The sequence below is a fragment of the Clostridium estertheticum genome, from assembly GCF_011065935.2.
Taxonomy (GTDB): Bacteria; Bacillota; Clostridia; order Clostridiales; family Clostridiaceae; genus Clostridium_AD; species Clostridium_AD estertheticum_A.
In genome coordinates, this window is record NZ_JAAMNH020000001.1 from 4,585,697 (window position 1) to 4,643,367 (window position 57,671).

At 31.1% G+C, this 57,671-nt stretch carries 53 protein-coding genes, 3 pseudogenes and 1 riboswitch; of the genes and pseudogenes, 12 read left to right on the plus strand and 44 right to left on the minus strand.

Annotated features, from left to right (window positions below):
- Positions 1 to 153: 153 nt before the first annotated feature.
- From hemL to G9F72_RS21865, 19 genes and pseudogenes are all read right to left on the minus strand, one after another.
- Positions 154 to 1,434: a glutamate-1-semialdehyde 2,1-aminomutase gene (hemL, locus tag G9F72_RS21775; protein ID WP_164958222.1), complete on the minus strand. Its 1,281-nt coding sequence runs from the start codon at positions 1,432 to 1,434 to the stop codon at positions 154 to 156.
- A 215-nt stretch (positions 1,435 to 1,649) separates the two neighbouring features.
- The gene (gene hemA / locus G9F72_RS21780) at positions 1,650 to 2,828 is read right to left on the minus strand and encodes a glutamyl-tRNA reductase (RefSeq protein ID WP_164958221.1); all 1,179 of its coding nucleotides are present in this window, start codon (positions 2,826 to 2,828) and stop codon (positions 1,650 to 1,652) included.
- A gap of 4 nt (positions 2,829 to 2,832) precedes the next feature.
- Positions 2,833 to 3,798 carry an adenosylcobinamide-phosphate synthase CbiB gene (gene cbiB / locus G9F72_RS21785; RefSeq protein WP_164958220.1) on the minus strand — a complete coding sequence of 322 codons (966 nt, stop codon included), beginning with the start codon at positions 3,796 to 3,798 and terminating at the stop codon, positions 2,833 to 2,835.
- A 101-nt stretch (positions 3,799 to 3,899) separates the two neighbouring features.
- Positions 3,900 to 5,405 (minus strand): cobyric acid synthase, encoded by a 1,506-nt coding sequence (locus G9F72_RS21790; protein WP_164958219.1) that lies wholly within the window; start codon positions 5,403 to 5,405, stop codon positions 3,900 to 3,902.
- 122 nt (positions 5,406 to 5,527) lie between these two features.
- Positions 5,528 to 5,751, minus strand: a riboswitch (cobalamin riboswitch).
- A 138-nt stretch (positions 5,752 to 5,889) separates the two neighbouring features.
- Positions 5,890 to 6,735 carry a TIGR03943 family putative permease subunit gene (locus tag G9F72_RS21795; protein ID WP_164958218.1) on the minus strand — a complete coding sequence of 282 codons (846 nt, stop codon included), beginning with the start codon at positions 6,733 to 6,735 and terminating at the stop codon, positions 5,890 to 5,892.
- 50 nt (positions 6,736 to 6,785) lie between these two features.
- The gene (locus G9F72_RS21800; protein ID WP_224676213.1) at positions 6,786 to 7,964 is read right to left on the minus strand and encodes a permease; all 1,179 of its coding nucleotides are present in this window, start codon (positions 7,962 to 7,964) and stop codon (positions 6,786 to 6,788) included.
- Positions 7,965 to 8,154: 190 nt separating this feature from the next.
- Positions 8,155 to 8,712, minus strand: coding sequence for a 2'-5' RNA ligase family protein (locus G9F72_RS21805; protein ID WP_164958217.1), 558 nt, complete (start codon positions 8,710 to 8,712; stop codon positions 8,155 to 8,157).
- 152 nt (positions 8,713 to 8,864) lie between these two features.
- Positions 8,865 to 9,224: an SdpI family protein gene (locus G9F72_RS21810; protein ID WP_164958216.1), complete on the minus strand. Its 360-nt coding sequence runs from the start codon at positions 9,222 to 9,224 to the stop codon at positions 8,865 to 8,867.
- 60 nt (positions 9,225 to 9,284) lie between these two features.
- Positions 9,285 to 9,950: an SdpI family protein gene (locus G9F72_RS21815; protein ID WP_164958215.1), complete on the minus strand. Its 666-nt coding sequence runs from the start codon at positions 9,948 to 9,950 to the stop codon at positions 9,285 to 9,287.
- A complete protein-coding gene (locus tag G9F72_RS21820; RefSeq protein ID WP_164958214.1) occupies positions 9,934 to 10,233 on the minus strand; it encodes an autorepressor SdpR family transcription factor in 300 nt (99 codons plus the stop codon). The genes G9F72_RS21815 and G9F72_RS21820 overlap by 17 nt, the downstream gene beginning before the upstream one ends.
- Positions 10,234 to 10,468: 235 nt before the next feature.
- Complete coding sequence (gene trmB / locus G9F72_RS21825; RefSeq protein WP_164958213.1) at positions 10,469 to 11,122, minus strand: tRNA (guanosine(46)-N7)-methyltransferase TrmB; 654 nt, start codon at positions 11,120 to 11,122, stop codon at positions 10,469 to 10,471.
- A gap of 318 nt (positions 11,123 to 11,440) precedes the next feature.
- A complete protein-coding gene (locus G9F72_RS21830; protein ID WP_164958212.1) occupies positions 11,441 to 11,629 on the minus strand; it encodes a hypothetical protein in 189 nt (62 codons plus the stop codon).
- Positions 11,630 to 11,718: 89 nt separating this feature from the next.
- Positions 11,719 to 12,654: an ABC transporter ATP-binding protein gene (locus G9F72_RS21835; protein WP_164958211.1), complete on the minus strand. Its 936-nt coding sequence runs from the start codon at positions 12,652 to 12,654 to the stop codon at positions 11,719 to 11,721.
- 155 nt (positions 12,655 to 12,809) lie between these two features.
- Positions 12,810 to 13,001: pseudogene (locus tag G9F72_RS21840) on the minus strand (response regulator transcription factor); the annotation flags it as partial.
- Entirely contained in the window at positions 12,974 to 13,375 is a 402-nt protein-coding gene (locus G9F72_RS27485; protein WP_164958210.1) for a histidine kinase dimerization/phosphoacceptor domain-containing protein, read from the minus strand. The gene G9F72_RS27485 and the pseudogene G9F72_RS21840, both read right to left, overlap by 28 nt.
- Positions 13,376 to 13,993: a site-2 protease family protein gene (locus G9F72_RS21850; RefSeq protein WP_187356078.1), complete on the minus strand. Its 618-nt coding sequence runs from the start codon at positions 13,991 to 13,993 to the stop codon at positions 13,376 to 13,378.
- A 368-nt stretch (positions 13,994 to 14,361) separates the two neighbouring features.
- A complete protein-coding gene (locus G9F72_RS21855; protein WP_164958209.1) occupies positions 14,362 to 15,390 on the minus strand; it encodes a hypothetical protein in 1,029 nt (342 codons plus the stop codon).
- A gap of 30 nt (positions 15,391 to 15,420) precedes the next feature.
- Positions 15,421 to 16,440: a phosphodiester glycosidase family protein gene (locus G9F72_RS21860; RefSeq protein WP_164958208.1), complete on the minus strand. Its 1,020-nt coding sequence runs from the start codon at positions 16,438 to 16,440 to the stop codon at positions 15,421 to 15,423.
- A 164-nt stretch (positions 16,441 to 16,604) separates the two neighbouring features.
- On the minus strand, positions 16,605 to 17,981 hold the full coding sequence (locus G9F72_RS21865; protein WP_164958207.1) for a PhoH family protein: 1,377 nt from the start codon (positions 17,979 to 17,981) through the stop codon (positions 16,605 to 16,607).
- Between the two features lie 176 nt (positions 17,982 to 18,157).
- Between G9F72_RS21865 and G9F72_RS21870 the strand changes: the two genes are divergently transcribed.
- Entirely contained in the window at positions 18,158 to 18,568 is a 411-nt protein-coding gene (locus G9F72_RS21870) for a Fur family transcriptional regulator (RefSeq protein WP_164958206.1), read from the plus strand.
- Positions 18,569 to 18,622: 54 nt separating this feature from the next.
- Here the strand turns inward: G9F72_RS21870 and G9F72_RS21875 are convergent, their stop codons facing one another.
- Positions 18,623 to 19,867: an ABC transporter substrate-binding protein gene (locus tag G9F72_RS21875; RefSeq protein WP_164958205.1), complete on the minus strand. Its 1,245-nt coding sequence runs from the start codon at positions 19,865 to 19,867 to the stop codon at positions 18,623 to 18,625.
- A 104-nt stretch (positions 19,868 to 19,971) separates the two neighbouring features.
- On the opposite strand from G9F72_RS21875, the gene G9F72_RS21880 reads away from it, so the two are divergent.
- Entirely contained in the window at positions 19,972 to 20,913 is a 942-nt protein-coding gene (locus tag G9F72_RS21880; protein WP_164958204.1) for a VCBS repeat-containing protein, read from the plus strand.
- 269 nt (positions 20,914 to 21,182) lie between these two features.
- Positions 21,183 to 21,560, plus strand: coding sequence for a polymer-forming cytoskeletal protein (locus tag G9F72_RS21885; RefSeq protein ID WP_164958203.1), 378 nt, complete (start codon positions 21,183 to 21,185; stop codon positions 21,558 to 21,560).
- 87 nt (positions 21,561 to 21,647) lie between these two features.
- Here the strand turns inward: G9F72_RS21885 and G9F72_RS21890 are convergent, their stop codons facing one another.
- The 11 genes from G9F72_RS21890 to G9F72_RS21940 form a co-directional block, all read right to left on the minus strand.
- Positions 21,648 to 22,505, minus strand: coding sequence for a hypothetical protein (locus G9F72_RS21890; RefSeq protein ID WP_164958202.1), 858 nt, complete (start codon positions 22,503 to 22,505; stop codon positions 21,648 to 21,650).
- Positions 22,506 to 22,559: 54 nt separating this feature from the next.
- Complete coding sequence (locus G9F72_RS21895; RefSeq protein ID WP_164958201.1) at positions 22,560 to 22,787, minus strand: hypothetical protein; 228 nt, start codon at positions 22,785 to 22,787, stop codon at positions 22,560 to 22,562.
- 106 nt (positions 22,788 to 22,893) lie between these two features.
- Entirely contained in the window at positions 22,894 to 23,259 is a 366-nt protein-coding gene (locus G9F72_RS21900) for a hypothetical protein (protein WP_164958200.1), read from the minus strand.
- A 225-nt stretch (positions 23,260 to 23,484) separates the two neighbouring features.
- Positions 23,485 to 24,096 carry a ribosome biogenesis GTP-binding protein YihA/YsxC gene (gene yihA / locus G9F72_RS21905; protein WP_164958199.1) on the minus strand — a complete coding sequence of 204 codons (612 nt, stop codon included), beginning with the start codon at positions 24,094 to 24,096 and terminating at the stop codon, positions 23,485 to 23,487.
- Positions 24,077 to 26,419, minus strand: coding sequence for an endopeptidase La (gene lon / locus G9F72_RS21910; RefSeq protein WP_164958198.1), 2,343 nt, complete (start codon positions 26,417 to 26,419; stop codon positions 24,077 to 24,079). Before lon ends, yihA begins: the two co-directional genes overlap by 20 nt.
- Before the next feature lie 289 nt (positions 26,420 to 26,708).
- Positions 26,709 to 28,391 carry an ATP-dependent protease LonB gene (gene lonB / locus G9F72_RS21915; RefSeq protein ID WP_164958197.1) on the minus strand — a complete coding sequence of 561 codons (1,683 nt, stop codon included), beginning with the start codon at positions 28,389 to 28,391 and terminating at the stop codon, positions 26,709 to 26,711.
- A 287-nt stretch (positions 28,392 to 28,678) separates the two neighbouring features.
- Entirely contained in the window at positions 28,679 to 29,971 is a 1,293-nt protein-coding gene (gene clpX, locus G9F72_RS21920) for an ATP-dependent Clp protease ATP-binding subunit ClpX (protein WP_164958196.1), read from the minus strand.
- 34 nt (positions 29,972 to 30,005) lie between these two features.
- The gene (gene clpP, locus G9F72_RS21925; protein ID WP_164958195.1) at positions 30,006 to 30,590 is read right to left on the minus strand and encodes an ATP-dependent Clp endopeptidase proteolytic subunit ClpP; all 585 of its coding nucleotides are present in this window, start codon (positions 30,588 to 30,590) and stop codon (positions 30,006 to 30,008) included.
- A gap of 152 nt (positions 30,591 to 30,742) precedes the next feature.
- Complete coding sequence (gene tig / locus G9F72_RS21930) at positions 30,743 to 32,035, minus strand: trigger factor (RefSeq protein ID WP_164958194.1); 1,293 nt, start codon at positions 32,033 to 32,035, stop codon at positions 30,743 to 30,745.
- A 251-nt stretch (positions 32,036 to 32,286) separates the two neighbouring features.
- Entirely contained in the window at positions 32,287 to 33,081 is a 795-nt protein-coding gene (locus G9F72_RS21935) for a sugar phosphate isomerase/epimerase family protein (protein WP_164958193.1), read from the minus strand.
- Between the two features lie 17 nt (positions 33,082 to 33,098).
- The gene (locus G9F72_RS21940; RefSeq protein ID WP_164958192.1) at positions 33,099 to 33,941 is read right to left on the minus strand and encodes a hypothetical protein; all 843 of its coding nucleotides are present in this window, start codon (positions 33,939 to 33,941) and stop codon (positions 33,099 to 33,101) included.
- A 585-nt stretch (positions 33,942 to 34,526) separates the two neighbouring features.
- Between G9F72_RS21940 and pflB the strand changes: the two genes are divergently transcribed.
- Positions 34,527 to 36,755 (plus strand): formate C-acetyltransferase, encoded by a 2,229-nt coding sequence (pflB, locus tag G9F72_RS21945; RefSeq protein WP_164958191.1) that lies wholly within the window; start codon positions 34,527 to 34,529, stop codon positions 36,753 to 36,755.
- Positions 36,756 to 36,973: 218 nt separating this feature from the next.
- Positions 36,974 to 37,723, plus strand: coding sequence for a pyruvate formate-lyase-activating protein (gene pflA / locus G9F72_RS21950; RefSeq protein ID WP_164958190.1), 750 nt, complete (start codon positions 36,974 to 36,976; stop codon positions 37,721 to 37,723).
- Between the two features lie 311 nt (positions 37,724 to 38,034).
- Here the strand turns inward: pflA and pyrE are convergent, their stop codons facing one another.
- The 7 genes from pyrE to pyrB all read right to left on the minus strand — a co-directional run bounded on the left by pyrE (position 38,035) and on the right by pyrB (position 43,929).
- Positions 38,035 to 38,601: an orotate phosphoribosyltransferase gene (gene pyrE / locus G9F72_RS21955; RefSeq protein WP_164958189.1), complete on the minus strand. Its 567-nt coding sequence runs from the start codon at positions 38,599 to 38,601 to the stop codon at positions 38,035 to 38,037.
- A gap of 54 nt (positions 38,602 to 38,655) precedes the next feature.
- On the minus strand, positions 38,656 to 39,552 hold the full coding sequence (locus tag G9F72_RS21960; protein ID WP_164958188.1) for a dihydroorotate dehydrogenase: 897 nt from the start codon (positions 39,550 to 39,552) through the stop codon (positions 38,656 to 38,658).
- Complete coding sequence (locus G9F72_RS21965) at positions 39,545 to 40,222, minus strand: dihydroorotate dehydrogenase electron transfer subunit (protein ID WP_263487195.1); 678 nt, start codon at positions 40,220 to 40,222, stop codon at positions 39,545 to 39,547. The genes G9F72_RS21960 and G9F72_RS21965 overlap by 8 nt, the downstream gene beginning before the upstream one ends.
- 97 nt (positions 40,223 to 40,319) lie before the next feature.
- The gene (pyrF, locus tag G9F72_RS21970) at positions 40,320 to 41,186 is read right to left on the minus strand and encodes an orotidine-5'-phosphate decarboxylase (protein WP_164958186.1); all 867 of its coding nucleotides are present in this window, start codon (positions 41,184 to 41,186) and stop codon (positions 40,320 to 40,322) included.
- 79 nt (positions 41,187 to 41,265) lie between these two features.
- The gene (locus tag G9F72_RS21975; RefSeq protein ID WP_164958185.1) at positions 41,266 to 42,480 is read right to left on the minus strand and encodes a dihydroorotase; all 1,215 of its coding nucleotides are present in this window, start codon (positions 42,478 to 42,480) and stop codon (positions 41,266 to 41,268) included.
- Between the two features lie 88 nt (positions 42,481 to 42,568).
- Complete coding sequence (locus G9F72_RS21980) at positions 42,569 to 43,003, minus strand: aspartate carbamoyltransferase regulatory subunit (RefSeq protein ID WP_164958184.1); 435 nt, start codon at positions 43,001 to 43,003, stop codon at positions 42,569 to 42,571.
- Positions 43,003 to 43,929: an aspartate carbamoyltransferase gene (gene pyrB / locus G9F72_RS21985; RefSeq protein WP_164958183.1), complete on the minus strand. Its 927-nt coding sequence runs from the start codon at positions 43,927 to 43,929 to the stop codon at positions 43,003 to 43,005. Before pyrB ends, G9F72_RS21980 begins: the two co-directional genes overlap by 1 nt.
- Positions 43,930 to 44,295: 366 nt before the next feature.
- Between pyrB and G9F72_RS21990 the strand changes: the two genes are divergently transcribed.
- Complete coding sequence (locus tag G9F72_RS21990; RefSeq protein ID WP_164958182.1) at positions 44,296 to 44,724, plus strand: hypothetical protein; 429 nt, start codon at positions 44,296 to 44,298, stop codon at positions 44,722 to 44,724.
- Positions 44,725 to 45,080: 356 nt separating this feature from the next.
- On the plus strand, positions 45,081 to 48,593 hold the full coding sequence (locus G9F72_RS21995) for a 5'-nucleotidase C-terminal domain-containing protein (protein WP_164958311.1): 3,513 nt from the start codon (positions 45,081 to 45,083) through the stop codon (positions 48,591 to 48,593).
- 169 nt (positions 48,594 to 48,762) lie between these two features.
- On the opposite strand, the gene G9F72_RS22000 is transcribed toward G9F72_RS21995, so the two are convergent.
- On the minus strand, positions 48,763 to 50,046 hold the full coding sequence (locus tag G9F72_RS22000; RefSeq protein WP_164958181.1) for an HD-GYP domain-containing protein: 1,284 nt from the start codon (positions 50,044 to 50,046) through the stop codon (positions 48,763 to 48,765).
- A gap of 359 nt (positions 50,047 to 50,405) precedes the next feature.
- Between G9F72_RS22000 and G9F72_RS22005 the strand changes: the two genes are divergently transcribed.
- Positions 50,406 to 51,713 (plus strand): UDP-glucose dehydrogenase family protein, encoded by a 1,308-nt coding sequence (locus G9F72_RS22005; protein ID WP_164958180.1) that lies wholly within the window; start codon positions 50,406 to 50,408, stop codon positions 51,711 to 51,713.
- A 166-nt stretch (positions 51,714 to 51,879) separates the two neighbouring features.
- On the opposite strand, the gene G9F72_RS22010 is transcribed toward G9F72_RS22005, so the two are convergent.
- The 5 genes from G9F72_RS22010 to G9F72_RS22035 all read right to left on the minus strand — a co-directional run bounded on the left by G9F72_RS22010 (position 51,880) and on the right by G9F72_RS22035 (position 54,768).
- Positions 51,880 to 52,032, minus strand: a complete 153-nt coding sequence (locus tag G9F72_RS22010) for a lmo0937 family membrane protein (RefSeq protein ID WP_164958179.1) — start codon at positions 52,030 to 52,032, stop codon at positions 51,880 to 51,882.
- Between the two features lie 84 nt (positions 52,033 to 52,116).
- Positions 52,117 to 52,587, minus strand: coding sequence for a spore coat protein (locus G9F72_RS22015; protein ID WP_164958178.1), 471 nt, complete (start codon positions 52,585 to 52,587; stop codon positions 52,117 to 52,119).
- Between the two features lie 281 nt (positions 52,588 to 52,868).
- Positions 52,869 to 53,036: a DUF5670 family protein gene (locus G9F72_RS22025; RefSeq protein ID WP_164958177.1), complete on the minus strand. Its 168-nt coding sequence runs from the start codon at positions 53,034 to 53,036 to the stop codon at positions 52,869 to 52,871.
- Positions 53,037 to 53,950: 914 nt separating this feature from the next.
- The gene (gene rd, locus G9F72_RS22030) at positions 53,951 to 54,112 is read right to left on the minus strand and encodes a rubredoxin (RefSeq protein WP_164958176.1); all 162 of its coding nucleotides are present in this window, start codon (positions 54,110 to 54,112) and stop codon (positions 53,951 to 53,953) included.
- 116 nt (positions 54,113 to 54,228) lie between these two features.
- Positions 54,229 to 54,768: a ferritin-like domain-containing protein gene (locus G9F72_RS22035; RefSeq protein WP_164958175.1), complete on the minus strand. Its 540-nt coding sequence runs from the start codon at positions 54,766 to 54,768 to the stop codon at positions 54,229 to 54,231.
- Between the two features lie 110 nt (positions 54,769 to 54,878).
- Here G9F72_RS22035 and G9F72_RS22040 point away from each other — a divergent pair.
- The 4 genes and pseudogenes from G9F72_RS22040 to G9F72_RS22055 all read left to right on the plus strand — a co-directional run.
- Positions 54,879 to 55,001 (plus strand): annotated as a pseudogene (locus tag G9F72_RS22040) (2-oxoacid ferredoxin oxidoreductase); the annotation flags it as partial.
- A gap of 305 nt (positions 55,002 to 55,306) precedes the next feature.
- The gene (locus G9F72_RS22045; protein ID WP_202054869.1) at positions 55,307 to 56,461 is read left to right on the plus strand and encodes a hypothetical protein; all 1,155 of its coding nucleotides are present in this window, start codon (positions 55,307 to 55,309) and stop codon (positions 56,459 to 56,461) included.
- Positions 56,462 to 56,585: 124 nt separating this feature from the next.
- Positions 56,586 to 56,746 (plus strand): annotated as a pseudogene (locus G9F72_RS22050) (divalent metal cation transporter); the annotation flags it as partial.
- Positions 56,738 to 56,974, plus strand: a complete 237-nt coding sequence (locus tag G9F72_RS22055) for a 5-formyltetrahydrofolate cyclo-ligase (RefSeq protein ID WP_164958309.1) — start codon at positions 56,738 to 56,740, stop codon at positions 56,972 to 56,974. The pseudogene G9F72_RS22050 and the gene G9F72_RS22055, both read left to right, overlap by 9 nt.
- Positions 56,975 to 57,671: the final 697 nt, after the last annotated feature.

The following is a 57,671-nucleotide window of genomic DNA, read 5'->3' on the forward strand; positions in this document are numbered from 1 at the left end:
AGACTATGCATAACAAAACCTTCTTATTTCAAGATAATTTTTAACTTGAAATAAGAAGGTTTTTATTTTTTAAGTGGGGACAGTTAACAATTAATTGAATTAAATCAGGGACAGTTAACAATTAATTGATATCAAGTGGGGGACGGTTAACAATTAATTATATTTGAAGCTTTTAAATGCTTCTAAGAATCTCTCAATATCCTCCTGCGTATGCTTAACGCATAAGAATGTTGCCTCAAATTGAGAAGGTGCAATATTTATTCCATTTTTCAACATATGTTCAAAGTACCTTGCAAATAGCAGTGTATCACAGGTTTTAGCATCGTCAAAAGTTTTAACTTCTTTCATTTCTGTAAAGAAAGGTGTAAGCATTGAACCACATCTATTAACTACCATAGGTATACCTTTTTCTTTTGCAATTTCTAGTAGTCCATTTTTAAGCTTTTTAGAAAGCTTCTCCATATGTTCATAAAGACTTGGGTTATCATAAAGCTTAGTTAATGTTGCGTATCCAGCTGCCATTACCACGGGATTTCCTGACATAGTACCAGCTTGATAAACTGGTCCCATAGGTGATAATTGCTCCATTATCTCTCTTTTTCCACCATAAGCACCACAAGGAAGTCCACCCCCCATGATTTTTGCATAAGTTATTAAATCAGGAGTTATTCCATAAATGCTTTGTGCTCCTTTATACGCTACCCTAAATCCACTCATTACTTCATCAAAAATAAGTAGGCTCTTGTATTTATCACATAAATTCCTAAGCTCTAATAAAAATTCTTTTTCAGCTGGGATAACTCCCATATTTCCTGCCACTGGCTCAATTATTATGCAGGCAATATCATCACTATATTTCTCAAATATTTTTTTTACGCTGTCTATATCATTGTAATTAGCTATTAATGTGTTGATAATGCTTTCTTTTGGAACACCTGCAGATCCTGGTATACCCGTGGTCATCATTACTCCTGAGCCCGCTTGAACTAGAAATCCTTCAGCATGTCCATGGTAACAACCTGCAAATTTTATTATTTTATCTTTTCCGGTGTACCCTCTTGCAAGTTTAACTGCACTCATTGTGGCCTCTGTACCTGAGTTAACCATTCTTACCATATCTACACTATCTACAGTGGTGCAAATATGCTTGGCGAGTTTTAGTTCTAATTCTGTAGGTGCACCAAAGGCTATAGCATCTGCACAGGTATTTTGTATAGCTTTTACTACATCCTCATCGCAATGTCCAAGTATCATGGGACCCCAGGCACATACGAAATCTATGTATTTATTTCCATCTTCATCATAAATGTATGCACCCATACCTTTTTTAATGATTGGAGGTGTTACAGCTAAATCTTTAAAAGCTCTAACTGGACTATTAACTCCACCAGGCATGTATTGTTTTGATTCATTAAATATGTTTAAATTTTTCATATTAGTTACCTCTTTTCTTAATTTTAAATCTTGATGTTTTTATATTGCAGTAGAAAAATGAACTACAAGTGTGTCTACTATAGTTATACACACCAAGTTAATTGAATTACGATGTTATCCACAAGTTATTATTAAATAATCCACTTAGTGTTATTAAAAACCAACTAAAATATTAATCTTATTCGCCAGTAGGGTAATCATTGTATGATTTAAAGCTAAAAAATCCTGCTTATTATCTCCACACATTCTTTAGACCTCCCCTTCAAATGTTCCTCCTTTAAGACCTCTATAGCTCTGTTTATGTAGGCATTTGAAGTACTCTTCAAAAGCATCTCTGCTAATTTTTCATTATCTTTAGTCTCTTTCTTGTGCTTAAAAGTATCTAACCTTTCTTTGCAGACATCTTCACCATTGTGCTTTATCCTTATTATTAAGGATGATATCTCTTTTATTGTTTTCCATTCTATATATTCTTTTATAGCTTCATCCACAATATATCTGTTATTCTTCATTGAGCATTCTCTTCTTTTGTAGTTATCATCATGGATATCTCCGAGCTTATCTATGTCATATACTTCATATAGTGGATTTTCACTTACTATTTCTTCAATATCCCTTGGTACGGCTAAATCGAATAATAATAAGTACTTGTTAGGCAACTCCTTTAAGTGAACCACATTGTGAGGAGCCGAAGTACAAGATATAACACAATCCACCTCTTTATAATACTTATGTATATCCTTAAAAGGTATTATTTTCACTCTTGGGTCTTCTATATTAACCTTTTGAATATCTCTAACTGCAATATATAGTAAATCTATTTCACCTTCTAGTATATATTTTGAGGTTAATTCCCCTACAGCTCCATAGCCTAAAATCATGAAATTTTTGTGTCCCCTTCCCATGGCTTGTTTAACTACCATAGAAGATGAGGAAACTGGTATATCACCTATTTTTGATTTAGTTCTAAATTTCTTGCCACAAGCAATAGCTTTTTCAAAAAGTCTTTGAAGTTCCTTTTGAGTTGTTTTCGAAGCTTTCACAGCTTCATAAGCATCTCTAACTTGTCCTAAAATTTGATCCTCTCCAAGTAATAATGAATCAAATCCACAAACCACCTCCATTAAGTGTTGTATAGCTTTTTCTTCCTTATAATTGAATACGCACTTTATTAAAGTCTTATCCCAATTTAACGCTTCAAAAATTTTACTTATAATATTTTCATCCTTAGATTTAAAATATATCTCTGTCCTGTTACAAGTGCTTAAAATAACTGCCTCTTCACAAATATTTAAAAGAGCCTTTAAGCACTTTTCTTGATGCTTTGGTATAATTGAAAGTTTTTCTCTGATTCCTATTTTCACATCGTGCTTTAGTCCTATTAGTTGTATCATTTAATCATCTCCAAAAATACATCACTATTACGTACAGTATTAACAAATAAAACATTGCACCATACATTAGTTTTATTGTATCTATTATATGTTCTTTCCCTAGCTCTTTTATTTTATTTCCTATGGTTGGTTTATACATTTTTTCTCCGAAATATACGTTTGTACCACCTAATTGAACTCTCATAGCACCTGCAGCTGCACCTTCTGAATAAGCACAATTAGGGCTTTTATGATTTTTTCTATCTCTTATCATTACTTTTATACTCTCTGTAATATTTCCTCCAACCAGTGGAGCTACTAAACAAATTAAAAATCCTGTTATTCTCGCAGGCATAAAGTTAAATACATCATCTGTTTTTGCTGGAAAGAATCCAATATATTTATATTTTTCATTGATATATCCAAGCATTGAATCCATAGTATTTATGCCCTTATACATCATAGCTAAAGGCGCTCCCCCTATTATTGCATACAGAATAGGGGCAATAACACCATCTGCTGTATTTTCTGCAATTGTCTCCACATCCGCTCTTATTATTTCATATTCACTAAGAGCTTTTGTATCTCGGCCTACAATGTAAGATAATTTAATCCTTGCATCATAAATATCATTTTTAGCTAAGGAGTCATACACCTTTTTGCCTTCTTTATGAAGGCCTTTGGTAGCTATGGTTGTCCAAATCAAGATTATATTGAAAATGTGGTATAACCAAAAAACTTCACTAGAAATTCTCAATATTATAAAAGGGACTAGAAAACTAGAAAATGCTACTACAACTACAATAATCCCTCCAAAAGCTTTAATTTGCTTATTGGTTTTACATAACTTTCTTCCTAATTTATCTAATGTAGAAATAAGTTTTCCTATATAAATCACCGGATGAGGAAACCAATATGGGTCTCCAATTAATAAGTCTAGGACAACTGCTAATATTAAATCTAATACATTCATCGCCAATAGAGTTTCCATTTTAATTCCTCACTATCTTTAAAAAGCTTTTAACGCCCCTAACTTTCTAGGTTTTCTTTAATTAGTTTAATTTGTTGTTAACCGTCCCCAAGTTTTTCAGTTTAATTAGTTATTAACCGTCCCTCACCTTTTCTCTTTATTCCCATGATTTTATAGATTAAATCCATGTCTATACTATCTCTCACTATATCTGCTAGCTTGTCTATTTCTTTTTCTCTTAGACTTTCATAGGGTTTAGATTTTTTAGGTTCCATAGCTTTTTTTGATCTTAGTGTGTTCACTATATATTCTCTAAATTCGACTCCATCTAAAATCCCATGAATATACGTACCCATGATATTTCCATTTGCATTAGTTGCTCCATCGCAAGATGAAGTAGCTTCACCATTTTTTTCATATATTTCAAAAAGTGGTTTTGCCTCATGCCCATATTTACAAATTCCCATATGTATTTCATAACCATAGACATCAGTACTCATATTAATGCTATGAGCCTTTACTCTTGTAGTTATTTTCTCGTCTTGGAATACTGTATCTATGTCTAAAAGCTTCATTCCCTCTATTTTTTCTAAATTTGTTTCTACACCTTGGGGATCATTTAAGCTATTTCCTAGCATTTGATAACCTCCACAAATGCCTAATATGTTGCCGCCTGTACTATATTTCACAATGGCGTCAATAAGCCCTGAAGCTTTTAAGGTGATTAAATCCTCAATTGTATTTTTGGTTCCCGGTATTATAAGTAAGTCTGGATTTCCTAATTCTTCTTTAGTTGTAACAAATCTAACTGATACATCTTCTTCAGTCTTTAAGGCATCTACGTCTGTAAAATTCGATATATGTGGCAGCCATATTACCGCAATGTCAATAGGTGCAGTGATTTTTTTGTTAAATTCTACTGTGCCGTCTTCATCTTCTAAATCCAATCTAAAGTATGGGACTACTCCTGCGCAAGGAATATGTATAATATCCTCAAGCATTGTAAGCCCTGGCTTTAAAATTTCTATATCACCTCTGAATTTGTTTATAATGGTGGCCTTAACTCTTTTTTTCTCTTCCTCGTTAAGTAAAAGCATAGTCCCAGCAAGGGATGCAAATACTCCTCCTTTATCTATATCTCCTGCCAGGATTACAGGGGCATCTATAAGCTCTGCCATTCCCATATTTACTATATCTCTATCTCTTAAATTAATTTCCGCAGGGCTACCTGCTCCTTCCAATACTATAATTTCAAATTTCTTTTCTAATTCTTCAAACTGCTCCTTTAACATATCTCTAAATTCCAGTTTCATATTATGATATTCCATGGCTGTACTGTTTCCAAAAACCTTTCCATTAACTACAATTTGACACTTTTTATCTGAGGAAGGTTTTAATAAAATTGGATTCATAAATACCTCTGGCTCAAGACCAGCTGCGTAGGCTTGAAGCACCTGTGCACGTCCCATTTCTTTTCCATCTAATGTAATATAAGAATTCAATGACATATTCTGCGACTTAAAAGGACACACTGAAAACCCATCCTGTTTAAAAATTCTACAAAGTGCTGTTACTAATATGCTTTTCCCTACAGATGAAGCTGTTCCTTGTACCATTATTTTAGCCATTACTGCTCCTCCTTTTATGCTTTTTTTGTGCAAAATAAAAAACAGCAAGCTTACGCACCTGCTGTTATGTACAAAATTTCATTGCACTAACTTAAATCCTACAAGTTCTTTCCCGCCGAAAGCTTAATATTAATATTTTAGGCAGGTCTCCTGGCTCTTGATTCACTTTTTTCTTATATCCTTACCTATTCAGGTGGTTATAAAAATTTCGTGTTCAATTACAGTAGCGGGGGCTGCTGTGGAATTACACCACATTCCCTTTTCACCTTATTAATAATCTACTAGCGTAGCTTAAGCCACTTAAGCGGGATAATTAATAATAGGCACCTAAAAAATATCTATTTAATTTTTTTTCTAATATACAAATATAAAATCAAATTTATTAAACATTCCAGTATTTTATGTGTTTCTACAAATCTAAGTTTATAGCAATACATTAATTCTGTCAATAAATAAGAATTTAAGGTACCATTGTTATATTTTTTTAATTATATATATACTCATTATTATTTACATCTATTTTTTTTGCTTTGCTCACTTTAATTATTGGAATTACACTAATTTCTCCACTTTTAGCATCCTTATATTCTCGCTCCCCCAGTGTTCCCTCTATATTTATCCAGGTGCCTTCTGGAAATACTTTTTCTCCGGAATAATCGCACAAAATACCAACTAATTGAGCATCCGCCGCGCAACAACTTACAACAATTCTAGATAATATAAATTCAGCTTTATTAAGTCCCTTTTGGTTATATATGAAGCCCTTCATATTAATGGTTCTACCAACATGATTGTGTGGATTTCCATATATATCTTCATAAGCATTTATGAAATTTCCACTCGTCATATTTATAGTTTTTCCTTTTAACAGTGATATACTTTCTAAAGACATCTTTAATTGCTCATTAGCATTTTCAGTAGAATGAGTATCTTTTTCATTAATATCACATACCTCAGTTCCATCCTCTAAAACAGTATGTTTATGCTTTAGGGTACTAATTTTCATTTGTGAAGTTAATGAAAACCCCTTATTTATGGCGCTATCCACACTCACCCCCACCGGTTTTAATAGAATTCCTAAGGTAAGTGGGATTAAAAACATGATATACCCAAGCTTTAAGCTTTTAGCTTTTTTAAATGCGTAAATATTCTTTCCTTGGAAAATAACCAAAACAATAAAAAAATATAATGCGAACTTTACGTATTTAACCATTTTGGGGTGAATAAATAAAGTTATTTTATTTGTGCTAATAATCATATAAAAATAGCAAGTGAAGCCTATTAGTATAATAAACCATATAAATTCATTCAAATTTAACTTCTTTTTCAAACATATCCTCCTTATTGCTCTTTATGAGTTATAAGAGTTATTAATCTTTTTCAAACTCCTAAAGAGAAAGTATTACTTAGCGCCGCAAGCGGAAGTATGTTTGCTATTACAGCTAAAATAAAGCAAATAGTAACTATAAGAAAAATCAGCTTAGCTACAAAACTTAATTTAAAACTTCCACAAAGCATAATTGTGTTTTTTATATCTAACATTGGCCCCAAGATTAAAAACCCTATAATTGAACCGTTGGTAAACTGACCTAAAAAGCTTCTAGCTATAAATGCATCTGTTTCTGAACAAACTGATAATACAAAAGCCAGCACCATCATAACTATTATGGAAGATAAAACGCCCCCTCCTATGGATAAAATAAGTTCCTTAGGTATGAAAACTTGCATACACGTTGAGAGGAACACTCCCATGATAAAAAATCTACCTATATCATATAACTCTGCGCTAGTATGTGATATTATTTCCTCTATATTTCTTATAAGCTTATTGCTATTATTACTAGTATTATGACTATGTCCACAAGAGCAGCTACCGTTATTTTTATATATGGGTATATGATTATGTTTAATAGCATTAGTGTTTTTAAAGCTGTGTGCATTATGTTCTCCACAATCGCACCCCTCTTTATGTGGTTTAACTCTAGGTTTTTTAACTAATTGCCTTTTAAAAGGGCTGTCTTTATTAAGTATCCCTATAAGAACACCTATTGTTATAGCTCCAATCATTCCGAACATAGCCCTTGCTATTACCATATATGACATTCCCATGAACGCATAATGTGTTGACAATAAGACCACAGGATTCATTATTGGCACTGATAGCATAAACGTAACCGCAATGCTTAGTGGAACACCTTTTTTTATAAGTCGCCTAGTTATAGGCACAATAGCACATTCGCATACTGGAAAAACAAGTCCAACTAAGGATGCAATTAAAACTCCTACAAATTTATTTTTAGGAATTATTTTAGCAATTGCTTCCTCTGATACGAATATCTGAATTATAGAAGAAGCCAATGCTCCAATTAGTATAAAGGGTATACCTTCAAAAATTATACTAAGAAAAATCGTAGAAAAATCATTAATAACCCTAGAATCAAATTTAATAACTGTGGTACTCTTTGCAAAATATATGCCTAGTAGTAAGACTATGATGAACATCAACATTTTTATTAGGTTAATCTCACTATCATAAACTCTTTTATTTTCCTGGGTCAAGTGCTCAACTCCTTGCTATTAATATTTATAGGTTCTGAACTATTATATTATCTTACACTGCTTACTATGCCATTTGTGTTACTATAAAGTAAAAATGAACTAGTTTTCAAAATAAACAAAAAATACTAAATGTAGCGAAACCACATTTAGTATTCCATATAAAATTATTTGAGTTGTACATTATTAATAATCAGTTGAGGTTCTTTGAAAAAACAATTCTATCCTCTATCGCAATACTCTTATCATTAAGCTTTATTTCTATAAGGGCGATCTCATTTAATTTTCCATATATTTTATTTGGGTTACTCTTACAGTACATAAATGCTTGTACCATGTTATCTTCACTTAACCTACTTGCTATGGTACAATGTGGATTCCACATGCCTGGAAGATAAAAGGATTTTTCATCTTCATTAAATGCTTTAAAATGATCGTGATGACTCCTATGAAATTGCAGCAACTGAGTTGATAAGGTTGGGGCAAGAAATAAAGTTCCTGTGTTAATAAAAGTACCTAATATATTTAGATCTATGTTTATCTTTGATTTATTCTTATAGAATTCATTAAGCACGCCCACAAATTTATCCACATCTAATTTATCATAATCTGCAATGGTAATGTGTGGCCTCATGCCTTTTTTATCTACACCATATTGCGTTATATTATTTTCACTTAAATCTTTCCATAAATTTTTGAAATATTCCTCTGTTTCATAATCTAAATACCCTACAAGTGCGTACACATACATAAATTAACCCCCTAAATATAATCCATTAAGTCACCCTTTATTTTATAATGCAATTTAACTTTAACTACTTATTATACTTATTTTCTGCTTATAACATTTTTTATAGAATCTTTGCTTTTAACTGCAATTGTCTCATAATCATGAAAATTTAATTAATTCTTTGTGATACCATCTTCATCAAATTTTTCTTTTAGTTCTTTTTGAACAAATGGTATCCAAATTATCAAAGCAATTATCCCAATACCTCCATGAATAAAGCTCAAAGATTCCTTTGAAGCAGGTAAAATTAATAGACTTATGTTAATAGCTATATATAAAATAGTACCGGTGTATAACCACAAGCCCCCAATACGTCTCTGTGCATAGTCCCATGCTTCTTGTGACTTTATGGAACGCGTTGTTCGATAACCATAAAAGCTATTTATTTTACTTGGCGGTTTAAATCTTAAAACTAATCCGAATATAACCATAATAATAGGAATTCCTAAATCTTTACTCCCAAAATCCAACATTACAATACTCCCCCTTTTGAAAATATAAATTTTATCAAAAATGCAATTTATGTTATGTCCTTATTTATCTAAATTAACAATTTGCTGATAGATAATATATGAATATACAATTGGCACAATTACGATTACTGTCAAAATAATTATGTTAGATATTCCATTGAAATCTATTCCCACAATAGTTAATAATATATTTATGATTCCTCCTATAACCCATAATGGTGCTGCCATCCTATGAGTCTTTCTCCACACCTCTTCATTAGCTAAAGTCCAAGGAGTTTTTATTCCAACAAAGTAGTTGTGCTTAAATCTCCCCATAACATTTCCTAACAAAATCAATAACAACGAACCCAATATTTGTATAAAAATTGATGTGTTGACTACAACACCTTTAGCTATTAGAAGTGCGGTCACTTCCACCCCAAGTAAAAATATAATTAATAGATACTTTAAATACTGATAAGTTGACTGAAATTTTTCATAGTTTTTCCTTTTAGGGTCTATATAAGGTAGAACAATAAACATTAGATATATTCCTAAATTTATCAATACAACGCCAAATGCACCTAAGAATTTACTTCCATACCCATCTACTTGTCCTTTTGAATTCCAGTGTATAGGTACTCTATTGGGAAGAGATGGATAAAAATATACCCCAAGTGCAAATCCTAAAACAATGAGAATCAGAATAACCCAATCTTTTTTCAAAACATTACTTATCTTTTTCATTTTCAATTCCCCCTTCATTAACATGCGTTGTATTAAAAAACCAATTAGTTACTTCTTGGAACACTGTAGTATTAAGAGAATAGTAAATATGTTGCCCCTTACGTTCATCTGTTAAAAGCAAAGATTGCTTTAATGCATTAAGATGGTGAGATATACTTGGCTTGGTCATATTAAAATGCTGCGCTATTTCTCCTGCAGTCAAATCTCTGTCTTTCAATAATAAAATAATTTTTCTTCTTGTTGGGTCTGCAAGTGCTTTAAATGGTAAATTGAGAACTGACATATTCATTTCTCCTTGTAATTTTATTATATATTTAGACATTTAGACAATCGTCTAATTATCTGATAAAATTGTAGTCTTATTTTCTTTAAATGTCAATACTTTCCTTGTCGAGGATACCCTAAAAAATAATTGTCCACAGTAGTTCCAATTTTTACGGCTCTACTGTGGACAATTATGCTTATAACTTTATTTTATTTTCAAGACTTTATTTTATTTTAAAAGGATTATTATTTCACTACATTAATTTAGCTTTCAGAAACATAGCTTTCATACCTAATTCTGCAAATTTAGCCTCGTATTCTGTAACTACATTTTCTTTAAAATCACTATTGTGCAAATCATAAGTTAAAAATAATATTTCAAAACCACTTTGTTTGAAATACTCTATTGAGTCTTCAAACAACTCTGTATCATCTGTTTTGAACCAAACTTCAGATCCAGGCTTTAAAAATTTCTTATAATTGGTTAAACATTTAGTATGAGTTAATCTTCTTTTGTTATGCCTTTCTTTTGGCCAAGGATTACAAAAATTTATATAAATTCTACTTATCTCATCTTCTGCAAACACATCATCAATAAGCATGATGTTTAATGGCATAAGTCTTACATTTAAATCTTCTTCCCCTTTAACTTCTCTTACGTCTATTACTTTTCTAAGGGCAAATACTAGTACCTCATCTTTTAAATCTATACCTACAAAGTTAATATTTTGATTTTGCTTAGACCTCTCTGATATAAATCCACCTTTACCACAGCCTAGCTCTAGATGTATTTCATTAGTATTTTTAAATTCTTCAAACCACTTTCCTTTATGAGCATAATGGTCCGTTACTACAATATGACTAGACTCAAGCTCTGGCCTAGCCCAATATTTTTTTCTTAGGCGCATACATTTTTCTCCTTTTATCTATATATTAAAAAATTACTACATAATTTTTCTCAAATTCACTTTATTATTATATCACAGGAATTGAACTAAACAAACTTTATAGTTTTAAAGAATCATTAGTTGTTAACTGTCCCCGCTTTAGTCCCTTAATTTAAACTTCAATTGGTTGTTAACTGTCCCCGTCTTAAATAAATCGTTCCATATTTTTATCTTTTTTCATTTTGTAAACTGAAATCAGAAAAAAGGTAAGTGCAAAACCTATTAATATTGCAATATTCCCTAATATATCTTTGAACTGTAACCCTGTTTGAAGCTTTCTTATAGCAATGCATATTCTGTTTCCTTAACACTATTAATTCCACTATCATATTCTTGTATTTTTGTAGCCTTTATGCCAAGTTTTTCTGTTTGTTTTATAAACTCTTCAAAAGCCTGCACCCTTTGCCCTTGGCCCTCAATAGAATAAGCTACCTTTGTATTGTCAAACATTAATGAATTTCCATCCATTCCACCTGAAAAAGCCAATATTAAGAATTTTCATTTTCTCACCCCCTTTATTCCTTATAGTTACATAACTATTATAAGCCGTTATGTGCCTAATCCCTGAGCTTCCTTCCAGTTAGAGTAAGGAATACTGACTCTAAATCTGGATTTTTGCTTTCTATACTCTTAATAGAAATATTATTAGAAGTAAAAAATAATATTATCTTATCTAAATTAGCAACACCTTTTTTGCTTTCTATTTTAATTTTCTCATCTGCAACTTCTATTTGCACAACTCCCACTATTGCTTTGAGGTCCTCTATATTAACCACATCTATATTTTCCACAGTAATCTCAACATAATTTACATCTGTAACAATAGCCTTTAATCCCTCCACAGTCCCTTGTGCAATTACTTTTCCGTGGTCTATTATAGCTATATTCCCGCATATAGCTTCTACCTCTTCCATATAATGCGTAGTATAAATTATAGTACATCCTAGTGAATTTAATTTCTTTACAGATTGTAATATATGATTTCTTGATTGGGGATCAATGCCCACTGTTGGTTCATCCATTATTATTAACTTTGGTCTATGAGCTATAGAGCATGCAATATTTAATCGTCTTTTCATTCCACCTGAAAAACTCTTTGGATACTCTTTTTTCTTATCTAAAAGTCCCACAAACTTTAGTGCTTCCTCTACTTTTTCTTTAAGTTCAGACCCCTTTAACCTATAAAGACTAGCAAAAAACTTAACATTCTCATAAGCTGTTAAATCCTCATAAATAGCAATGTCTTGAGGTACCACACCAATGTTTTGCTTAATATAGGTGCTGCTACTTTCAATGTCTTTTCCTAAAATTTCAATTGTACCTTTATCCATTGATAACAATCCACATAATATATTTATAATGGTGCTCTTACCTGCTCCATTAGGTCCTAAAAGTCCATAAATTTCTCCTTCTTCTATTGATAAACTTATATTGTCTACCGCTGTTACATCTCCAAATCTTTTGGTTAATCCTTCAATCTTAACTATATTCATATATAACACCTCTTCATAATTTTTATTTCTTATAATTCTATTGTATAAAAAAAGCGACTTCCTAGTAAGTAGTGAAAGTCACCTTTTCTATATGACTAAAGTCACATGAAAATAAATAACATGCTCCCTTGTTATTTATTTTCATGGGCCTAATATTATATTTCGCCTTTTAAATAATATATTGCGATTTGCGTTCTATGTTTTAACCCAGTCTTGCCTAAAACGTAAGTGATATAGTTCTTAACCGTCCCCTCGGATATAAATAGTTTACTAGAAATTTCTTTATTAGAAAGACCTTCTGCAATAGCTTTTATTATTTCTATTTCTCTTTCAGTAAAACAATCTTGCTTTGGAATGGTGGTTTAATATTTTTCAAAGTAATTCTTATATTGTCCATACCTTCACGTAGCACATTAATGGTGCTTTGGACCATTGATTTTGATTTAGGTAAGTCAATATCTAATAAAAGTTTAGCTCCCTCTAGTTGCATTATACCTCCAGACAGAGTGTGTCCAATATTATCATGTATTTCCTGGGCTATTTTATTTCTTTCCTCAAGTTGTGACATATATTTATATTGCTTATGGAACTGCTCATCTTTATTTAGTTTATTAAAAAGTATAGATATAACAAAAGTGGAATTTTTCATTCCACTTTCCAGATAATTACTTATGCAATATATTAAAATAGAAAACTCATAAATAATAATCCATCCATCCATTTAAATTATTCCTACAATATTTGTAAAAAGAGAAAATAGCCACAACCCCGGTACTTGAACAAGATAAGTAAAAATAGATTGTCCCCCAGGTAATATAGGAAATATTAACACCATAAATATTAGAAATTGATATCTAAGAATTGAATCTGATAAATTGTAAAAAAACTTTGGAAATAGATCCCTAACTATATGAAATCCATCAAAGCCTGGTATTGGAACTAAATTAAGAAAAAACAATATACAATTAAGGTAGCCTGTAATGGCTAATATTTTTACAATAATAGTATATAACTGACCTTGAAGAGGTGAAAACCTTTCAAATAATACATACAAAATTGCAAATACAAGGCCTAGGATTAAATTGGCAATTGGCCCTGCAGCTGAAACTTTCAAATCATCCTTATAATAATTTTTATATGCACTGGGGTTTGTCTGAACGGGTTTTGCCCACCCAAATCCTACTAATAAAATTAATAGAAATCCCATTGGATCTATATGAACAATTGGATTCAGCGTAAGTCTTCCTTGAAATCTAGGTGTTTTGTCTCCTAACCTATCTGCTGTGATAGCGTGTGCGTACTCATGAAAAGTAAATGCTAATAAAATTGCCGGTATCATCAAAATCTTATTTAATATTTCTGCTGTACCCAAATTTATTCCTCCTTTTATTCCTACAAGATAAATAACACTGCTAATTGTTACTTCACTTATTAGGTTATCCTTAACTTACTAATTTTAATTTTTTTAAATGTGCAATATATCTATTATAACAGTGTTTATTGCTATTTCAAATCCAATATTCTTAAAACAAAAGAATATATTTCTACTACTGTATTTTTTATGAATAATTATATTTTTATTAAAGGTAGTTCTTAAATCTCCTTGTTTATTGGTATTAATATAGTTTATAAGCATTAACATATATATAAAAAAACCATGCACAAGGCATAGTTTAAATTTAAAATAGTTTATTTAAATATGACTACTTACTTAAAAATGCCAAATGATATTTTATTACCTACTAAAGATACTATTCCTCTAGTATATAATTGTAATAACTTTCCTTCATAACTAGTTTCAGTTCCAGAATTAACATCTTTTACTACACCTTTCAGTGCATCATTTTGATAGACTTTACCATCTGACGAAACGAATAAATCATTTTTTTCAGAAGGTAATTGTAAATCAATCACTTTCCAGTTTGAAGTCTTATCTGATGTTTTACCATAATAAATTTTGCTTATCAATTTATCTTTTACTTCTCCAAGATACACATTATCATTATCATCAGTACCAATTAATGTAAGCTTATCTACACCTTTAATGGTAATAGCTTCATCACTACCTGTAACATATATTTTATTATAAACTAATCCCTCATATATTAGTTTATCTTCATGGCGCACCAATGATATATTACTAACATAATTTGGTATTGTATCAGCTTTTGTCATACTACCCATTCTGTCTATTCTATATATACTGCTTCTCTCACCTTTACTTGAAACTTTTACGTAAGTAACTCCCGTTAAAGTTGATAATTGAATATCTTCTACTTCGGATTTTGTGTTAGCCCAAGCTAAGTCTTTAATCTTTACTTTTTCGCCCTTTGATACATCATAATAATATAATATTAAGTTACTAGAGTCATCATAGCTTTTTTTCTCTACTAAAAGCATTCTATTTCTATCTGGAAGCCATTCATAAAAAGAAATTTTACTTGCTTCATTTACCGCTATATCTTTAACGCTTCCATCCTTACAATCAACAATTTTTAATTTTTCATTTTCATAATAAGATAAATATTTAGCATCATAGGACGCTAATATGTTTTTTGCGTTTGCCGGAACTGTAATATCAATATTTTTTATTTTTTCAGGTTTATCATCAACAACTTTTTTAGTGACAACTTTCGAATCAGGGGCTAAAAAATAATGATCTACATAAAATAGGACCGAAAACTGTAAAGATAGAGATACTAGTATCCATATAAATATTCTTTTCTTCCATTTCATAATGCTTTCTCCTTTAATTTAAAATATCGATTATCTACTCTCTACATAAATAATTGAAGGTATTGATCTTTCTCCCAAGCTGTCGCTAGGATTGTTTATAACTTCATCCTTATAAAACATAGTAGAAGAAGAACCTCCATCTAAGTTAGTAGCATTATAAGCCCCATATTCATCATACAATATGTCTTGTACCTCTCTTAAGGTAGCCCCTATACTATTTACCTGTCTACCATCAATAACTAATAATATTATTGTCCCATCACGTCTTTGTGCAATAGCTGTTCTAGGTGCAATACCCATACCACCATCACCTTTATTTATCATTTTCTTTCCATTAACTATCATGGCTGGGCCAAAAGATACTGCTTCAGTAACTCCATCTTGTTTCATTTCTTTAATGCTATGAAGACCAACTAGTAGATTTCCTTCTTTAGTCAATGCAACAACCTCGGTTTTTTCATTTTCACTTCTTATGTCATTAAAAACAGTTTTTCCACCAGTCATTATAATTCCCGTTGGGTTTGCTCCTGTTCCTGCCCATAGTGCTCCAGCAGCTTCATCTAAAAATGCACCACCATTAATGGCCGCAACTGCATTATTATCTTTTGCAATTTCACTAGTTAATTGCCCTTCCTTACGAAGCTTACTACTGTAACCTACTTTTAACCTAGTTGGGTCACTAATTACTAATACATATCCTTTGTATTTCTTTCCTTTTATGTCATATCTTTCAATACTATTATCATTTTTATTTTCTACTTTTACACCAGATGTTTTGTCATCTAAGCCAGCTTGAGCTATAGTTTCAACTGATTGGTCCTTCATAATTTCATTTATTTTCGCATCGGATAAAAATGTTGTTGCCAACCACTGCAATGTAAGAGTAGTCATTGCTGCACCTACCACTGTAGTTTTTGCATTTTTAAATGGGCCATAGTAAAGTACATATGGGCCTGTGATGGCTGTGAAAACGAGTTCAAATACTATAAATAATACAACAAGAGTGCTTGTACGTTTTTTGGTCTTACCACGTTTTTTTAGTTTTCTCATGTTTCCCATCCTTTTTCTTATTAGGTACTATCCTATTGTACAATAAAACTTTGTATTTTAAAACAAATTTTTAATGTAATTTTTGTGAACTAAACTACTAATTTGATAATTTCATACAAAAAGAGAGTATAAACCCATATACTCTCTTTTATAATTCAACATATTTATAGTTTTTTTGAGCCCTCGTACGCTAGGGGTGACCTCTCGCATTCATCATATTTTAATGTTACCTGATAACACAATTCGCTACCCTTCATTTTTTCAGAGGCATAACACAAACCATTTGATCTTGAATCAAGAAAAGGATGGTCGATTTGTTCTGGATCTCCTATAAGAATTAACTTAGTTCCTTCACCAACTCTAGTTATTATTGTCTTAACCTGTTTTGGTGACAAATTTTGTGCTTCATCTATAATAACCCAATTTTTAACTATTGACCTTCCTCTAAGGTAAGCAATCGCTTCAGTGGTTATAATTCTCCTATCAAATAAGTCTTTTATCTTATCTGTTAATTCCTTCTCATTTTTATAACGTTCTTTTTCATCAGAATCCACAAGCATTTCCAAATTGTCAAATATTGGTCGCATAAAGGGTGATATTTTTTCTTGTTCCGTACCAGGTAAAAACCCTATTTCTTCATCCATGGTAACATTTGGTCTACAAACTAAAATTCTTCTGTAATGTTCACTATTATCTTGTAGTATTTTTTGAAGCCCTACTGCTAATGAAAATAATGTTTTAGCTGTTCCTGCTGGTCCTTTAACAATTACTAAGGGGGCTTTTATTGCATCCATACTTAGTGCTTCTAGCATAAATCTCTGTCCTACATTTCTTGGTACTACTCCTAAGGGCTTATTTTCCTTACTGTAAAGTGGTACTACATTTTTACCATCATATCTGCCTAGTGCAGTTTGTTTAGGGTTTTCCATTGAATGAATTATTAAAAATTGATTCGTGTATAAAATTGGTGTGGTATATTCTTCTGTATTCTCATCATAATTAAGTAAGGTACTTGTTTGTAAAACTTTTTTGCTATAAAACTCCTGAAGTTTTTCGGGAGATACAAATACTTCAATTCTTCCTGTATACTGATTATCATATTCCGGTACAAATTTTTCATAAAAATCTTCTACATTAATATCTACAGCATCCGCCTTAATCCGTTGGAATATATCTTTGGTTATTAGCCATACATCTTCCCCTTGCTCTTTAAGCCCCTTACATACCTGTAATATTCTATTGTCTGCTTTTTCTTTACTCCAAGAAGGAGGAATTTTGGTATCGTAGTGATTCATTTCTACTCTAAGTCTTCCCCCATTTGCAAGCTCAACACCCTCATTTAGTTTTCCCTCAAGTCTTAGTTTATCAATAAGTCTAGCAGCATATCTGGCATTAGCTCCTAAATCACTTTTATCTTTTTTAAAACTATCTAATTCCTCTAAAACCACTTCGGGTATTATTACATCATTATCTCCAAAGGACAATATAGCACTTGGCGCGTATAGAATAACATTGGTATCTAATACATAGGTTTTTTTCAAAATATCAGCCCTCCTCTCTATATTACTAATATATGTTACTTATCCTATAAATGAATTAAAAATTCAATAATAATTTAATTGTTAGTACGACTATTTCTATATTTTATTTTGACAAGTAATAGTTTTTATTATATAATAAGATTTATAACAATTAATTATATTATAGGATGGTGTATATGGACAACATTACAACAATTTTTAGAGAAAAAAAGTTAAAGCTAACACCACAGCGTATTGCAGTTTATAAATATTTAAAATCAACAAAAGAGCATCCTTCAGCAGAGGTAATCTACAAAGCCCTACAACCAACCTATCCTACTATGAGTTTGGCTACAATTTATAAAGCGTTAAAAACTCTTGTTGAGGTTGAGTTGATAATAGAACTTAATGTAGGTGAAGGTAACTTCAGATATGATGGCAACATGATATCACATCCTCATGTTCAGTGCATAAGCTGTGGTAGAGTTGACGACATCGAAGGCATATGTTTTTCAAATGTGACTGAAGATGTAAAACAGTATACTAACTATGACGTTTTAGCGAGTAAAATATATTTTTACGGATTATGTGAAAATTGCAAAAATTAATTTAATAAATAAAAAAAAGAAGTATAAAATTATACTTCTTTTTTTTTTAATAAATCATTTGTAGCTTTCTTTTAATATCTCTTCCCATTCTTTGGAATTGTAACCACCGGCTATAATCCTTTTAAGAGCTAGCAATACATTGTTTTTGATCTTATCAGGTAAATTAGAAAATATAAGAATACTATTATCATTAGCTTTAAACATATGTTGAACCATTATTTTGCCCATACCTGATATTTTATTATTTGCAATTTTATTTCCACTTATAATTCCCTTTTGGACAAGCCTTCCTTGAACCTCATCACTATATATATATTTAATAAAAGCGTTAGCATTATCCCCATTTTTTGCATTTATAGGAAGACATACTAGAGAATTAATTATAATGGGCATATTTGAACCATAATTTGAATTATCATCATAATCTTCTATTATACCTATGTTTGTTCCATTAAGTTTAGAATTATAATAAGAGATACAGGCTAGCAGTGGAGCATCCCCATTATTAAAGCTAATAATACTTTGTTCATTTCCTGACTCAAAAGGCTCTTTATCAATTCCACTACTTTTTGTTAGCAAATTAAATTTATCAAATATCTCTTGCATGACTTTCATTTTTTTATATGATTCTTCACCACTGTCATAACTTTCTTCAAGATCATGAATATTTACCACCTTGCTAGCAATCAAAGAAAATAGAAATCCATTAGCATCTATCTCTTCAGTTAATACTACCGGAGTTTTTATCCCCTTTCCATTAATTTGCTTCAAAACTTCTAACCATTGTTCTAGGTTTTTAGGGTAGGATATTTTTAACTTTTCAAGATTAACTTTATTATATAATAGCTCAATAGAATATGGCACAACCCCTATACCATAGTATTTATCCCCTACTCTACCATAGGAACCTACAATGTCATAATATCTATCACTGATGGCAACTTTTTCATAAACACTTTTCATATCACTAAGTACTCCCTTTTTGCTAAGCTCAATAAGAGTATTCCTATTAGTGAAAATCACATCAATTTCCGTACCAAGATTAATACTCTCCATAATATCACTTTTATCACCTAGTACATCGTTTAGTTTTATTTCAACATTTGGATTAGCTTTTTTAAAATCCTCAATTAAAAATTTAATTACATTAGAAGAATATTTATCAGTTGTATCTAGGAATATATTTAACTTTTTTTGATTCTCACTTTTATTAGATTTACAGGCAGAAAGAGTAAAAACCATAATTAAAACTATAATAAAACTAAATATGTTTTTTAGCGTTTTAAATGATTTTTTCATAAGTTCACCTCACAATAATAATAAATATGAATTTTTTAATTTTTTTTCTATATAAATTAATTAAATATATAATTGTTACATATAATTTAAAGGGGGTGGAATATATGAAATTGCAGATAATATTTTTTAAGAAGAAATTTATTTACTATGCACTAGCATTTATTGTATTTGCAACAATGCTTACTTTCTTCTTATTAATCAAAAACAAGTCATTAAGTACATTTAATATTGTTACTGATAGCAAAATGTTGCAGGTTGATTTAACAGGGGATGGAATTAAGGATATTCTCTACATAAAAACAGAAACAGATAAATATTATATCCAAATAAATTCACAAGATAAAAGTTATTATCTAGAACCCTCTAAAAAAGTTAACACTGTGGGAAATTATTATGCTCAGTGGCCAATGAGACTTACGCTAATGGACATAACTAGAAATAACATACCAGAGATATTTACTCAAGCATCCATAAATAATAAAGCTATTCAGCATGTATTCCTCTGGAATAGTGAAAAATTTGATGATATATTTTGCAGCAACAATAATATTTTAGGTTTTGTTGACAGTAAAAATAATAAAACGCCCAAATTTTTATCTGGAAATATTAAAGATGGTAAAATGACTTTTATAAGTTATATTTTCATTAAAAATAGCTTGAAATCTTTTGACTATAACTATGATGATAATTATATGGGCAAAAACACAATAACAAATTTCATAAATCTTATGACAAGCTTCCCACTATCTGAATTAAATATATCAAAAGAACTTTTCTCATATGATTTAAGTGGTAATGATATATCATTATTAAGCGATTTATCAAACAAAAAAATATATTTCAACTTCCAAGATGCTGTTTTTAAGGATTATAATTGGGACAAACAGGGAGGCGTCAGTGAAATTATCTGGACCTTAAACTTTAAAGGAACTATTGCCAAGGATTTAAAGGACATAAAAAACTATACCATAGAATTAATTCTTAAACCCTCACCTAAGGTTGATGGTATTTCTACTTTAAAGATTAGTTCTATAAGTATTAAGTGATAGAATAATAATTTTTTAGATAATTAATATACACAATATTAATATAATTTACGGTTTAAAAAGGGACCGTATTATCGGTCCCAAGGGGGATGGGGGGGTTCCGCATAAAATATTTAATTTTATGCTAATGGAGATTTAACTCCGATTACATTTATAATATTAACCTTTTTGCCTGGTTTTATTCATTATAAAAGATATTTTAAATATTTTTTAATAAAGCTATTTTTATTTAGAAATATAAACTAATTTAACATTGGAGGCGTGTTCATATGTTTAATAATAAGGAAAAAGATGTAAATAGAATTGAAACATTAATTGGAGATCAGTGTTTTATAATTGGATCTTTGAACGTAAATGGACTTATAAAAATAGATGGTTCTATTGATGGAGACATATTTTGTGAAGATGATGTAATACTAGGAGAATCTGGACACATAAAAGGCAATACAGTGTGTAATAATGCTTATATAAATGGAACACTGCATGGAAATATCTGTTGTAAAGACACTTTATCCATAGAAAGTTGTGGCAAAGTCAAAGGAGATATTTCAGTAAAAAAATTGATGATTTCTGAAGGTGGAATACTTGATGGTAAATGCACTATGATAAGTTATGATGTTCCTAATAGTGATACTAATAATTTATAAGTCAAGTGAAATAACAGTAGGTTAAATATACCACGTATATTTAACCTACTGTTTTTTAAGATAATTTACATAAGTATCAGAATGTCTTCAGTTAGTATTTTCTTCTACAATCTTATTTAACGTTTCAAGTTTTCTGTCATCTACTAGATGAGCTAATATATATATTAACTGTCCTATATCCTCATCCTCTAAGTTTTTCAAAATACTATGTGTTCTTTCTTTAGGATCAGTATGTTTGAATTCAACATCATTATTTTCAAGAGAATCATTAACTTCAAATGAATCACCATTTACAAAGGAACTATTATTAGATAATGAATTAATCATATCTGTAAAATTTGTATTATTTAAATCAATTCCAGCTAGCATATTTGATATTTGACTTAAATCTATATTTGCAACTCCTGAAAATATATTTGAAAATGAGTTGTCTTGGTCATCTACATTGGAAGTTGATTGATCTTCTACTCCGGAAGTTGATGAATCATTTACATTTAAATCTTTATTGTTGTTTCTTGCAGTACTTGATGTTCGATTTGCATTGGGTTTTGATTTTACATTGGGAGTTTTAGTTACATTGGATTTTGAATTTGCATTATTATGATTTGAATTATTACCTTGACCACCAGTTAAACTACCAATCAAGTTTGATAATATATTATTATCTTGGCCCCCTAAACTACCCATCAAATTTCCTAAAAGGTCATTATTGGATCCCCCTAACCCTGAAAGCAAACCTTCAAGCATATTGTTACCACCACCACTATTTCCTCCAAGAAAACTAGATAATAATGCCATCAATGGATTCCCAGAATTTCCATTAAGCATTTGTGTTAATGGATTATTGTTAGAACTGTTATTATTACCATTATTGTTATTACTGTTACTGTTACTGTTATTTCCATCATTCATATTATTTCTATGGCTCTTGTGATGTTTTGACACATTTATCACCTCATTTATAAATGGGAGAGCATAAGCTCTCCCTGATTTTTGGAACTAGCAACCACAACTTCTTACTGGACTTATAACATTTCCACCTCTACAACAACAAAAACCTATTAAAATTAATATCACTAAAAATGATTTATCGTTTTCAAGTAGACATGTTTTTTGAAGTACAATTAAGATTATTACTGCACAAATTGGATTTGAGCATAGACCTCCAAGTTGATTTCCACATCCAACAACTGCAGCTTGGTTACAACAACATCTTCTTCTTGACATATAAAACCCCCCTTCTGGGCACGTTCAATATGATAAAACTTTTAACTGATGGTAATTAATATTTTAATTTATCTAAATGTGCACTTATAATTCACTGTCTAAGGTATTATTCGTCACAAAAATCGTCACAGCATCTGTTTCTATTGTTGTTTGAGAATAAAAGTATTATTATTATTATTATAAACCAGCTACCAAACCCTGAACCAAATCCACCAAATCCACCGCAGCCACCTACATTACTTGAGCCACATCTACATAATTCCTTGCAGTGTTTAGGGTCGCATCCACAAACAGTACCACTTTCTATTCTTTCACCACCAAATCCTCCGCAGAAACATAATAGAATAATGATAATAATTAATGAACTTCCACCGAAGATACCGTTGTTGTTGTTGTTGTTGTTACAACATCTTCTAGTAGGGCAACATTCATTTTTGCGTGTTAATCCACTTAGTAATTCATTCACATCCACTTTACTTTCCTCCTCCTATTTTTCTTGTTAACTTTCTAACTTGGTTTAATCTTTATTTTAAAACCTTTTTCTTTTGTTTTCTAATATATACTATTCTCATATAAATAATTTGACACTGAATTTTTAATTAAAACGCAAAAAAAATAGGCCTCATCACTTTGTGCAAAAATTACTGTTTCGCATACTGTAATGTAGGTCTATTTCATTTATATCATTATTTTTATTCTATAGTTTCAGAGACGTTAAATCGTCACCTTCGGTGTCATTAAACATATTTCCTAGTAACTCTTTCACACCTATTTTCTTTAATGATGAAATATTGATAATCTCTTCATTATCGTCTAAATCAAGTGTTTCTCTAATTAACTTATTATTTTTTACTAATTCTGCTCTATTTAGCTTATCTTTTTTTGTTGCAACTATTACTACTTCATAGCCAAAATGTTTTATCCATCCGTACATTAGAAGATCATCTTTAGTTGGCTTACGTCTGCAATCTACGAGCAATGCTACCTTTTGAAGCTGAGGTCTGCGGACTAAATAGTCCTCCATCATTTTTCCCCATTTAGCTTGTTCAGATTTTGATACTTTAGCATATCCATAACCTGGTAGATCAACAAAATAGAAGCTTTCGTTTATTAAAAAAAAGTTTATAAGTCTTGTTTTTCCAGGTGTACCACTAACTTTAACCAATTTACGTCTATTTGTTAAAGTATTTATCAAAGATGATTTTCCTACATTAGACCTACCTACAAAAGCATACTCCACCCTATTATCCGTTGGATATTGAGCAGGTTTCACTGCTGAAATTATGAATTCAGATTGTTTTATCTCCATTATTTATCTCTCCAATTAATGCATTTTCAAGTACATCTTCTACTTTACTTGCAATTATAAATTTTAGTTTATCTGCAATACTCTTTGGTATCTTTTGTATATCTTTTTCATTATCCCTGGGAATTATAATTGTATCAATGCCTGCTCTATAGGCAGCTAAGGATTTTTCCTTAAGCCCTCCAATAGGTAATACTCTTCCTGTAAGAGTGATCTCACCTGTCATTGCTACGTTATGTCTTACTTTTCTGTTAGTTAGGGCAGATACCATTCCAGTAATCATTGTTACCCCAGCTGATGGACCATCTTTAGGTACTGCACCTTCTGGTACATGAATATGAATGTCCTTATTTTTATAAAAGTCACTATCGATATTATATTTAGCTGCATTAGCTCTAACATAACTGTATCCAGCTTTAGCAGATTCTTTCATAACATCTCCTAGTTGGCCAGTAAGTTCAAGCTTACCAGTTCCCTCCATAGCACTTACCTCTACAGGCAAAGTAACGCCACCCACTTCAGTCCACGCAAGGCCTGTTACAACCCCTACTCCATCTTCCATATCAGCTTTGTCATAGGTATATAGTACAATTCCTAAATACCTTTTTACATGCGACGTTGTAACATTAACTTTTTCTTTACTCTTTTCAACCATTTCTGTTATTGCTTTTCTGATAACAGAAGCAATTTGTCTTTCAAGATTTCTAACCCCTGATTCCCTAGTATAATTTTCTATAATACAATTTATTGAAGGATCAGAAAAATTTATTTTATCGCCTTCCATATTATGTTCTTTTAACATCTTTGGAATAAGGTGATTCTTAGCAATATGAAATTTTTCTTCTGAGGTGTACCCGGACACCTCAATAATTTCCATTCTATCTAATAATGGTCTTGGAATTGTGTCTAATTTATTTGCAGTAGTTATAAACAAAATCTTTGATAAATCAAAGTCGAGTTCCAGGTAATGATCCCTAAAAGTTGCATTTTGCTCACTATCCAAAACTTCCAGTAGTGCATCTGCAGGGTCACCCTTAAAATCTCCACTCATTTTATCAATTTCATCTAATAAGAATAATGGATTTTTAGATGCAGCTTGTTTCATGGCATATATAATTCTACCTGGAATTGCTCCCACATAAGTTTTTCTATGTCCTCTTATTTCAGCCTCATCTTTTACTCCACCCAGTGACATTCTAACAAAATTTCTATTTAATGCATTTGCAACAGACCTTGCTATAGATGTTTTTCCAACTCCTGGGGGTCCTACCAAACAAAGTATAGGTCCTTTAAGGGTTTTGCTGATTTTTTTTACTGCTAAATATTCTATTATTCTTTCCTTAACATCCTCTAGACCGTAATGTTCTGCTGCAAAAACTTCTCTAGCCTTGTTAATATCAATGTTATCTTTAGTAAATTTATTCCAAGGTAGATCTAAAATCCAATCTAAATATGCTCTTATTACTCCACTTTCAGAAGAATAATTTCCTGCACTTTTCAATCTATTTAGTTCATAAATCGCCTTTTCTTTTGCCTCTTTAGGAAGCTTTGCTTTGTTTATCTTATTTTCATATTCCTCTGCTTCTCTTTTATTCTCGTCATCTTCTCCTAATTCTTCTTGTATAGCCTTTATTTGTTCTCTTAGATAATATTCCTTTTGAATTTTATCAATTCTACTTTTAACCTTTGTTCCAATTTTCTTTTCTATCTTTAATACTTCAACTTCATTTTTTAATATAAATAGTAGCTTTTCTAATCTTTTAATAACGTCTAATGTTTCAAGCAATTTTTGTTTTGTTTCTGGTTTTAGTATTAAATATGAACTTACAATATCGCAATATCTTCCCGGCTCTTTTGTCTCTTCTAAACTGAATAATGCATCAGGAAAATTATTAGCTGACAAATTTATGTATTCTTCAAAAGCTTTGTCTATAATTCTAACTAAAGCCTTACATTTCTTATCATCAATGCAATCTTCATCTTCAATAATTTCTATTTCTGCTCGTACAAAAGTTTCATTCTCTATGTATTCCGAAATCTTCCCTCTTTTTAGCCCTTCAACTAGTACCCTAATTGTATCTCCTGGTAACTTTAATATTTGCTTTATATTACAAACAGTACCAATACTATATATATCCTTTTCCTCTGGTTCTTCAATTTTTGATACCTTCTGTGAAACCAGAAAAATTTCTTGATTATTTAGCATAGCATCTTCCAGTGCCAGTATAGATTTTTCTCTACCAACATCAAAATGCAACACCATATATGGAAATATATTCATACCTCTTAGTGGAATTAGCGGAAGAAGTTTTATATTTTTATCCATTTTTCTCCCTCTTTTCTAAATTAATATTATTTTATTAGCATAAAATTAAATTTGAAATTGAAAATTTCATATTAATATATAGAACTATAAATATTAATATATATATTTTTATAATAGTTATAATTATAGCAACGCTACTATAGTATACCTATAATATAATTAATTTTCAATACTAGAAAATTTAAAATAAAATTATAAGGCATATGAAAACAAATAACAAGTCAGATATACTATCATACTGACTTGTTATTTGTTTCAATAGATCATCCCAGGCGTTGCTAAAACGTGGCTACAATTTGACTGATTCAGCTGCTATAACATCCACATCCTGATCAAACGTAATTGAAATATTTTTAGGGCTCTCCACAATTAAGGCTTCGCGAATCACCTCAGTAATATTACTCACAGGTATAATCACAAGGTTTTCAATATTTTTAAAGCTATCCTGCCAATTATCTCTAGGAATAATAACCCTTGTAGCCCCTGCTTTTTTTGCAGCCGCAATCTTTGCATTCACACCGCCTATAGGCTTTACATTCCCATGAATTGATATCTCTCCTGTCATTGCAACCATGTTATCAACTGGTATGCCTTTTATAGCACTGTATATTGCTGTTGTTATGCTTATACCAGCGGATGGTCCATCCACAGGTGATCCGCCAGGAAAGTTTACATGAATATCATAATCATCACAATCTATGTTGAAATACTTTTCCAGTACTGTAACCACATTTTCAACTGAGGATCTTGCTGTACTTTTTCGTCGAAGTTTTTTATTTGTACTGCTTATTTCTTCTTCCTCAATAATCCCTGTGATTTTAAGTATTCCTTTTCGCAATTTTATTTTTTTTGCTGAAGCTTCGATTTCCATTACAGCTCCCATATTTGCTCCATAAACTGCTAGACCATTTACATATCCAATTTGTGGCTTTTCTGATATTCTAGACTCAGTCCTTGGTGAATACTGGCCATTTTCTATAACCCATTCAATATCTTCAATACTTACTTCATTTCTTTCATCATTAATAGCAATTCCACAAGCTAGCTGAATTAAATTAACGGTATCACGTCCATTGCTAGAGTACTTACCTACAAGCTTTAATGCACTGTCACAAATTTTAAGACCAACTTTATTTATTGCGTTACTGGCAATTATCTGCAATTCTTCTGGTAGCAATTGCCTAAAAAATATTTCTACGCACCTTGACCTTATTGCTGGAGTTATTTCTTCTGGATTACGTGTAGTTGCTCCTATAAGCCTGAAATCAGCTGGAAGCCCTTCGTCAAATACCTCTTTTATATAAAGTGGCGTATTAGGATCTTCTCCATTATAATAAGCACTATCTAAAAATACTTTTCTATCCTCTAATACTTTAAGCAGTTTATTCATTTCAATAGGATGTAATTCTCCGATTTCATCAATAAATAGAATGCCACCATGTGCTTTTGTAACTGCTCCAGGTTTGGGTTGTGGCACTCCAGCTACTCCTAGTGGTCCCGCTCCTTGATATATGGGATCGTGAACAGATCCAATAAGGGGGTCCGCTATGCCTCTTTCATCAAATCTGACTGTGGTTGCATCTATTTCTATAAACTTAGAACATTCATTAAAGGGAGATCGCGATCTTTTTTTGGCGTCTTCTAGCACTAGTCTAGCCGCTGCTGTTTTACCTATTCCTGGTGGGCCATAAATTATGACATGTTGAGGATTAGGGCCGCATATTGCTGCTTGCAAAGCTTTAATTCCTTTTTCCTGACCTATAACATCTTCAAATTTTGTTGGTCTACTTTTCTCTGTTAGTGGTTCTGTAAGGCTTATGCTTTTCATTACTCTTAATTTTTCCATTTCTTTTTTGCTATCCACATTAGCAGACGCCTTTCCATTTTGGTGACCCTTTAATGCATTAAAAACATATACCCCAATTACTGCAGTAAAAAAAAGTTGTATTATCATTAGAAGTTGAATACTCATATTATTAAAAGTTTAATATATAATTATATTAAACTAATCCTCCCCTCACATTTAATTTAACAAGTTCTAGTAGGTATTCTATCATTTGATATTATGCTCAAGTTGTATTTAATATATTCTTTTTCTTCCATATAACAATTTTATTTAAAGGGTTTTATTGTGGATTTACAAATTGTTTTAATTATATTTATGATTTATATGATCGTAATTTTAAATTTTATAATTTATCAAAAAATAAAAAAGACAGATAAATAATCCGCCTTTTTAATATATTTAAAATTTTATTTTTATGCTGTTTCTATGCCTTTTTTAGTTTTAATTTTTTTTGTTAACTTTAATTTTTCTCTTTTCCCACTTTCAGCTAAAATTAGTTGTGGGTTTCTAGTTCTAATAGTATCCTCATTAACTATTACTTTAGATACTTGTTCATTAGAAGGGATATCAAACATAATTTCCTTCATTGTATCCTCTATAATAGATCTGAGTCCTCTAGCTCCAGTTTTTCTTTTAATAGCTTCTTTGGCTATAGCTTTTAAGGCTTGTTCTTCAAACTCTAACTCTACGTTATCCATCTCAAATAATTTCTTATATTGTTTAATAAGCGCATTTTTAGGTTCACTAAGAATTTTAACTAATGCCTCTTCATCTAGTGCTTCAAGAGTAACTACTATAGGAAGCCTACCTACAAACTCTGGAATTAAACCAAACTTTAGTAAATCTCCAGGCATTATAGATTTCAATAGTTCTCCTACATTTTTTTCTTCTTTAGATTGTATATCAGCTCCAAAACCAACTGAAGTAGTTCTAGTTCTTTTTTCTATAATTTTATCAAGTCCATCAAAGGCTCCTCCACAGATAAATAAAATATTTGCTGTATTTATCTGAATAAACTCTTGATGAGGATGCTTTCTTCCGCCTTGTGGTGGTACTGATGCTGTAGTTCCTTCTAATATTTTAAGTAATGCTTGTTGAACGCCTTCTCCAGATACATCCCTAGTTATAGAAGGATTTTCTGATTTTCTAGCAATCTTATCTATTTCATCTATATATATAATACCTTTTTCTGCCTTTTCTACATCATAGTCAGCATTTTGTATTAATTTAAGCAAGATGTTTTCTACATCTTCTCCAACATACCCTGCTTCAGTAAGTGTAGTTGCATCTGCTATAGCAAAAGGTACATTTAAATATTTTGCCAAGGTTTGAGCAAGTAATGTTTTACCACAGCCTGTAGGTCCAAGTAGTAATATATTGCTTTTCTGAAGTTCAACATCACTTTCATTGATATTTGAATTTATTCTTTTGTAATGATTATATACTGCCACAGCCAAGGATTTTTTAGCTGTATCTTGACCAACTACGTAATCATCTATATATTTTTTTATTTCTGCAGGTTTTGGCAAGGTACCAAGGTCTAGTTCCACATCACCTTGAAATTCATCTACAATTATTTCAGAACATAATTCTATACACTCATCACAGATATATACTCCAGGTCCTGCAATTAATCTTCTAACTTGGTCTTGGGTTTTACCACAGAAAGAACATTTAAGTTGTTTTTTCTCATCAAACTTTGTCATAATTTCACCTCTATTAACCTTATTTCGTTTTATGTTATTTCTTTTTACTTATAACTTCATCTATTAATCCATACTCCATAGCCTCTAGCGCACTCATGAAGTAATCTCTTTCAACATCATGTTGAATTTTCTCTATTGATTGGCCAGTTCTTTCACTCAATATCTTATTTAATGTATCTTTAGTTCTCATAATTCGTTTTGCATGGATATCAATATCCGTTGCTTGACCTTGGAATCCTCCTAAAGGCTGGTGTATCAAAATTTCACTATTAGGTAATGCAAATCTTTTACCCTTTTCTCCAGCTGCTAATAAGAAAGCTCCCATAGATGCTGCCATACCAGTACATATAGTTGAAACTTGTGGCTTTATATATTGCATTGTGTCAAAAATAGCCATACCTGCTGTAATTGATCCACCCGGACTATTTATATACAAATAAATATCTTTGTCAGGGTCTTCAGACTCCAAATACAATAATTGGGCAACAATTAAACTAGCAGTAGTATCATTTACTTCTTCTCCTAGAAATATTATTCTTTCTTTTAATAATCTTGAATAAATATCATATGATCTTTCTCCCCTATTTGTTTGTTCAACAACCATTGGCACCAAACTCATATAATTCCCTCCTCTTGTCTAATAATAGAACTACTTCGAAAGGTAATCCACCTGTAATTCTATCCTAAATAATTAATTTTTAACCATATATTTTTATCCTATATTTAAAATTAATTGCCAGAAAAATATCTGGCAATTAATTTTAAAGTATATTACGCAATAACTTTAGCGCTATCAACTAACATTTTTATTACTTTTTCATTTACAACATCAATTTTCAGATATTCTTTTTGTGCTTTTATAATTAAATCTGCTGTTTTATCTATATCTTTTTCTCCATATTGAGCCGCAACTTCTTTTGCTTTTGCAAGCAATTCTTCGTCAGTTGCTTCAACTTTTTCTATTTTTGCTATCTCTGTTATTATTAAATCTGTTTTAACTCTTTTTTCAGCTGCTTCTTTCATGAATTCTCTAACTTTTTCTTCTGTGTTGTTAGTATACTGATAATATTGTTCAAGATCTAAACCTTGATATTTTAATTTCATTTCTAAATCTTTTAACATAACATCAGTTTCTCTTTTTACCATAACTTCTGGAATGTCCATTAGAACATTAGAACAAACTGCATCTATTACAGCTTCTTCAAATTCTTTAGTTTCTCTATCTTTACTTGATTTTTCAAGATTTGTTTTAATGTCATTTCTTAGTTCTTCTAAAGTATCAAATTCTGATACTTCTTTAGTAAATTCATCATCAATAGCTGGTAATTCTTTTACCTTCATGCTTTTAATAGTTACATTAAAAGTTGCAAGTTTTCCATTTAAGTCTTCTCTTCCATATTGCTCTGGAAAATTAACTTTAACTTCTTTACTTTCGCCTGCTTTGAGTCCCACTAATTGCTGTTCGAAAGTATCAATAAATGATCCTGAACCTATTTCAAGTTCAAAGTCTTTTCCTTCTCCACCTTCAAAAGCTGCTTCATCAATAAATCCTTTAAAATCTATAATAGCTATATCGCCCATTGCAACTTCGCCATCAATCTTCTCTTCAATTCTAGCATTTTTTTCTTGCATGCCTTTTAGTTGGTTTTCAATTTCATCATCTGTTACTTTATATTCAGTTTTCTTTGCTTCTAGTCCTTTGTATTCTCCCATTATAACTTCTGGAATTACTGATACAGATGCAGTATATACAAAATCTTTTCCCTCGCCTATTTGAATAATATCAATTTGAGGATAATCCAATGGACTTATATCATACTCTTTTAAAGCTTCTGGATATGTATCATCACAACAGAAATTTATAGCATCTTCAAAGAAAACACCTTCACCATACATTTTTTTTATTATAGACATTGGTGCTTTACCTTTTCTGAATCCAGGTATGTTTATAGTTTTTGAGTTTTTTACAGAAGATTTTTTCAAAGATTCACTAAATCTCTTTGCCTCTACCGTTATTTCTAATTTAACAATATTTTTTTCTAATTTTTCCATTTTAACTATCATTATATTACTCCTCCTAATCACCACAAATGCTTGTTAACCTTAACATTATAACATAACTTTTAAGCTATTTACAAATATTATTAAGCATCTACACTTATATAGTCTAATATTACTGATTATAACCAAATTATTTATAATTTACAACATAATTTTAGTAATGTTATAATCTATTAAGATTACTATTTACATATTATTACAAATATTCTATGCTATGGATTTTAAATTGTTACAAGGTTAATAATTATTTTGTCTTATAAAATATCACTAAAGATTTCAAAAACAAAATTCTTTGCCTTTGTTAGCTCTTCATAATTTGAGAAATTGTCACTGTAAACCTCAATAATCCCTTTCCCACTATATCCTACACTTTTAAGCATATTTGCTATGTTTTTATAATTCAAATTTCCTTTTCCCGGTAAAAGGCAAGATGAAATTTCATCTCTATCATTAATATGAAGATTTACTATATTATTACCCATAATATCAATATACTTTTCAATTGGAACGTTAGCTCTGCACGCTTGCTTTAAATCCAAAGTAAAATATGTTGGATATTTACATTTTTCAGCTAAAAACGTTAAAAATTTTAAATCAGAAGACATTGCCCAAGATACATTTTCCTGTGCTAATTTAACACCTGACTCCATAGCAATATAAGAAAGTTCATTATATATATCTATAATAAATTTTTTATCTAGTTCATTAAAATTTGTATAGCGCATACCATGAAATGTGTAACAACTAGCTCCTAATAACTTTGTTGCCTTGCAAACACTTTTGAAATGTTTTAACGCATCTGCTCTTCGCCTATAATATTTATCGAAAAGATATGGTTCAAAAGAGCTTGAAAATGCATGAACAGAATTTACATTGAATTCACAGCTTTCTTTTTTTTCTAAAAGTATCTTTATAAATTCTTCTTCATACTCACTTACTGTATTTAAAAATATTTCACCATGATTAAATCCTAGCTCTTTCATCTTTTCTATACTATTTTCCGTATGTAAATCCGGATAAAAACATGCGGAAGATAATCCTATATCCATATTCAAACCTCTTTTCCCTATTCTATTACTTCCCCATTAGAAGTTACATATACTGCTTTGCCATCTATAAATGTGGCAAGCCCCTTAGAAGTAATATTTCCAAAAGTGATATTCATTCCTGATGCTGGTTTTACCTGCATATGAACATTACTTTTCAAATTAACCTTCCATATATATTTCACTCCCTTATCATTTATCCAAGGTAATTCACTAACGTATGCAATATTATCTTCATCAATGAACTTAGGCGTAATTGACCAAAGGTAGGTTATATGACTTTTAAGTATTCCCTCCTTTGAAAACATTTCACCTTTGCTAGACTCATATGTTTTTTTTGTAATGTCTTTACTCACTTTGTTTACATCAACATATAGCAAATCCTGATTGCTTTTGCTCTGTATAACTATCGATTTCTTACTTGGACTTATATCATATGATATATTTTTAGCGTCTGTTACACCTTTTATGGTTTTCTCTGCCGCCACAACGTTAAATTCAATACTTATTTTTTGTCCATCAGATAGAGAAGCAACAAATATTTCATTTTTCAAAGCCGCTTCCGCCTTTAAAGCTTCTTCTGCTTTTTTAACTTTAGTCTTTTCAGCATCTGATTGTGGTTTAACAACTTGTGGTGTTTTTTCCACTTGTACGGTACTACTTTGTTTATCTTTTGATTTATTTAACAGGGTGCTATTTATACCATTCTTCATACTTATTCCACTATTTTTTAGTGCATTAAAATCTGTAATCAAAAATATAATTAACCCTATTATAGGGACAATAATCAATAATGCCATTTTCCTTTTTCTTTTTTTAATTTCTTTTTTATAATCCTTGCTAAACATGCTAGGTTTGCTCATATTTTTAACCCTCCCATTATATTAATACATTATTTATTATAACGCATTATATATGAAAATAATATTAATTTTTCAAGATTTCTTCTATGTGTATGCAGGATAAAAAACTCTTGCAAATGATAATATGAAACTGAGTCTAAAATTAAGGTGTGAGTAAATGATTACAGCTTTAATTAATCAACATATTTTCCTGGCTTAGGCGGTATCTTTTGATGTTGTTTCATTTTTATATCATTCTGTTTTATTTTTTAGTTAAGTTTAAAATTATTATTAATCCTATATATATCAGCATTATTATAATTAACATAATATTTGCAATCTTACAACTTTTATATAACTACTTGAACTGTTTCAATATTAATATTACAATATATTATGTTGACAGATTAAATTTTAAATATCTCAATAGACTATTTTTTTTATGAATCTATTGTAATTTATACTTTTTAAGCATTAACAAAAATAATAAAATATTGCATAATTTTTATAACAATTTCTATTGTTAAAGAATTGTTATCATCAATATATTTCACCCATTTAATTTTATGCTATGTAAAATTAAATGTATTACAAGGAGGAAGAAAAATGTTTAAACAATGGAACGGTTTTAAAGGCGAACAATGGAAAGATGGGATTGATGTAAAAGACTTTATTCATAAAAATTACACCTTATATGAAGGTGACGATAGTTTTCTAGTAGGAAAAACTACTAAGACTAGTAAAGTATGGGATAAAGCTAATTCACTTATTATAGAAGAAATTAAAAAAGGTATTATAGATGTAGAAACTAATGAAATTTCTGGAATAGATAATTTTGCCCCTGGATATATAGATAAAGAAAATGAAATAATTGTCGGATTACAAACAGATGCTCCATTAAAAAGAATAGTAAATCCATTTGGCGGTTTTAGAATGGTAGAACAATCACTAGAAGCTTATGGTTACAAATTAAACAAAGACATAGAAGAATACTTCCCTAAATATAGAAAAACTCATAACGAAGGAGTTTTTGATGCATACACTGACGCTACAAAAGTTGCAAGAAATGTAGGCCTCCTAACTGGACTTCCCGATGCATACGGTCGTGGACGGGTAATCGGAGACTATAGAAGAATTGCTCTTTACGGTTTGGATTTCTTAATTGATCAGAAGAAAAAAGATTTAAATGAATTCACAGGACATGCCTCTGATGACTTAATAAGACATAGAGAAGAAATAAGCATGCAAATAAGAGCACTTGATCAAATAAAGAGCATGGCTTCAAAATATGGTATTGATATTTCAAAACCTGCCAGCAGTGCTTGCGAGGCTGTACAAGCAGTTTACATGGGATATCTTGCAGGAATAAAAGAAAACAATGGCGCTGCAATGTCACTTGGACGAACTACTACTTTCCTAGACATTTATTTTGAAAGAGATTTAGCAGCAGGTGTACTAACTGAAGATGGTGCACAAGAGATTATCGATCAGTTCGTAATTAAACTTAGAATGGCAAGACATCTTAGAACTCCAGAGTACAATGATTTATTTGGTGGAGACCCAAACTGGGTAACAGAATCAATCGGCGGCGTAGCACTTAACGGCAAACCAATGGTAACAAAGAATTCCTTTAGATTCCTTCATACATTAACTAATTTAGGATCAGCACCAGAACCAAATATGACTGTACTTTGGTCAGAAAAATTACCAGAAACCTTTAAAAAGTATTGTGCTAAAATGTCCATTGAAACTGATGCTGTTCAATATGAAAATGATGACATAATGAGACCCATCTATGGAGATGATTATGGCATAGCTTGTTGTGTATCTGCTATGGAAATTGGTAAAAGAATGCAGTTCTTTGGAGCAAGAGCTAACCTTGCAAAATCACTATTATTAGCACTTAATGGTGGAGTCGATGAATTAAAAGGCAAGCTTGTAGTACCTGGAATTGAAAAGATCACCGATGAGATTCTTGACTACAAAACAGTAAAAAAAATGTATTCAAAAGTTTTAGCTTATGTTGCTGAAATGTATGTAAATACAATGAACACTATACATTATATGCATGATAAGTATGCTTATGAAGCAGGACAACTTGCTCTTCATGATACTGATCTTAAATACTTCATGGCATTTGGAGTAGCAGGACTTTCAGTTGCAGCTGACTCCTTAAGTGCTATTAAATTTGCTAAGGTAAAACCAATAAGAAATGAAAAGGGCATAACCGTTGATTTTGAAATAGAAGGTGATTTCCCTAAGTACGGAAATGATGATGATAGAGTTGATGATTTAGCTGTTGAGCTTATTAAGGAATTTAGTGATGACCTTAAGATTCATCCAGCTTATAAGAACGCTGAACATACATTATCAGCACTTACTATCACATCTAATGTGGTTTACGGTAAAAAAACAGGTTCAACTCCTGATGGAAGAAAACAAGGAATAGCACTTGCTCCAGGAGCAAACCCAACTCAAGGTCATGATGAAAACGGGGCACTCGCATCATTAAATTCAGTTGCTAAAATTCCTTATAGAAATTACTGCCAAGACGGAGTTTCAAATACCTTTTCAATAGTGCCAGCTGCACTTGGAATAGATGAAGCTACAAGAATAAATAATCTAGTGTTCCTTTTAGATGGTTATTTTGCACAAAGTGCACACCATTTAAATGTAAATGTATTAAATAGAGAAGTTTTAATTGATGCTATGGAGAATCCAGACAAATATCCAACATTAACAATAAGAGTTTCAGGATATGCCGTTCATTTCAATAGATTATCAAAAGAACAGCAGCTTGAGGTTATTAGCAGAACTTTCCATGAAAAAATATAATTAGGATATAGTTTCATAATTCATAATTCAAATTTTATATAATATGAGAGGTGCTTATTCTTATAAGTGCTTCTCAATTATAAAATGAAAAAATTATTAATTCTTAATTATTTCATTTTATATTAAAGCAAAAATGTTTTTATTTTTGTTTCAATATGAAATGAATAAAGATTAGTCTTCATATTATTTTTTTATACCAGTTCGGAGGAGGAATATATATGATAAAAGGTAAAATACATTCTATAGAAACTATGGGACTAGTTGATGGTCCTGGAATAAGAGTAGTGGTTTTTTTTCAAGGCTGCAAATTGAGATGTGCCTATTGCCATAACCCAGATACATGGGGTCTCAGTGGCGGTATAGAAATGACAGCTGAGGAAGTTGTTCAAAAGGTTATTAGATTCAAACCCTATTTTGATCGCTCTGGCGGCGGAGTTACTTTCTCTGGTGGAGACCCATTAATTCAAGCAGATTTCCTACTGCAGTGTTTAAAATTGTGTAAACTAAACGGCATTCATACTGCTTTAGATACCTCTGGTTTTGGCAATGGTAACTATGCTGAAATATTAGAATATATAGATTTAGTGCTTTTAGATATAAAACACACCTCAAGCACTGGTTATGTTAGTTTAACTGGTAAAGATTCACAAGGTATTAATTTATTCTTAGAAGCTTTAAGAAAATCAAAATCCAGGGTTTGGGTAAGGCATGTTGTTGTACCAGGCATCACAGATTCTGTGGAGCATATAACTAAGCTCTCTAAAATTATTAGTGAAGAAGTTCCAAATGTAGATAAAGTCGAACTTCTTCCCTATCATGTTCTAGGAATAAGTAAATATGAAGCTCTATCAATTCCTTATAAATTAAAAGGCGTAGAGCCCATGGATAGTGATAAAATTAAAGAACTTCAAATGTTAATAGATAATTTACTAAAAACTAATAAAAAGTTAAATTCACAAATAGCATAACAAGTACCTTGCAATAAGAGATTGAAACATGAAAATTCATTAAGGAATTCTCAATTGTTTCTGCTCTTCTTATTGCAAGTCACCTCCGGAGAAAGTCATACTATTATGCATACACTAATTGTATCTAAGAGAATAGAGAATAAAAAAATTATCCACATTATTTTCCGCAAGCTGTTTCCTATAAAACAAGAAAAGCAGACGATTTGATATAATCTTCTGCTTTTCTTGTTTTACTATTAGCGAGCTAATTATCTCTTTTTTCTTAGAGAATGCTAACGCAGGAGCAATTTCCTATCTTTTTTATCATGTATTTATTTTATATTTCTACTACCAGGTTTTATATATGCTGTTCCACTTTTACAAAGTGGGCAAACTGACTCATCATAGCTTTCAATTTCTAGCTTTATAGAGCTGTAGATAGGATAATCAATAGTGCTACTTCCTCTATCCACAATACAACATATCCCAACTACCTCCGCACCAAGTTCCTTTAACACCTTTATTGTTTCTAATGAAGATTTACCAGTAGTTACTACATCCTCTGTAATTAAAACCTTCTGACCCTTTTTAATTTCAAATCCCCTTCGAAGTTCGAAGGTGCCGTTGACTCTTTCAGTAAATATGGCAGGCTTTCCTGTTTGTCTTCCTACTTCATAAGCTACTATTATTCCACCCATAGCAGGTCCTACTACCACATCAAACTCTATATCTTTAAGTTTTTCCACTACTACACTAAGCACTTTTTCAGCCTTGTCTGGATATTGAAGTAATTTTGCACATTGGCAATATCTGTTACTGTGTCTTCCTGAGGATAACAGAAAATGACCCTCAAGTAGTGCCCCTGATTCTTTTAATATATCTAAAACGTTAATATTCATAAGATAGCCTCCTGTTTTTTAGTAAATCATTGCGAAAATTAACTTCAAATTGTATTAAATAATTCCTCTAATCTCACTTAAATCTTTAATACCTTCGCGTGTCATATAAGCTTCAATTCCTTCTATTATATCAATGCAAATATCAGGTTTTATGAAATTGGCAGTTCCAACTTGAATTGCTTGTGCCCCTACCATTATAAATTCTATAGCATCGTAGGCATTGCTTATACCACCCATTCCTACAACTGGTATATTTACAGCCCTGCATACCTCATGAACCATTCGAAGCGCCATAGGTTTTATGGCTGGTCCTGATAGACCTGCATATATATTATTAAAGATTGCTTTTCTTTTATTTATATCCACTGCCATACCTTTAAAAGTATTTACCAGCGATAATGCATCTGCTCCAGCGTCGCAACAATTATAAGCCATATCTACTATATCCTCTGCATTAGGTGAAAGTTTTACCATAAGCGGTTTTTTGCAAATACTTTTCACTTGCCGAACTACTTCATAGGCAACCTTTGAATTAATTCCAAAAGCCATACCTCCGCATTTTACATTGGGACAGGATATGTTTAATTCAACTATATCTATAGCCTCATTATTTAATCTTTCTATGGCGGCCATATAATCTTCTATATTGCCACCTCCAACATTTGCAATTATAGCTGTGTTATATTCCTGCATTTTTGGAAGTTCTATATTTATAAATTTTTCAACACCTGGATTTTGAAGCCCTACACTATTTAGCATTCCACCACGGGTTTCATAAACACGGATACCATCATTACCTTGTTTTTCATTAATTGTAAGTCCTTTAGAGGATATGCCCCCCAATCTAGATATGTCATAATATTGCTTATATTCTTCACCAAATCCAAAAGTTCCAGATGCAGCTATAACAGGATTTTTTAAATTCACACCGCATAATTCTATTTTAGTCATTAAAAATCAAATCCTTTCCAAGAAAAACTGGACCATCCTTGCAGGTTCTTTTATTTCCACCCACCGTTTTACAAGTACATACAAGACATGCACCTATTCCACAGGCCATGTGAGTTTCCATTGACACATATACAGGCACTTTAGCATCATTGCATAAATTTACAACCTTTTTCATCATAATTTCCGGTCCACAGCATATAACTGTTTCATATTTTTGTGGATTTATTAAATCTGTTACGTATCCCTTATGCCCTTTTAGTCCACTTTCTGTGGATAAGTAAACTTTATTTACATATTTTTCCACAGTATCCACAGAATAGTCCACAGTCCTAAACCCTGAATACAAATCTATCTCACAACCAGTGAGCTTTTTAATCAAATAGATAAGTGGTGCTATACCAATTCCCCCAGAAACTACAGCAATTTTCCCTTTAATTTTTTCTACCTCAAATCCATTTCCTAGTGGTCCCATTATCTGAACCTCGTCATTTTCCTTTAATTTACTAAGAAGTTTTGTACCTATACCTACTATTCCATATAAAAAGCTTATTTTATCTTCGTCCACATCGTAAACACTTATAGGTCTTGGTAATAGGGGCTCCAGGCCAGCTGTCTTTAACATAAAGAATTGACCTGGCTTTACGTTAAACTTGCCCTTTATAGAAAGCATATACACGCCTTCACTTATTTCAACATTTTCATATGTTTTTTCTACGCAGCATATCAATTAAACCCCTCCAGTATTTCTTGAAAAATCGCGGATTATCTTATTTGTTTGCCGCAGCTCTTATTGCATCTCTCATTTTTATAGCCTCTTCCCTAGCAGCTTCTTCAAAATGAAGACCGCCCTTTTCGCTATTCTTATATGCAAGCAAAATACTCCTAGAGGCATTTACTACCCCACCATTTCCATTTTTTAAATATATGGCCACATCATCAGCTGCGCCACCTTGTGCTCCATAACCTGGAATAAGGAAAAACATTTTTTGAAGATCTTTTCTCATCTTTAATCCTTCATCTATATGTGTACAGCCAACAACTCCACCTAACGCGCTATATCCACATTCGCCCATAAATTCACTTCCAATGTGTAATAATTTTTCTCCCACAATATCGTAAACCTTTTTATTTTCCTTATTCTCTATATACTCAATATCCGCGGCTCCACTATTGGAAGTTCTTACTAATGAAAATAATCCTTTTTCTTTATTTTTTAAATAAGGAAGATAAGGTTCTATGCTATCCATTCCCATGTATGGATTTACAGTTATAAAATCGCTTTCAAAATCCCCTTCAAAATGAGCTTTAGCATACATTTCTGCAGTTTTTGCAATATCTCCTCGTTTGATATCTGCAATTACAATGCCACCTTTATTTCTTATATAATTCAATGTATCTTTATACACTTTTAAACCTTTGAGCCCAAGAGCTTCATAATATGCTATTTGCACCTTATAACAAGCTGCCACATCAAAAGTGGCATCAATTATGTGCTGGTTAAATCTATATAAGGCATAATCCTCATATACAAACTTACTTTTAAATTCAACCGGTAAGTATTCTAATGCTGTATCAAGTCCTATGCAAACATGTCCTTTTTTTTCTACACTTTTAAATAATTTATCTATAATCAACAGTTATTCCACCTTTGCTATTTTATTTATAAATCAACTATTTCATTTACAAATTAACTTTTTATTCAAAATTAATTTTTTATTTAAAATTCAAGCTTTGTTTAAAGTCCTTTGCTTTATAAACTATTCTCCCTGCCTTAATGGTACACATTACGGTGCCTAATACTGCTTTTCCCTCAAAGGGCGAATTCACTCCTTTAGATAAAAACTCAGAAGTATCAATATTATATTTATTTTTAACATCTAAGAGCACTAAGTCTCCGTCAAAACCTATTTTAATTTCACCCTTATTTAGTTCCATAAGTTTAGCTGGATTTTTTGACATAAGTTCCGAAAGTTTGTTTAAAGTAATATGCCCCTCCCCAACTAATTTAGTGAAGCATACTGGAAAAGAAGTTTCGAGTCCTGATATACCAGGAGCACCCTTCATTTTATCATCCATACTATGTGGTGCGTGGTCTGTGGCTATAACATCCACAAAGCCTTGTTTTATTGCTTCGATTAAGATATTTACATCCTCTGCGCTCCTTAGTGGTGGATTTACTCTATACTGGGTTTCAGAAGTTAATGCTAAGTGATGTGGTGTAACTTCACAGGTTATTCTTGCACCCTGCTTTTTACCCTCTATAATATAATTCATAGCTTCTCTTGTACTAACATGAGCTAAGTGAAGTTTGCACCCCGTAAACTTCGCAAGGGTTATGTCTCTCACCGTCATTAGATTTTCAGCAAGTCTAGTATCTACATCTACTAATTCTTCATTTTCAGCATGAGATATTATTGTTAGATTTTTTTCTCTAGCCGCAACCATCGCAGCAAGCATTACTCGACTATTTGCAACTCCTCTGCCATCATCAGATATAAATCTAACTGCATCGGTTAGCTCAAATAGATGATCTATAGATTCTCCTAGTAGCTCTTCTGTAATAGATGCACATTGATGAATGTCTACCAGATTTATTTCTCTGGCTTTTTTCAACACCATATTTATTGTGTCCATTGAGCTACATACTGGTTTTGTATTAGCCATAAGGTTTACCGCAGTATATCCACCCCGCAGAGCCGCCTTACTTCCAGACAATAAGTCTTCCTTATAGGTATATCCCGGTTCTCTAAAATGACTGTGAAGATCTACAAATGAAGGGGTTAAAATATATCCCTCTCCGTCTATTACCTCACAGTCTTTTTCTAGTTTTTTTCCTATTTCATATATTATCCCACTATATATATATACATCACCAATAAAATCCTGTGAACAATCTACTACTCTTACATTTTTAATTAGTAACTCCATAATTATGCCTCCCTTCACACTACATTGTGGTTCAGGTCAATATATTAATATATTGACCTGTGATTTATTCCAATGCACCTAAGACTTATTATAATCTACTTGTAGGGTTATTAATCTCATCACAATAAATACATCTGTATTCGCCCTTTTCTCTATCTGCGAGGTAAAAGCTATGCAAAATTTCTTGTTCTACAGATGTTATACATCTTGGATTATCGCATTTTATGACATGCTCAATTTTCTCTGGCAACTTAAGTTTAACTTTATTTTCAATTTCTTCTCCGGATATTATGTTTATTGTTATGTTAGGATCTATAAAACCTAGCACTGCAAAATCTATATCAATTTCATTTTCAATCTTAATTATATCTTTGCGACCAAGCTTCTTGCTAGTTGCATTCATAATAAGTGCCACTGTATAATCAGCATTATCTAAACCTAGATATTTAAATATTTTTATTCCAACACCGGCTTTAATATGATCAATTACTATTCCTCTTTTTATGCTATTTATTGTTACCATTATTTATCCACCCCCAAAAGCTTAGCAATAAGTGCCATTCTTGCATACATGCCATATTTTGCTTGCCTAAAGTAACAAGCTCTTGGATCAGTATCAATTTCTACAGCTATTTCATTAACTCTAGGCAGTGGGTGAAGAATTATCATATCTTTTTTAGCCTCTTTCATTTTCTCTTTATCTAGTATATAGCTATCTTTAAGTCTTATATAATCTTCCTCATTAAAAAACCTTTCCCTTTGGACTCTAGTCATATATAAGATATCTAAATCGACCATAACCTCTTCTAATTTTTCAACTTCAAGGAACTCTATATTATTTTTTCCTAATACTTCTGTTTTAATATACGTAGGAATTGTTAATTCATTTGGTGAAATTAGAATGAATTTAATGTTTTCATATCTTGACATGGCTTTTATTAATGAGTGAACTGTTCTACCAAACTTTAAATCTCCACAAATTCCTATGGTTAAATTTGATAATGTTCCTTTAATATTTCGTATGGTTAAAAGATCTGTTAATGTTTGAGTTGGATGTTGATGTCCGCCATCACCTGCATTTATTACTGGCATCTTTGAATTCATAGATGCAACTTTCGGAGCTCCTTCTTTCGGATGCCTCATAGCTGCAATATCTGCATAACATTCTACTGTTCTTATAGTATCTGCTACACTTTCTCCTTTTGCTGCTGAACTTGATTTTGCCTCAGAAAAACCTAATACTTGACCTCCAAGTCTTAACATTGCCGCTTCAAAGCTCAATCTTGTTCTTGTACTTGGTTCATAAAACAACGTTGCCAAAATTTTTCCATCGCAAATATGTGAAAACTTTTCAGGATTTTCTATTATTTCGTCTGCGTAGTTAAAAATCTCCTCTAGCTCTAGTAGTGTAAAATCCATTGGGTCAATTAAGTGTCTTCCTTTTAACATATACATCCTCTCCTTCTCAGCCTCTCCGGACTAAATTTAAAGGTACTACAATACTTTTAATAATAAGTTATTTAGTTCATAATTCCTAAATAAATAAAAAACGCCATCTCTATTTGAGAAGGCGTAGCAATACCACTTTAAAACATCTACTTCCTTCTCAGCCTCTCGGACTAAATTAAAGGTTATTTATTATTTATTCTTTTATTTATAGTACTATATTTTTTTATTTCTGTCAACCTAAAAAAGCAAAACAGTTACCCTTGTTTTATTTACTTATACGATGCTTTATGAGATAATAACTTAATTATTAATTCATTTAATAATTAAGTAAAAAAACATATTATTAAAATTTGAGGGGGCATAAACATGGGAGAAAACGCAAAATTATTTCAACAATTTATAAATAAAAATACTTTACCAATGGTTACTAACAACAACATTGAAGGTTTTACAACTTTTGCCATTCCTGAAGAACAAGCTATTAAAGATGCAAAAGTTAAAGTTGTAATTGCTATAACGGATGACGATGCCTACGCTGATATGTACATATATGATATTGCTAATGTTATCAATGATGATATTGTAAAGGCAAAATTATACAAGCTTTTAAATGACCTTAATAGTACTTATAAATTCATATCTTTTTATGAGATAGATAATATAATAAATGCTAAATGCTGCATACCCTTTAGTAACAATTTTGATTCACAATTAGTTTTTAATATCCTTTCAGTTTTATCTAGCGCTGTAGAAGATGAATATGATAATATCATGAAAACACTATGGGATAATTAGATTAATACTTTTTAATTTTAATGTAACTACAAAAACCACCTTAAATACAATTTAAGGTGGTTTTTGTATTAAATAGAATTAAACAGTTATAATCCCTGTTTAATTCTATTTCTTTTTAATATTATTAAAAAGAAATATTTGTATTAATATATATTATTATAGATATTTACAATATTATAACAATGTAATATACTTATATATATATACTTTATTTTACAATGTGGTATCGCTTACATATTGTGAAATTTGTATTACATTAGGCTTTAAAAAATTATTAAAAGGGGAGTGGTATTTTGTTCAAGGTATTTAGATCAAACAAGGCAAAAAGATGGACATCCCTAGTTATCACATTTTTAATGACCGTTACTTTGTTTTCTTCTACTCTTACAATGACAGCAAAAGCAGCAACAGGCGACAAGGTATTTGACATTATTGAGATTACTGACTTTCACGGAACCCTTTTAAGTTCTGATGCATTGCCTCTACCAGTTGGTAGTGTTCTTGCAAAAAACTTAAAAGATGCAAAAGCTACAAATCCAGACAAAACAATTATAATTGGTGGAGGAGACCTATATCAAGGATCTCCAATCTCAAATGTTCTTAGAGGAGTACCAGTACAAAAGGCTTTAAGCAATATTGGTATGGAAGTAACTGCTCTTGGAAATCATGAATTTGATTGGCAATTGGATACAATAGTTAACACAACTATGAAAGATGCTAAATATTCAATTGTTGCAGCGAATCTATACAATAAAAATGTTGATGGAACTAAGGGTACTAGAAAATTCTCACCATACAAGATAATAGTTAAAGATGGCGTTAAAATTGCCTTCATTGGCGCAATCACCGCTGAAGCAAAAGACATAATAATGCCAGCATATACAGATAATTATATTTTTACTGATTCTGCAACTGAAATAAATGCTTGTGCAGCTGAAATTAAAGCAGCAAAAACTGCTGATGTAATTGTTGCTATAGTACATGCAGGAAACATATATGATGCTAGTTATAAAGATACTGGTAAAGGTGAAATATATGATATAACAAATAAATTAACAAATGTTAATGCAGTATTTGGTGGACATTCACATAGTATAGTTACAGCAACTGGTGCTAACGGTTTACCAATATACATAGCTAATTCCGCTGGAAAAGGCTATATTGATGCAAAAATGACAGTGCAAGCAGACGGAAAAGTTAGTTTTGCACCTCCAGCTTCAGCAGATTATAAAGCAATAGATACAACTGCTGTAAATGGATATAAAATAGGAAACCCAAATTCAAAACCTACAGATGCAGGCTATGTTGCTGGTACACCAGCACAAGACCCAGAAGTTAAGGCAATTGTAGATGCAGCACTCACAGAGACAGGATCTACATTTTCTGAGGTTATTGGAACTGCTGCAAATGATTTAACAAGAACTCAAGTTGGTTCTCCTTATGGTGAAAGTATACTTGGTAATTGGAGTTCAGATGTAGTTAGATCCAGCGCTAAAGCAGATATAGGTATACAAAACAACGGAGGGCTAAGAACTGATATCAAAGCTGGCCCTATTACAGTTGGAAGCATATTTTATTTTATGCCTTTTGATAATGAAATAAATACAGTTTTAGTTACAAAGGCACAACTTAAAGTTATTCTTGAACAAGCTGTAAAAGATGGCGGAAAAGGAATACAGATATCAGGAATTAAGTTTACTTATGGATCTTCTGCCGCAACTGGTTCTAGAGTATTTAATATAACAAGAGAAGATGGCACAGCAATAAGTGATACAGAAACTCTTAAATTAGCTGGACCAGACTTTATACTAACTGGTGGAGATGGTTTTGCAGGATTCACTGATGTTAATGTAAGCAAAACTATGGTAAAAACAGGAGTACTTGTTAGAGATGCATTACTTGCTAACGTAAGAGCAAATAATGGTATTAAATATGTACTAAACAAAAGACTTGAAAATTCAGTAAAGACTATTTCAGTTATAGCAACTTCCGATTTACATGGAAGCATATTAAATTATGACTATGGTACTTCAAAGGCACCTAGTACAGGACAAGGGCTTGCTAAAATCTCAACTTATGTTACAGGTGTAAGAGCAGCAAATCCTAACGTTATGTTAGTTGACAATGGGGATACTATCCAAGGAAATCCTCTTGTTTATTACTATAATATGCTTGATACAAAAACAGAGTATCCTATGATGAAGGTTATGGGAGCAATGAAATATGATACATGGACACTTGGAAATCACGAATTTAACTATGGCCTCACAACTTTAAATAGAATCATTAGCGACGCTAATAAAAACAATATCAACGTATTATCTGCTAACATTTATAAAGGTAGTACAAACTATGTTAAACCATATATTGTTAAATCATTTACAATGAATGGAAAAACAATGAAGGTTGCAATTCTTGGATTAACAACTAAAAATGTACCTGGTTGGGAAAATCCATCAAACTATGCAGGATTAAAATTTAATGACTTAGTTGATGAAGCTAAGCATTGGGTACCAATCATAAAAGCTGAAGGAGCAGATTATGTAATAGTAACTGCCCATAGCGGACTTGAAAGTGCAGCTGATACTACTGAAGAAAATCAAATTAATGCCATTGCTACAAAGGTATCTGGCATAGATGCAATAGTTGCAGGACATGTACACAATGTAGTAAATAAGACATTAGTAAACCCAGATGGCAAGAATGTTATTGTAACTGAGCCAGGCAAGTTCGGTCAAAATATATCTCAAATTGATATGAACTTTGATGCTGCTGGAAAAATGACTTTAAGAACAAGTGCTGTATCAATGAATAGCATTGTTGAAGATCCAGCTATAGTTGCAATAGCTAAACCATATCAAGATAAAACATTAGAATATACAAACACTGTAATAGGAAAATCCACAGCTATCTTTGAAGGCGCAAAACAATTAACTGAGCCTTCATCAATAATGGAACTTGTAAATAAAGTTCAGATGAAATATGCTGGAACACAGCTTTCAATAGCAGCTCCACTAAGTTTAACAGCACAAGTACCACAAGGTGATGTTAAGAGACAAGATATTATGGGTGTATACGTATATGAAAACTTCCTTTATGGGGTAAAAATGACAGGTAAACAAGTAAAGGATTGGATGGAATATACGCAGAGATACTACAAACAAATAACAAATCCAAAAGATCCAATAGTAAAAGATGCTACATTAAATATAGCAGATTATAACTTAGATCAATTGTACGGAGCCACTTATGACATTGACTTAACACAACCTGCAGGAACAGTAGATCCAGTTACTAAAAAAATGATATCTGGAAACAGAATAAAGAACCTAAAGGTTAATGGAAAATTAGTTAAGGATTCAGATGTATTTACAGTTGCGATAAACAACTACAGATACAATGGTGGTGGCGGATTTATGGCTGCTGCTGGTTTAAGTAGTACAGATCCTTCTATAGTTACCTATGACTCAGCAAAAGCACTTGGTGATGATGGACAAGTTAGAAGTTTAATGCTTAAATATATTGAAGATAATAAAGTAGTTTCTCCAACAAACTCTAACAATTGGAAAATTTATTCAACACCTGTAACTCAAGTAATAGCACCACCAGTTGTTGTAGTTGTTCCTCCAGTTGATGTAGTTCCACCTATTAAGAAAATATCTGTTATGACTACAGCTGGAAGTGGATTGAATTTCAGAGCAACAGCTTCAGCATCTTCAAAGAAACTTGGAGTTATTAAACATGGCACAGTAGTTCAGGTTATTGGACAAACTGGTGATTGGTATAAAATTAATTACAATGGCAAAGTAGGTTATATTTACAAAGCTTACACAAAAGTTATCTCTGGCAATGTGGCTTCCGCTGCCTAAAAAAAATAAATTGTGCCCTTTGTCAAGTACACACTAGAACAGGATATCCACCTAGAATATAATTTCTAGGTGGATTTTTTAGTAAGGCATAGTATCCGTAGTTAAGTATTTATAATATTTTTTACATCAATTGATATGTGATTATTAATTAACTTTGGTGTAGCTAATTCTAAAAATCTTTACCTTTACTCACATCAACTATAGTTAAAAATCGCTTTTCATAAAAATCTAATGCTTTTGATTGTTTTACTTTTACCTGTGTATTTATATCATCATATTTGTCAAATAGCAACTCAACAATTCGTTTATCCAGTAGTTTTTCATCTGTTTGTCTTTTTAAAATCTTATAAATTTCATCTTTATCCATTCCTTTTCTATAAGGTCTATCTTCGGATATTGCTGTAAATATATCTGCAACAGTCATTATTCTAGAACCAGTTCCAATTTCCTCATTATTAAGATGAAATGGGTAACCACTTCCATCTAGTTTTTCATGATGATAGGCAGCCCACTCAGCTATTCGCTGCAATCCACCAATTGAATCTAAGGTATTGAATGTGTGATATGTATGGCATCTCATTATTGCACACTCATCCACAGTTAATTTGCCAGGCTTCTCAAGAATACTGTTTGGTATTACCAATTTACCTATATCATGAAAATTTCCTGCTATCATCATTGACTTTACATCTAACTCTGCAAGTCCAAATAATTCAGATAACCTTACTGCACATTCAGATACACCAGATGTATGAGTAGCAGTAAATCTCGACTTAAAATCTATTAAATCTCGATATAAATTCGATATTAATGATACATCTTCCATTCCTATTTGTATGTTTTTAAATTGCCCATTGTTTAGTAGAAGTGAATATAATCGCGGAGATGTTAAATCTAACCAAAATTCTTCTCTTTTGGATAAATCAACAAAGTAGGCTACTATCTTTTTATTGACAACTGTATCTGATAATCTTTTTATTATTTCTACTATATCCTTACTTTGATGTAGTATATATTTATTTTTATCTATTAATCTCTCCACATAATCAGATAACAAGACGATTTGAGAGGAAAATACTACTGTATTTTCTATGTCTTCTTCCCAATCATTCCAATTTTTATGATGATTTCTTACTATTTTTGAAATTTTTCTTAACCATGGTATTTGTTCTAATAATAATTCTCCCCTTATGGTATGAATATTTTCATTTATTTTTTGAAAATTATGAACAGCTATTTTATCTTCCACTGTTATTGCGCCAATATCATGTAATAATGCCGCTGTAAAAATGTTTTCAGTAATTTCAGGCTCCAAATTTGCGAACCTTGCTAATTCAAGCGCAATATATGCCGTTCTATGCTGATGCTGCGCAATCAAAGGATTTGCTAAATCTGTTACTTCTGATAAAGATAATAGCAAATTACCTAAGTTTACCAACAATTGTTTTTTCATGAATTCAGCCCCTTTTAAAATAGAAATTATAATAATTATATCAATACATTTTAAACCCTATACTTAATATATTCCACGCAAAATTTTTTTTCCCTTCTATAGTCAGCTTTAAAACCAAAATTCATGTGTTGCTTTCACAAAACTAAGAGTTAATTCATATAATATTTATATATAATTTTGAGTTTAATCCTTACTATTGAATAGTAAGAAAGATTTAAACTTAATATGTAACGTAGTTACTATATAGGCTCTAGATAATCACATAAGCATAAATTTTAGTTAACAAATGAATTTAATTAATAAACAAGTTAAGGTAATAGATGAAAAATGTGATACTAAGAAGAGGAGAATGTAATTTTATGAATATATGCGTTATTGGAGCTGGTTATGTAGGACTTATAACTGCATTATGCTTTGGTAAAAAAGATAATAAAGTGATTTGTGTAGAAAAAGATTTAAAAAAATTAAAAATGCTTAAAAATGGTATGCCAACTATCTTTGAAGAGGGATTAGATGAATTATTAAAAGAATCTTTAAATGTAAATAGTGTTGAGTTTACTGAGGATATACCACTAGGAATTAGGTCTTCGGATATAATTTTTATTGCAGTTGGAACTCCAACAAAGAAAAATTGGGATGTAGACATTCAGCAAGTAGACGAAGTAATAAGTTTAATTTGTCCATATATTGATAAATATAAAATAATAGTAACTAAAAGTACTGTGCCAGTAGGTACTCAGAAATATATAAAAAGCAAGTTCCTAGAAAATCATATACCAGAAGAATATTTTGATGTGGTCTCTAATCCAGAATTCTTAAGAGAAGGCAATGCTATAAACGACTTTTTTTATGGAGATAAAATAGTTTTAGGCTGTGAATCACAAAAAGCTGAGGACTTAATGAGAGAATTATATGAGCCATTTAAAATAAAAATGGTGTTTACGAGTCCTGAAACAGCAGAGCTAATTAAATATACCTCTAATGCTTTTTTGTCTGTTAAAATCTCCTTTATGAATGAAATAGCTAATCTTTGTAATAAAGTTGGAGCAGATATCGATGTGATAGCCTATGCTTTAGGTCTAGATAAGAGAATTTCACCGTTATTTTTAAAAGCAGGTATTGGTTATGGAGGAGCTTGCTTCCCAAAGGATACAAAAGCTTTAGTTAAAATATCTGAAAATAATCACTGTAACCTTAAAATTGTAAATACTGCTGTTGATGTAAATGAAAAACAGAGAGTCTTGCCAGTGAAAATATTAAGGGAACATTATAAAGATCTCCGTGGGAAAACTATATCAATATTAGGGCTAACATTTAAACCAAATACAGATGATATTAGAGAAGCACCATCACTATATATAATTGAAAAATTATTAAAGAATAAAGTTAATATAAAAGCATATGATCCAATGGTTACAAAGGAAATAAAAAATATATTTCCAAATATAATTTATTGTGATGACATGTATGAATGCTTAGTAGATTCAGATGCATTAATAATCTGCACAGAATGGAGCGAGTTTTACAATATCGATTTAAATAAGGTAATTGAATTGATGAAGGAATCCGTAATAATTGATGGAAGAAATATATTGGACATGAAGAATATTAAAGAAACTAATATTAAAGCGTATTACTCTATAGGAAAAGGGAACATTAAAAACTAATCTATATAAAATATAATCGCTAGTACTTTGAAATATAAAGTACTAGCGTTTTTCATTTACATGATTGCGCTTGAAAACTGCAAAGGAAATAGTAATGATTCCATTTTTTTAAGGATTAAATTACCAGCACAAAAGAGCATCACGCCCGATAGCTCTCTGTAGTTTCCTATGCTCTTCTTCGTCTTGAAATCATATCTACGATGAACGCTATTGCAGCAATTACAAGTAACCAGTGGATCATAAGTCCGCCTATACTAAATATAAGCCCTAACACCCAAAAGAATACTATTATTCCACCTATCCAACTTAAAATCCCCATATATACTAACCTCCTCAATTTATTAAATAAATCTTCATTTAATATTAGAATGGCCAAAAATGCTTATCCTTGTTAATGGAAAGTTTATTGAACGTTATACAATCCTTTACTTTCCATATATTTAAATATAGCTTCTCCGTGTTTCTGTTCTTCCTTTTGTATGTGATTGAGTACATCTCTAGCTCCAGTATCTCTAAATTCAAAAATCGTAGTATCATAACTACCTGAAACATATTTTTCTGTCATTAGTAAATCTGTACAAATATCCTTATCAGATAAATTAACTCCACTAACTTCAGTATTATTATTTACATTTTGCGTTGAATTTTGAGTTTGATTCTGTTGCTGATTCATTTCAGGTATATTACCACTTAATAATTGGTTAATACTGTCTAGGTGAGTTCTTTCTACTTGCCCATTAGCTTTACATATTTGTTTTAATTGATTATCTTTAGCTTGTTTCTCATAATTAGTGTACTTTTCTATACAGAGTTCTTCGTGACTTTTTTGATCTTCTAGTAACATTCTTTCCTTTTGAGTTAAAGTTATTTTCATAAATAACACCTTCCTTTATATGCATATGTTATGTAAATTTTATTAATTTATACAAAAGAACACATTAGAGCATTATATACGTTAAGTCCAGCGGGAAAAGGACCTTCTGGTGCAAGACGATAATTTACAGATACCAAACATCGTCAAAGTCATCAATATTTTTAGTGCTTTATTTTAGAAGTTTTAATCAAAAGTTTAATTTCGATACATTAGAAAAATTAATTTAATGGAGTTTTATTATCTTTAAAACTGAAAAAATAAGAGCCAGAATCGGCTCTTATTTATTTTGTAATATTTCTTTTTCTATTTTTTCCTAAAATCATGTCTACGATTAAAACTACTGCAGCTATCAAAAGTAGCCAATGAATCATAATGCCACCAACACTAAATATAAGTCCTAAGACCCAAAAACATATTACAATTCCGCCTATCCAACTTAAAAAACCCATCTAAAACACAACCTTTCTTATAAAGATTTAATTGATAACTGTAAAATTATGATGGCCAAAAATAAGTTTTTTTATTCGGATAGATTTTAATTATTACTTTAAGTTTTTAAAATACATTTATCTATAACATGTTATTCTTTGTAATACTTTATATCCTTTCTTTTGGGTTGTGTTATTTTCAATAAAAAAAGCCTTCGTCAATTCACGAAAGCCTTGATTATGGTGCGCCCAGCGGGAGTCGAACCCACGACCTTCAGATTCGAAAGAAATCATTTTTACTAAGTTTATATAACCTCCAAACCCTTATAAATAGCCATTTTACTTTTTAACTAAGTTTAGGTAATCCCTACTTATTTTAACCTATAAGGGGCAAAAAAAGGGGCAAAATAATTTATGACTCAACTAGCGCTTGTGACCTCCTGAACCCAATTCAATAAATATCTAGAAAACCGCAGGAAGGTACCTTTGCTTAAATAACTCTCAATTTTTAATCTAAGTTATCACATTACATTATATTATATTATCAGTATCCTTTAATTCCTTGGGGTCATCAATAACTAAATAAGATCATCAAAATAGTCTATAATTTAAATTCCAATCCTTTTTATATAATAACTAATGACACCATACTGTACTGAAAATAAAAAAAAGCCAAATTTATAAACTCCTTATTATTCCATACTTTTACATTGATTATTAAATTTATAATAGACTCAATTTAACAAGCTAATTCAATATGAATGAAGTTGTATTTTATATGCGTAATAAGACATCAGTACTAAAAAAATTTCAAGTATCTTCAACATTTACTATTTAAGCAACGATATCCTTTTGCAATTTCTTAGATATAGCTGCCATATTATTATATAAGGTGTTATTTTTCAATATTAATTTTTATTAGTAACATGAGTCCGTTATTGAACCTTTGCAAAATCTGATTTTGAAACTCCACATAATGGACAAACCCAATCGTCAGGGATATCGTCAAACTTAGTACCTGGTGCTATACCACCATCTGGATCACCTATCGCTGGATCATACTCGTAATTACATACTAAACAAACATACTTATCCATGAAAACATCTCCTCTTAATTTATTACCTAATGATCACATGGTGGCGGGGTAACCTTCTGGTGTGTAGCTACCCTCAAATCTAAATGCACAATGATTATTCTTATGCCTTCATTTTTTTATCTTGCCAACCTATGAATTAGATTTTCATTTATGGTTCGTATCCACTGTTGATTCAACTGATCACTATTCCCAACTCCCTGCATAAACTCAGATTGTAACGTTAATGCTGAATCTTCCTCTTCAATCTGTTCGTGTATCAATGATAAGCCCCCCTCAGATACAGGGATAGTATATAACCAACCTATTGTGCCATGATCATTGTCTGCCTTTGCCTGTTCTGCAATAGCATAAAGTTTTGTAGTAGTTACTATCTCCGTAGCGTAATATTCATCAAGTATTTCTTTAATATCTTTGAATTGATAATTTGTATAGGGCAATACATTTATCTCATAAGGAGCATTCTTAAAGTCTAAGTAACTTATAATGTGTTTATAATGGCTGTATTCTCCTTCAGCTTGTAGACCAAAAAATGATGCCCAGCCGTCCAAGTCTAAGTCAGAGAAATAAGCTTGTATGTTGCGATAAATAGTATGGTTATTAAATTCATGAGAAATTTGCTCATTTAATAGGTTTAATATTGTTTTAGTTAATAACATTTAATCACCTGCTTTCAATTTAATATATTCGATATAATAACATTAAGAACGATAATTTAGCCAAAATATTATTTACATAAATGGTTTTACAAAACCTTATTTATTTCCTCGAACATCTTAAACACATAATGGAGGAATCAATAAATTATAAGGAATATGCACTTGTGTATATTTTACAGCCATGTGTACGTTTTAATAAAATTAATACATTCCAATGGTATAACAAAAGAATATAGATTTAAATAAAATCAAAGGATTTATGCAGGATTTTGGTTAGAAAAAGAAATTTATAAATTAAACATTAAAAAACTGCAATTTAAATATAAATATACAAAGCGTAGTTTAGTTACAAGGTTACTTTGTGTATTGTTATTTGTTTATTTGCCACTTGCATGGGATTTCTCCCTTCAGCTAATTTAGTTTTGATGAATATAAATTCCAAAAAAGGTTAGGGTAATTCCTGTGTATATATAATGGCAACACCTTGGATATGCTGTTATGCAATTAATAATAATGTTTAACTTAGGGGGGTATCAACATGAAAAATATGATTATACCAAATTTTTGGAATATGCATTTAGCTCATAAAGAAAAGCTTTTATTAAACCAAAATTTTTTAAATGATGATGAATTATTAAAAATTGAAGCTAAAAAAACTAAAGAAATCCGTGTAAAGCTGGGGCTTCATGGTATTGTAGGTGATCTCCAGTTTGTTCTTATAAATACTGAACTCCACACACAAGAAGATGCTTTAAAGAATTTTTTAACATATACAGGCCATGATTTATACGCTGCGATGGAAAATGAGTATGAAAAAATATTCGTATTAAAGAATACCTCCACAAGCTCCGCAGACTTTTTAATAAAAGCTAGAAAAAAAGGTGAAAATCCTTATCTAGCCTTTAATATTCATCCCAGCACAAAGCATTTACCAAACACAAGGCTAGAAGCTTTCGTATTTAAATGTAGTGATGTTAAGAAATATTATGAAATTCAAAAATCTAGAGGAGTTAATTTTTTAACTGCTAACATAATTGAAACTGATAATTATTACTATATTCAAACTATACCGTCTAGTTTCACAGGATTTTCCTATGGATTAATAGAATGGAAAAATATAGAATGCAATTACTCAGATAAAGGATTTACTTCATTAAGCTTAGATTTTAAAAAACCTTCAGACAACTATATTAATAACATTAAGGCTCTTGACCATGCAGCTACAAGATTATTGGCAAAGGATAGAGATGCAGCAATACTCGAACTTATGGAGTTAACTAATTACAATTTTGATTTTGCAATATATGTGAAATCCATGAATTCTATTACATCAGTGGCAAGAGTTATAGATGGTCATTTTGCTATGGTATTCACCTCTGGAATTAAGCCTTATGTATCTAATGAAGAATCAGGCCCTACTGAAAAATTTGTGCATAATTATGGTTCAAGAGTGCATCATCTTGCTTTCCATACGGAACATATTGAATATACTTTTGAAATGCTAAAGGAAAATGGAATGGACTTTTTAATAGAATTAATAGGTTCTCCTGAGGAAGGTTTAAAGCAAACCTTTAGTTACCCATCAAAAAATACATTCTTAGTAAATGAATACATCTACAGATACAATGGGTTTGATGGATTTTTTACAAAAGAAAATGTAGCGGATTTAACTGGTGCAACTTCAAAGCAGTAATTCTTTTAGCTTTAATTTTTCATTAATACTAATAATTCTAATCTATTGAAAGCTTGTTGCAGCAATTTCAAATACAATCATGTATAAATCGTTACACCATTATTAGGGTCTTTATGAAGTGGCGCATTTTGGAATAGCATTGCTTGCATCAGGACTATCCTCCTATGCTGGCGGGACAAATAATTATGAGGGTATTTGTTAATTTGAGCATACCTGTAAATGTTAGAAGACTTATAACTGCCAGCCTTGGTTATAATTTCACCTGGAATTAATCCAATGAATGCTTCAAACCAACATAATTCCATAGAACTTGCCAATTTCGACAGACATGGAGGTAGAGTGGGCTATGGTGCAGGGTTTTATGATATATTCTTAAATAAGATGAATAGAAAAGTCGATAAAATTGCATTAAGAGTCAAAAGTAAAAGCCTTACAAACGTAGTGTTTGTAAGGCTTTACTGGTGCGCCCAGCGGGAGTCGAACCCACGACCTTCAGATTTATCGACACAATAGATATAATTCTTTAAAATCTTTTATAACTATAGATATTACTATATTCTTATTTTTACTTGCATATATTTTCACTTTAAATTATGTGTTATTTTACTCGTGTTGTGTTACGGTTGTGTTATTTATATTACTTTAAACCATAGTTATTCCAAACATCAATATTAATTCAAATTATACTGGTTTGTCAAAGAATATTCTAGTTCCCGATCTCCAAATTTCTCTTTATTTACCTGATTTAGTTCTATTACAGAATCTATGCATCAGTCTTGCATTCTGAGGAATAGTTGCACCGCCCTTCCAGTAGGGGTGTTTTTGCCTATCCCCTCCAAAAGGTACATTAGGCGGATGGAATACCCGTTTAAGGTATTTATTTTAACCTTTTTAAAACATCTGAAAGTTACACAATGTACTTGTGTAACTTTCACTTTCCTGATTTATCAATGCTTTACAAGAGTTTAAATGAAAATTGAAAAATGAATGTTCCTTATTAATACTAATATTTAAATTATGTAACATTCATGGTTTAAAATTATTAAATATTATTTTCAGTACGCTGGAATACTGGTACTGCCTCATATTAACATGCTAATATACCTTTTCGGGGGGATGGGCAAAAACACCCACGCCAGGATTTTTCCAATTTCCCGTTTGAACCTGTCAACATATGTTTTTGAGTAACCGTTGGCTTCCATGTAGAAAA

What these genes read in the sequence shown, in the direction of transcription:
- lon (WP_164958198.1), bottom strand. Translation starts at nt 26,419, where the DNA reads ATGGATAAAAATATAAAACTTCTTCCGCTAATTCCACTAAGAGGTATG.
- G9F72_RS21965 (WP_263487195.1), bottom strand. Translation starts at nt 40,222, where the DNA reads ATGCTTTCTATAAAGGGCAAGTTTAACGTAAAGCCAGGTCAATTCTTT.
- G9F72_RS21790 (WP_164958219.1), bottom strand. Translation starts at nt 5,405, where the DNA reads ATGGCTAAAATAATGGTACAAGGAACAGCTTCATCTGTAGGGAAAAGC.
- hemL (WP_164958222.1), bottom strand. Translation starts at nt 1,434, where the DNA reads ATGAAAAATTTAAACATATTTAATGAATCAAAACAATACATGCCTGGT.
- G9F72_RS21820 (WP_164958214.1), bottom strand. Translation starts at nt 10,233, where the DNA reads ATGTCAGTTCTCAATTTACCATTTAAAGCACTTGCAGACCCAACAAGA.
- G9F72_RS22000 (WP_164958181.1), bottom strand. Translation starts at nt 50,046, where the DNA reads ATGAAAAAACAATTGTTGGTAAACTTAGGTAATTTGCTATTATCTTTA.
- G9F72_RS21975 (WP_164958185.1), bottom strand. Translation starts at nt 42,480, where the DNA reads ATGGAGTTACTAATTAAAAATGTAAGAGTAGTAGATTGTTCACAGGAT.
- G9F72_RS21810 (WP_164958216.1), bottom strand. Translation starts at nt 9,224, where the DNA reads ATGTTGGATTTTGGGAGTAAAGATTTAGGAATTCCTATTATTATGGTT.
- G9F72_RS21995 (WP_164958311.1), top strand. Translation starts at nt 45,081, where the DNA reads ATGACCGTTACTTTGTTTTCTTCTACTCTTACAATGACAGCAAAAGCA.
- G9F72_RS21980 (WP_164958184.1), bottom strand. Translation starts at nt 43,003, where the DNA reads ATGGTAACAATAAATAGCATAAAAAGAGGAATAGTAATTGATCATATT.
- clpP (WP_164958195.1), bottom strand. Translation starts at nt 30,590, where the DNA reads ATGAGTTTGGTGCCAATGGTTGTTGAACAAACAAATAGGGGAGAAAGA.
- G9F72_RS21870 (WP_164958206.1), top strand. Translation starts at nt 18,158, where the DNA reads ATGGACAACATTACAACAATTTTTAGAGAAAAAAAGTTAAAGCTAACA.
- tig (WP_164958194.1), bottom strand. Translation starts at nt 32,035, where the DNA reads ATGATAGTTAAAATGGAAAAATTAGAAAAAAATATTGTTAAATTAGAA.
- G9F72_RS21935 (WP_164958193.1), bottom strand. Translation starts at nt 33,081, where the DNA reads ATGGATATAGGATTATCTTCCGCATGTTTTTATCCGGATTTACATACG.
- lonB (WP_164958197.1), bottom strand. Translation starts at nt 28,391, where the DNA reads ATGAGTATTCAACTTCTAATGATAATACAACTTTTTTTTACTGCAGTA.
- clpX (WP_164958196.1), bottom strand. Translation starts at nt 29,971, where the DNA reads ATGACAAAGTTTGATGAGAAAAAACAACTTAAATGTTCTTTCTGTGGT.
- G9F72_RS21835 (WP_164958211.1), bottom strand. Translation starts at nt 12,654, where the DNA reads ATGAATATAGTTAAGATTGAAGGATTAACCAAAAGATTTGGAGATGTA.
- G9F72_RS21885 (WP_164958203.1), top strand. Translation starts at nt 21,183, where the DNA reads ATGTTTAATAATAAGGAAAAAGATGTAAATAGAATTGAAACATTAATT.
- G9F72_RS22025 (WP_164958177.1), bottom strand. Translation starts at nt 53,036, where the DNA reads ATGGGTTTTTTAAGTTGGATAGGCGGAATTGTAATATGTTTTTGGGTC.
- G9F72_RS21830 (WP_164958212.1), bottom strand. Translation starts at nt 11,629, where the DNA reads ATGGATGGAAATTCATTAATGTTTGACAATACAAAGGTAGCTTATTCT.
- cbiB (WP_164958220.1), bottom strand. Translation starts at nt 3,798, where the DNA reads ATGGAAACTCTATTGGCGATGAATGTATTAGATTTAATATTAGCAGTT.
- G9F72_RS21990 (WP_164958182.1), top strand. Translation starts at nt 44,296, where the DNA reads ATGGGAGAAAACGCAAAATTATTTCAACAATTTATAAATAAAAATACT.
- G9F72_RS22035 (WP_164958175.1), bottom strand. Translation starts at nt 54,768, where the DNA reads ATGTTATTAACTAAAACAATATTAAACCTATTAAATGAGCAAATTTCT.
- G9F72_RS21940 (WP_164958192.1), bottom strand. Translation starts at nt 33,941, where the DNA reads ATGAGCAAACCTAGCATGTTTAGCAAGGATTATAAAAAAGAAATTAAA.
- G9F72_RS21850 (WP_187356078.1), bottom strand. Translation starts at nt 13,993, where the DNA reads ATGATACCGGCAATTTTATTAGCATTTACTTTTCATGAGTACGCACAC.
- G9F72_RS22015 (WP_164958178.1), bottom strand. Translation starts at nt 52,587, where the DNA reads ATGAAAATAACTTTAACTCAAAAGGAAAGAATGTTACTAGAAGATCAA.
- G9F72_RS21880 (WP_164958204.1), top strand. Translation starts at nt 19,972, where the DNA reads ATGAAATTGCAGATAATATTTTTTAAGAAGAAATTTATTTACTATGCA.
- yihA (WP_164958199.1), bottom strand. Translation starts at nt 24,096, where the DNA reads ATGGAGATAAAACAATCTGAATTCATAATTTCAGCAGTGAAACCTGCT.
- G9F72_RS21805 (WP_164958217.1), bottom strand. Translation starts at nt 8,712, where the DNA reads ATGTATGTGTACGCACTTGTAGGGTATTTAGATTATGAAACAGAGGAA.
- rd (WP_164958176.1), bottom strand. Translation starts at nt 54,112, where the DNA reads ATGGATAAGTATGTTTGTTTAGTATGTAATTACGAGTATGATCCAGCG.
- G9F72_RS27485 (WP_164958210.1), bottom strand. Translation starts at nt 13,375, where the DNA reads ATGGATGGATGGATTATTATTTATGAGTTTTCTATTTTAATATATTGC.
- G9F72_RS21860 (WP_164958208.1), bottom strand. Translation starts at nt 16,440, where the DNA reads ATGAGAAAACTAAAAAAACGTGGTAAGACCAAAAAACGTACAAGCACT.
- G9F72_RS22055 (WP_164958309.1), top strand. Translation starts at nt 56,738, where the DNA reads ATGAATGCTTCAAACCAACATAATTCCATAGAACTTGCCAATTTCGAC.
- trmB (WP_164958213.1), bottom strand. Translation starts at nt 11,122, where the DNA reads ATGCGCCTAAGAAAAAAATATTGGGCTAGGCCAGAGCTTGAGTCTAGT.
- pyrE (WP_164958189.1), bottom strand. Translation starts at nt 38,601, where the DNA reads ATGAATATTAACGTTTTAGATATATTAAAAGAATCAGGGGCACTACTT.
- G9F72_RS21895 (WP_164958201.1), bottom strand. Translation starts at nt 22,787, where the DNA reads ATGTCAAGAAGAAGATGTTGTTGTAACCAAGCTGCAGTTGTTGGATGT.
- hemA (WP_164958221.1), bottom strand. Translation starts at nt 2,828, where the DNA reads ATGATACAACTAATAGGACTAAAGCACGATGTGAAAATAGGAATCAGA.
- pyrB (WP_164958183.1), bottom strand. Translation starts at nt 43,929, where the DNA reads ATGTTAAAAGGAAGACACTTAATTGACCCAATGGATTTTACACTACTA.
- pflB (WP_164958191.1), top strand. Translation starts at nt 34,527, where the DNA reads ATGTTTAAACAATGGAACGGTTTTAAAGGCGAACAATGGAAAGATGGG.
- G9F72_RS22045 (WP_202054869.1), top strand. Translation starts at nt 55,307, where the DNA reads ATGAAAAATATGATTATACCAAATTTTTGGAATATGCATTTAGCTCAT.
- G9F72_RS21855 (WP_164958209.1), bottom strand. Translation starts at nt 15,390, where the DNA reads ATGAAATGGAAGAAAAGAATATTTATATGGATACTAGTATCTCTATCT.
- pflA (WP_164958190.1), top strand. Translation starts at nt 36,974, where the DNA reads ATGATAAAAGGTAAAATACATTCTATAGAAACTATGGGACTAGTTGAT.
- G9F72_RS22010 (WP_164958179.1), bottom strand. Translation starts at nt 52,032, where the DNA reads ATGGGGATTTTAAGTTGGATAGGTGGAATAATAGTATTCTTTTGGGTG.
- G9F72_RS21815 (WP_164958215.1), bottom strand. Translation starts at nt 9,950, where the DNA reads ATGAAAAAGATAAGTAATGTTTTGAAAAAAGATTGGGTTATTCTGATT.
- G9F72_RS21875 (WP_164958205.1), bottom strand. Translation starts at nt 19,867, where the DNA reads ATGAAAAAATCATTTAAAACGCTAAAAAACATATTTAGTTTTATTATA.
- G9F72_RS21960 (WP_164958188.1), bottom strand. Translation starts at nt 39,552, where the DNA reads ATGACTAAAATAGAATTATGCGGTGTGAATTTAAAAAATCCTGTTATA.
- G9F72_RS22005 (WP_164958180.1), top strand. Translation starts at nt 50,406, where the DNA reads ATGAATATATGCGTTATTGGAGCTGGTTATGTAGGACTTATAACTGCA.